The sequence below is a fragment of the Lentibacter sp. genome, from assembly GCF_965657785.1.
GTDB lineage: Bacteria > Pseudomonadota > Alphaproteobacteria > Rhodobacterales > Rhodobacteraceae > Lentibacter.
Genome location: NZ_CBFHPP010000003.1, coordinates 166,454 through 217,611 on the forward strand (window position 1 = coordinate 166,454; position 51,158 = coordinate 217,611).

At 59.7% G+C, this 51,158-nt stretch carries 53 protein-coding genes and 1 tRNA gene (1 of these 54 cut by a window edge); 16 read left to right on the plus strand and 38 right to left on the minus strand.

The window, feature by feature from the left end:
* Together tatC and ACTF58_RS03245 are read left to right on the plus strand one after the other, a co-directional pair.
* A protein-coding gene (gene tatC / locus ACTF58_RS03240; RefSeq protein WP_438990529.1) for a twin-arginine translocase subunit TatC crosses the window boundary here: on the plus strand, positions 1–257 show its 3' end. It extends 739 nt beyond the left edge of the window; only the last 257 of its 996 coding nucleotides appear in the window; its start codon lies off the left edge, out of view; its stop codon occupies positions 255–257.
* Entirely contained in the window at positions 254–1,093 is an 840-nt protein-coding gene (locus tag ACTF58_RS03245) for an ATP-binding protein (protein ID WP_438990530.1), read from the plus strand. Before tatC ends, ACTF58_RS03245 begins: the two co-directional genes overlap by 4 nt.
* A 147-nt stretch (positions 1,094–1,240) precedes the next feature.
* On the opposite strand, the gene ACTF58_RS03250 is transcribed toward ACTF58_RS03245, so the two are convergent.
* The 21 genes from ACTF58_RS03250 to ACTF58_RS03350 form a co-directional block, all read right to left on the minus strand.
* The gene (locus ACTF58_RS03250; RefSeq protein ID WP_438990531.1) at positions 1,241–2,473 is read right to left on the minus strand and encodes a LysM peptidoglycan-binding domain-containing protein; all 1,233 of its coding nucleotides are present in this window, start codon (positions 2,471–2,473) and stop codon (positions 1,241–1,243) included.
* Positions 2,474–2,547: 74 nt separating this feature from the next.
* Entirely contained in the window at positions 2,548–3,204 is a 657-nt protein-coding gene (locus ACTF58_RS03255) for a protein-L-isoaspartate(D-aspartate) O-methyltransferase (RefSeq protein WP_438990532.1), read from the minus strand.
* A complete protein-coding gene (surE, locus tag ACTF58_RS03260) occupies positions 3,201–3,983 on the minus strand; it encodes a 5'/3'-nucleotidase SurE (protein WP_438990533.1) in 783 nt (260 codons plus the stop codon). Before surE ends, ACTF58_RS03255 begins: the two co-directional genes overlap by 4 nt.
* Before the next feature lie 301 nt (positions 3,984–4,284).
* Positions 4,285–4,929, minus strand: a complete 645-nt coding sequence (locus ACTF58_RS03265; RefSeq protein ID WP_438990534.1) for an SDR family NAD(P)-dependent oxidoreductase — start codon at positions 4,927–4,929, stop codon at positions 4,285–4,287.
* Between the two features lie 33 nt (positions 4,930–4,962).
* On the minus strand, positions 4,963–6,492 hold the full coding sequence (gene purF / locus ACTF58_RS03270) for an amidophosphoribosyltransferase (RefSeq protein WP_438990535.1): 1,530 nt from the start codon (positions 6,490–6,492) through the stop codon (positions 4,963–4,965).
* Positions 6,493–6,550: 58 nt separating this feature from the next.
* Complete coding sequence (locus tag ACTF58_RS03275) at positions 6,551–7,105, minus strand: CvpA family protein (protein ID WP_438990536.1); 555 nt, start codon at positions 7,103–7,105, stop codon at positions 6,551–6,553.
* 33 nt (positions 7,106–7,138) lie between these two features.
* Complete coding sequence (gene radA / locus ACTF58_RS03280; RefSeq protein ID WP_438990537.1) at positions 7,139–8,503, minus strand: DNA repair protein RadA; 1,365 nt, start codon at positions 8,501–8,503, stop codon at positions 7,139–7,141.
* Positions 8,504–8,575: 72 nt separating this feature from the next.
* Positions 8,576–9,343, minus strand: coding sequence for a DNA repair protein (locus ACTF58_RS03285; protein ID WP_438990538.1), 768 nt, complete (start codon positions 9,341–9,343; stop codon positions 8,576–8,578).
* Between the two features lie 118 nt (positions 9,344–9,461).
* Complete coding sequence (locus ACTF58_RS03290; RefSeq protein ID WP_438990539.1) at positions 9,462–9,929, minus strand: paraquat-inducible protein A; 468 nt, start codon at positions 9,927–9,929, stop codon at positions 9,462–9,464.
* 141 nt (positions 9,930–10,070) lie between these two features.
* Positions 10,071–10,817, minus strand: a complete 747-nt coding sequence (locus ACTF58_RS03295) for an ABC transporter ATP-binding protein (RefSeq protein ID WP_438990540.1) — start codon at positions 10,815–10,817, stop codon at positions 10,071–10,073.
* A complete protein-coding gene (locus ACTF58_RS03300) occupies positions 10,814–11,599 on the minus strand; it encodes an MlaE family ABC transporter permease (RefSeq protein WP_438990541.1) in 786 nt (261 codons plus the stop codon). The genes ACTF58_RS03295 and ACTF58_RS03300 overlap by 4 nt, the downstream gene beginning before the upstream one ends.
* A gap of 7 nt (positions 11,600–11,606) precedes the next feature.
* Entirely contained in the window at positions 11,607–12,644 is a 1,038-nt protein-coding gene (alr, locus tag ACTF58_RS03305; RefSeq protein ID WP_438990542.1) for an alanine racemase, read from the minus strand.
* Positions 12,645–12,783: 139 nt separating this feature from the next.
* The gene (locus tag ACTF58_RS03310; protein WP_438990543.1) at positions 12,784–13,119 is read right to left on the minus strand and encodes a hypothetical protein; all 336 of its coding nucleotides are present in this window, start codon (positions 13,117–13,119) and stop codon (positions 12,784–12,786) included.
* Positions 13,120–13,266: 147 nt separating this feature from the next.
* Positions 13,267–14,757: a replicative DNA helicase gene (locus tag ACTF58_RS03315; protein WP_438990544.1), complete on the minus strand. Its 1,491-nt coding sequence runs from the start codon at positions 14,755–14,757 to the stop codon at positions 13,267–13,269.
* Between the two features lie 268 nt (positions 14,758–15,025).
* Complete coding sequence (locus ACTF58_RS03320; protein ID WP_438990545.1) at positions 15,026–15,703, minus strand: orotate phosphoribosyltransferase; 678 nt, start codon at positions 15,701–15,703, stop codon at positions 15,026–15,028.
* A gap of 68 nt (positions 15,704–15,771) precedes the next feature.
* A complete protein-coding gene (pyrC, locus tag ACTF58_RS03325) occupies positions 15,772–16,812 on the minus strand; it encodes a dihydroorotase (RefSeq protein ID WP_438990546.1) in 1,041 nt (346 codons plus the stop codon).
* A 62-nt stretch (positions 16,813–16,874) separates the two neighbouring features.
* A complete protein-coding gene (locus ACTF58_RS03330) occupies positions 16,875–17,825 on the minus strand; it encodes a phosphoadenosine phosphosulfate reductase (RefSeq protein WP_438990547.1) in 951 nt (316 codons plus the stop codon).
* Between the two features lie 110 nt (positions 17,826–17,935).
* On the minus strand, positions 17,936–18,988 hold the full coding sequence (locus ACTF58_RS03335) for a glycosyltransferase family 2 protein (protein ID WP_438990581.1): 1,053 nt from the start codon (positions 18,986–18,988) through the stop codon (positions 17,936–17,938).
* Complete coding sequence (locus ACTF58_RS03340; RefSeq protein WP_438990548.1) at positions 18,985–19,698, minus strand: FkbM family methyltransferase; 714 nt, start codon at positions 19,696–19,698, stop codon at positions 18,985–18,987. The genes ACTF58_RS03335 and ACTF58_RS03340 overlap by 4 nt, the downstream gene beginning before the upstream one ends.
* 3 nt (positions 19,699–19,701) lie before the next feature.
* Positions 19,702–22,077: a glycosyltransferase family 2 protein gene (locus ACTF58_RS03345; protein ID WP_438990549.1), complete on the minus strand. Its 2,376-nt coding sequence runs from the start codon at positions 22,075–22,077 to the stop codon at positions 19,702–19,704.
* 118 nt (positions 22,078–22,195) lie between these two features.
* A complete protein-coding gene (locus ACTF58_RS03350; RefSeq protein WP_438990550.1) occupies positions 22,196–23,227 on the minus strand; it encodes a glycosyltransferase family 2 protein in 1,032 nt (343 codons plus the stop codon).
* 302 nt (positions 23,228–23,529) lie between these two features.
* Here ACTF58_RS03350 and ACTF58_RS03355 point away from each other — a divergent pair, with 302 nt between their 5' ends.
* Positions 23,530–24,081, plus strand: a complete 552-nt coding sequence (locus tag ACTF58_RS03355) for a YeeE/YedE thiosulfate transporter family protein (RefSeq protein ID WP_438990551.1) — start codon at positions 23,530–23,532, stop codon at positions 24,079–24,081.
* A 1-nt stretch (position 24,082) separates the two neighbouring features.
* Positions 24,083–24,667 (plus strand): YeeE/YedE thiosulfate transporter family protein, encoded by a 585-nt coding sequence (locus ACTF58_RS03360; protein WP_438990552.1) that lies wholly within the window; start codon positions 24,083–24,085, stop codon positions 24,665–24,667.
* A gap of 144 nt (positions 24,668–24,811) precedes the next feature.
* Here ACTF58_RS03360 and ACTF58_RS03365 read toward each other — a convergent pair whose 3' ends face one another.
* On the minus strand, positions 24,812–25,405 hold the full coding sequence (locus tag ACTF58_RS03365; protein ID WP_438990553.1) for an SAM-dependent methyltransferase: 594 nt from the start codon (positions 25,403–25,405) through the stop codon (positions 24,812–24,814).
* A 71-nt stretch (positions 25,406–25,476) separates the two neighbouring features.
* The gene (gene infC, locus ACTF58_RS03370; protein ID WP_438990554.1) at positions 25,477–26,088 is read right to left on the minus strand and encodes a translation initiation factor IF-3; all 612 of its coding nucleotides are present in this window, start codon (positions 26,086–26,088) and stop codon (positions 25,477–25,479) included.
* Positions 26,089–26,228: 140 nt separating this feature from the next.
* On the opposite strand from infC, the gene ACTF58_RS03375 reads away from it, so the two are divergent.
* The gene (locus ACTF58_RS03375; RefSeq protein WP_438990555.1) at positions 26,229–27,017 is read left to right on the plus strand and encodes a translation initiation factor 3; all 789 of its coding nucleotides are present in this window, start codon (positions 26,229–26,231) and stop codon (positions 27,015–27,017) included.
* 81 nt (positions 27,018–27,098) lie between these two features.
* Here the strand turns inward: ACTF58_RS03375 and ACTF58_RS03380 are convergent, their stop codons facing one another.
* The 6 genes from ACTF58_RS03380 to cysG all read right to left on the minus strand — a co-directional run bounded on the left by ACTF58_RS03380 (position 27,099) and on the right by cysG (position 32,472).
* Complete coding sequence (locus ACTF58_RS03380; protein ID WP_438990556.1) at positions 27,099–27,947, minus strand: ferredoxin--NADP reductase; 849 nt, start codon at positions 27,945–27,947, stop codon at positions 27,099–27,101.
* 70 nt (positions 27,948–28,017) lie between these two features.
* Complete coding sequence (locus ACTF58_RS03385) at positions 28,018–28,428, minus strand: DUF934 domain-containing protein (RefSeq protein ID WP_438990557.1); 411 nt, start codon at positions 28,426–28,428, stop codon at positions 28,018–28,020.
* Complete coding sequence (locus ACTF58_RS03390) at positions 28,425–29,132, minus strand: phosphoadenylyl-sulfate reductase (protein ID WP_438990558.1); 708 nt, start codon at positions 29,130–29,132, stop codon at positions 28,425–28,427. The genes ACTF58_RS03385 and ACTF58_RS03390 overlap by 4 nt, the downstream gene beginning before the upstream one ends.
* Positions 29,119–30,801, minus strand: a complete 1,683-nt coding sequence (locus tag ACTF58_RS03395; RefSeq protein ID WP_438990559.1) for a nitrite/sulfite reductase — start codon at positions 30,799–30,801, stop codon at positions 29,119–29,121. The genes ACTF58_RS03390 and ACTF58_RS03395 overlap by 14 nt, the downstream gene beginning before the upstream one ends.
* Position 30,802: 1 nt before the next feature.
* Positions 30,803–31,087, minus strand: a complete 285-nt coding sequence (locus ACTF58_RS03400; RefSeq protein WP_438990560.1) for a DUF2849 domain-containing protein — start codon at positions 31,085–31,087, stop codon at positions 30,803–30,805.
* The gene (gene cysG, locus ACTF58_RS03405; RefSeq protein ID WP_438990561.1) at positions 31,084–32,472 is read right to left on the minus strand and encodes a siroheme synthase CysG; all 1,389 of its coding nucleotides are present in this window, start codon (positions 32,470–32,472) and stop codon (positions 31,084–31,086) included. Before cysG ends, ACTF58_RS03400 begins: the two co-directional genes overlap by 4 nt.
* Before the next feature lie 136 nt (positions 32,473–32,608).
* On the opposite strand from cysG, the gene ACTF58_RS03410 reads away from it, so the two are divergent.
* From ACTF58_RS03410 to ACTF58_RS03435, 6 genes are all read left to right on the plus strand, one after another.
* A complete protein-coding gene (locus tag ACTF58_RS03410) occupies positions 32,609–33,070 on the plus strand; it encodes an Lrp/AsnC family transcriptional regulator (RefSeq protein ID WP_422147813.1) in 462 nt (153 codons plus the stop codon).
* Positions 33,071–33,251: 181 nt separating this feature from the next.
* The gene (locus ACTF58_RS03415; protein ID WP_438990562.1) at positions 33,252–34,976 is read left to right on the plus strand and encodes a sensor histidine kinase; all 1,725 of its coding nucleotides are present in this window, start codon (positions 33,252–33,254) and stop codon (positions 34,974–34,976) included.
* Between the two features lie 8 nt (positions 34,977–34,984).
* A complete protein-coding gene (locus ACTF58_RS03420) occupies positions 34,985–36,214 on the plus strand; it encodes a sigma-54-dependent transcriptional regulator (protein WP_438990563.1) in 1,230 nt (409 codons plus the stop codon).
* 275 nt (positions 36,215–36,489) lie between these two features.
* Positions 36,490–37,491, plus strand: a complete 1,002-nt coding sequence (locus ACTF58_RS03425) for a DctP family TRAP transporter solute-binding subunit (RefSeq protein WP_438990564.1) — start codon at positions 36,490–36,492, stop codon at positions 37,489–37,491.
* 90 nt (positions 37,492–37,581) lie between these two features.
* Positions 37,582–38,274, plus strand: coding sequence for a TRAP transporter small permease (locus ACTF58_RS03430; protein WP_438990565.1), 693 nt, complete (start codon positions 37,582–37,584; stop codon positions 38,272–38,274).
* A 3-nt stretch (positions 38,275–38,277) separates the two neighbouring features.
* The gene (locus ACTF58_RS03435) at positions 38,278–39,672 is read left to right on the plus strand and encodes a TRAP transporter large permease (RefSeq protein WP_438990566.1); all 1,395 of its coding nucleotides are present in this window, start codon (positions 38,278–38,280) and stop codon (positions 39,670–39,672) included.
* Between the two features lie 87 nt (positions 39,673–39,759).
* Here the strand turns inward: ACTF58_RS03435 and tpiA are convergent, their stop codons facing one another.
* Positions 39,760–40,500, minus strand: coding sequence for a triose-phosphate isomerase (gene tpiA / locus ACTF58_RS03440; RefSeq protein WP_438990567.1), 741 nt, complete (start codon positions 40,498–40,500; stop codon positions 39,760–39,762).
* Between the two features lie 126 nt (positions 40,501–40,626).
* On the opposite strand from tpiA, the gene ACTF58_RS03445 reads away from it, so the two are divergent.
* Entirely contained in the window at positions 40,627–41,541 is a 915-nt protein-coding gene (locus ACTF58_RS03445) for an isopenicillin N synthase family dioxygenase (protein ID WP_438990568.1), read from the plus strand.
* 125 nt (positions 41,542–41,666) lie between these two features.
* On the opposite strand, the gene ACTF58_RS03450 is transcribed toward ACTF58_RS03445, so the two are convergent.
* The 4 genes from ACTF58_RS03450 to ACTF58_RS03465 all read right to left on the minus strand — a co-directional run bounded on the left by ACTF58_RS03450 (position 41,667) and on the right by ACTF58_RS03465 (position 43,480).
* Positions 41,667–41,864 carry a hypothetical protein gene (locus ACTF58_RS03450; protein WP_438990569.1) on the minus strand — a complete coding sequence of 66 codons (198 nt, stop codon included), beginning with the start codon at positions 41,862–41,864 and terminating at the stop codon, positions 41,667–41,669.
* Positions 41,865–41,961: 97 nt separating this feature from the next.
* Entirely contained in the window at positions 41,962–42,342 is a 381-nt protein-coding gene (locus tag ACTF58_RS03455; RefSeq protein ID WP_438990570.1) for a HesB/IscA family protein, read from the minus strand.
* A gap of 29 nt (positions 42,343–42,371) precedes the next feature.
* Positions 42,372–42,734 carry an SUF system Fe-S cluster assembly protein gene (locus ACTF58_RS03460; RefSeq protein ID WP_089891621.1) on the minus strand — a complete coding sequence of 121 codons (363 nt, stop codon included), beginning with the start codon at positions 42,732–42,734 and terminating at the stop codon, positions 42,372–42,374.
* A gap of 92 nt (positions 42,735–42,826) precedes the next feature.
* The gene (locus ACTF58_RS03465) at positions 42,827–43,480 is read right to left on the minus strand and encodes an isochorismatase family protein (protein ID WP_438990571.1); all 654 of its coding nucleotides are present in this window, start codon (positions 43,478–43,480) and stop codon (positions 42,827–42,829) included.
* A 254-nt stretch (positions 43,481–43,734) separates the two neighbouring features.
* On the opposite strand from ACTF58_RS03465, the gene lon reads away from it, so the two are divergent.
* Positions 43,735–46,140, plus strand: coding sequence for an endopeptidase La (lon, locus tag ACTF58_RS03470; protein WP_438990572.1), 2,406 nt, complete (start codon positions 43,735–43,737; stop codon positions 46,138–46,140).
* Positions 46,141–46,274: 134 nt separating this feature from the next.
* On the opposite strand, the gene ACTF58_RS03475 is transcribed toward lon, so the two are convergent.
* Positions 46,275–46,538, minus strand: a complete 264-nt coding sequence (locus tag ACTF58_RS03475; RefSeq protein ID WP_438990573.1) for a hypothetical protein — start codon at positions 46,536–46,538, stop codon at positions 46,275–46,277.
* Between the two features lie 75 nt (positions 46,539–46,613).
* Between ACTF58_RS03475 and ACTF58_RS03480 the strand changes: the two genes are divergently transcribed.
* The 3 genes from ACTF58_RS03480 (at position 46,614) to tig (ending at position 48,924) form a co-directional block, all read left to right on the plus strand.
* The gene (locus ACTF58_RS03480) at positions 46,614–46,949 is read left to right on the plus strand and encodes an HU family DNA-binding protein (RefSeq protein WP_438990574.1); all 336 of its coding nucleotides are present in this window, start codon (positions 46,614–46,616) and stop codon (positions 46,947–46,949) included.
* Between the two features lie 176 nt (positions 46,950–47,125).
* Positions 47,126–47,201: transfer RNA gene (locus ACTF58_RS03485), tRNA-Val, on the plus strand.
* A gap of 388 nt (positions 47,202–47,589) precedes the next feature.
* A complete protein-coding gene (tig, locus tag ACTF58_RS03490; RefSeq protein WP_438990575.1) occupies positions 47,590–48,924 on the plus strand; it encodes a trigger factor in 1,335 nt (444 codons plus the stop codon).
* 57 nt (positions 48,925–48,981) lie between these two features.
* Here tig and ACTF58_RS03495 read toward each other — a convergent pair whose 3' ends face one another.
* The 3 genes from ACTF58_RS03495 to ACTF58_RS03505 form a co-directional block, all read right to left on the minus strand.
* A complete protein-coding gene (locus ACTF58_RS03495; RefSeq protein ID WP_438990576.1) occupies positions 48,982–49,476 on the minus strand; it encodes a transglycosylase SLT domain-containing protein in 495 nt (164 codons plus the stop codon).
* 97 nt (positions 49,477–49,573) lie between these two features.
* Positions 49,574–50,662: a PLP-dependent transferase gene (locus tag ACTF58_RS03500; RefSeq protein ID WP_438990577.1), complete on the minus strand. Its 1,089-nt coding sequence runs from the start codon at positions 50,660–50,662 to the stop codon at positions 49,574–49,576.
* A gap of 142 nt (positions 50,663–50,804) precedes the next feature.
* Positions 50,805–51,158: 50S ribosomal L9 C-terminal domain-containing protein (locus tag ACTF58_RS03505; protein ID WP_438990578.1), on the minus strand; the 354-nt coding region annotated here is incomplete at its 5' end.

Genomic DNA, 51,158 nt, shown 5'->3' on the forward strand with positions numbered 1-51,158 from the left:
TGGTGACCCCGCCTGATGTGGTGACCCAGCTCATTCTGTTCACCGTGGTCTATGGCCTTTATGAAGTCTCGATCCTGCTGGTGGGCCGTGTTGAGAAAAAGCGCGACGACAAGCTGCGCGAAGAGGGCTATTTTGACGACGAAGAAGAGTTTGACGATCCCTTGATGCGCGAATTTGACGAAGATCTGGCCGCAGAAGAGGCCGCAGAAAAAGCCTCAGAAGAAGACGATGACGGCATGGTGGACAAAAGCTCGTGAGTGAGGAGCTGGCCCGCATTGCCGCTGCGCTTGAGCGGATCAGCCCGCCGTCTGCTGCCGCGCCTGACTTTGCGAGCGCTGACGCCTTTGTCTGGCAGGTGGAACCGGATCGGCTTCAGCCCGTGCCTGAGGTCAGCCGTGTTGATCTGTCGCTGCTGATCGGCGTGGAGCGCTCGCGCAATACCCTGCTGGAGAACACCCGCCAGTTTGCCAAGGGGCTGCCCGCCAATAACGCGCTCCTCTGGGGTGCGCGGGGGATGGGCAAAAGCTCGCTCGTCAAGGCGATCCATGCCCAGATCCTGACAGAAGGGCTGCCGCTCAAGATTGTCGAGCTGCAGCGCGAAGACCTGCCCAGCGTGACGCGGCTTCTGGCGCAGCTGCGCGGCGCTGCGACGCGGTTTGTGCTGTTTTGCGACGATCTGTCGTTCAGCCATGATGATGAGCACTACAAGTCGCTCAAAGCGGTTCTGGACGGCGGGATCGAGGGGCGGCCCGAAAACGTGATCTTTTACGCAACCTCAAACCGCCGTCACCTGATGCCACGCGATATGATCGAAAACGAACGCTCAAGCGCGATCAATCCGGGCGAGGCGGTCGAGGAAAAAGTCTCCCTCAGCGACCGCTTCGGCCTCTGGCTCGGCTTTCACCCCTGCACACAAGACGACTATCTCGCGATGATCCGGGGCTATTGCGCGCATTTCGCAATCGCTTTTCATGAGGATGAGATGCGCGCCGAAGCGATTGAGTGGCAAGCGACCCGTGGCGCCCGCTCGGGCCGTGTCGCTTGGCAATATGTCACCGATCTCGCGGGTCGTAAGGGCGTCCGCCTCAGCTAACCCTTTCTTTTTGCCTTAAATATCCAAGCGTGCCAGCCCAGCCTTTGCACGCTATCGGTCTACGGGTTTGCCTTGCAAAGTGCGTCGGGGGAGTGCGAGGGGGCTGGCCCCCTCGCGGGGTCGGATTTTGCGAAGCAAAATTTGAAATCACTGCAAATAGGGCAGCGGATCGACGCTTTCAAAGCCTTTGCGCACCTCAAAGTGCAGATAGGCTGACTCGCCTGCGCGCACGGTGGCAAGCTTCTGGCCGCGGCTGACGCTATCGCCTTTTTTCACAGCGATATTGCCCACATTGGCATAGACCGTGAGCAGGTTGTCGGGGTGTTTGACCACAATGATCGGCACCTGATCGGCGTCGGATGTGATGGCGGCAACGGTGCCCGCCTCGGCGGCTCCGATCGGGGTGCCTGAGGGGGCCGCAATATCGATGCCTTCGTTTTTGCCTTTGGCGTAGTCACGGATGATCTTGCCGCGCACGGGGTAGGCAAATTTGCCTTGGCTGGCGGCTGCGGTTTGGGTTTTGCCAAGGTCGGGCGTTGCGGCGGGCTCGGCGGCGGCGCTGGCGCTGGCGCTGCGGCTCTCGTCTTTTGGCAAAGGCGTGACAGCGCTAGGCGGCACAGGCGTTGGCGAGCCGGCGCCCGGCTTAGGAACCTCCTCGGTTTGGGCTGCTGCGGCTTTGAGCGCCGCGGGGGCTTCGGCGAGCGGTGTCGGGATCAGGAGGAACTGACCCTCGCGGATGGAAAAGCTGCTGTCCAGACCGTTCCACTCCGCCAGCGCGCGCACCGAGGTGTTATAGAGCCGCGCCACGGTATAGGCGGTTTCGCCGCGCACGACTTTGTGGCGGATCGGCTCGATGCCGCGCTGTGCCGTGACGGCTTCGGCGGCAGGCGGCGTTGCGGTGGCGGGCTGTGTTGCGGGCTGTGTCGCTGGGGCAGGCTGTGCGCGCGCGATGGCGCCTTCGGCCAGCTCTGTGATGTCGACTTCGGGGGGCTGGATCGGGCCAGTGGCAGCCGCACCCGTCGCAGGCGAGGGCTCTGAGACGCGATTTGGCAGCGCGATGATTTCGCCGACGCGCAGGCTGTCGCCTGTTTGAATGCCATTGTAGCGGGCCAGTTCGGCCGGGTCTGCACCGATCCGCGCGGCCAGAGAGGCCAGCGTATCGCCGCGTTCGGCCACGGCGACTTGGTAGTTGGGGTAGGAGATAATCCCTCGGTTGTCAGGGCTCGGGCGCGCGGCGGTGGCATTGCGCGCGGCGTCTGATGTGTCTGCGGCCGAGCCGAGCTTGCCGCGCAGGTCAAAATCGAGCGGGCGATCACATCCTGCCAACAGGGCAAGAGCCGTGCTTGCGGCCAGTAGTTTCAGTCCTAACCCTTTGGTCATCTCGATATCCTCACACCTGCTCTTTGTGTCCAGAGCTTTTGTTACTTGCACGGTCTTGCCCTCAAGCGTCGACCTCAGGCTTCTTTTCCAAGCCCCTCCAGCAGGGGCACAAAGCGCACGGGGCGCAGTTCTTCATAGTCAAACCCGTCGTCATTGCGGCTCACCTTGATCAGGCTTTGCACCGCATCAGACTGCCCGACGGGCACAATCATGATACCGCCGATTTTGAGCTGGGCCAAGAGCGGGCCGGGGGGATCTTCGGCAGCGGCGGTCACGATGATGCGATCAAAGGGGGCCTGATCGGGCAGCCCGAAGCTGCCGTCGCCCGCCATGGCGGTGACATTGGTCAGATCAAGGCGCTGGAACAGCGCCTGGGTTTCGCGCACAAGGCGTCTGTGGCGCTCGATTGTATAGACGCGGCGCGCCAGCAAGCTCAGGATTGCGGCTTGATAGCCTGAGCCGGTGCCGACCTCGAGCACCTTGTCGCGCGGACCGACCTCCAGCGCTTGTGTCATCAGCCCCACAACCGAGGGTTGGGAAATGGTCTGGCCGCAGGCGATGGGCAAGGGGGTATCCTCATAGGCGCGCTCTTCAAAGGTGCCGCGCACGAAGTGGCCGCGATCCATCCGTTCCATGGCCGCGAGCACGCGTTGATCAATCACGCCTTTGGAGCGCAGCGCATAGATGAACTGCATTTTCTGCTCTTGGAGGTTTGCGGCAGGCTCTGTCATGTGTTGAGGTTCGCGAATTGGGTCAGCATATCATGCGCCGTCAGATCGGCGCGCATCGGGGTGACGGAGATATAGCCCTCAAGATTGACATCCGCATCCGAGCCGGGCGTGACGGGCACGCGTTGGTCATGGCCTTTGATCCAGAGGAAGCGGCGGCCCGAGGGCGACAGATGTGGCTCGACCCCGAAGGTGACGCCTTGGCGGAAGCCTTGAACGGCGACGCGGCTGCCTTTGACGCCAGCGGCGGGAACGGGGGGGAAATTGACGTTGTAAAACAGGCGGTAGTCCTGTTGCTCTTCGGGCTGTGCGGCAAGGAGCTTGCGCAAAAGTGCGGCGCCATGGACCTCGGCGGCCTCAAAGGGATTGTCGATCTCGTAGTTGTCCGGGCCAAGATATTGCGAGAGCGCCACGGCGGGCAGGCCTTGCAGGGCCGCTTCCATGGCGCCGCCCAGCGTGCCTGAATAGAGCGCGTTTTCAGCGGAGTTGTTGCCACGGTTGACGCCTGAAAGGACAAGATCGGGCCGCTCGGGCAGGATGTCATGCAGCCCCGCCAGAACACAATCGGCGGGCGAGCCTTCGGCGGCAAAGCGCTGCTTGCCCATTTTTTGCACCATCATCGGATGGGTATAGCTGATGCAATGGCCGACGCCCGACTGTTCAAACGCAGGCGCGACAACCCAGACCTCGCCCTTTGGGCCCGCGAGGTCCCATGCGATTTTTTCGAGCGATTTGAGGCCCGGAGCATTGATGCCGTCGTCATTGGTGAGAAGGATACGCATTTGGCCGCCTGTGCTGTTTTTTATGTGAATAAAGGAGGGGGGGCGACAGGGCAAGGCACGGCTTTGGACGGGGGCGCAGACGGGGGCGTAATAGAGTCGTTTATGCGACAGTGGTGAGGGCACTCACCCGACGCTTTGCGCCGAGGGCGCGTGCGGCGGGGCAGCCCCCCGCACCTCGCTATAGGCGGGGGACCAGTCCCCCGCACCGCGTTACAGGCGGGGGACCAGTCCCCCGCACCCCCTGGGATATTTCTGGAAAGAGGAAGTTGGGAAGGTGCGCGGCGGGAGGCGTGGGCGCGTGTTAGCTTTGAAGGGTGGCGAGCAGGCGTTTGGCTTCGGCGGCAGGGGGCGCGAGCGGCGCGCGGTCTTCGCCCGGGAAGAAGCGTGCACGCAGGGCTGTGGCCAAGGGCTTGGGCTTCAGGATGTGGACTTTGGGGCCTGTTTTGACGGTTTCAGCCTGCCAGCTGCGCGCGAGGGCGATCTGGGCTGTTTTGGTTGTGCCATAGGCGCCAAAGAATTTCTCGCCGCCATGCGTGTCTTCAAAGAAGAGCGCCTGACTTGTCGGTGTGAGTAGGGGCGAGACGTAGCCGATCAGGAGGCCTGTGGCTGTGAGATTGATCGCGACTGATCGTTCCCAGCCTTTCATATCCATGTGATCGGCGGGGGAGAGCGGAGCCGTATGCGCCGCCGTATGGGCCCAGATGTCGACCGTGCCCCAGCGGTCATAGATCGAGCGGCAGAGCTGGCCCATCGCATCGGTGTTGGTGATATCCATCGGCGCGAGTGTGGCTTCGCCGCCCTTGGCTTTGATTCGGTCGTCCAGCTCTTCCAGAGCGCCTGTGGTGCGCCCGACCGCGACGATATGATGGGTCACGCAGAGGGCTTCGGCGAAGGCGGCGCCAAGGCCGCGTGACGCGCCGGTGATGAGGGCGATTTTGTCTGTCATATCCGTAGCTTTCGTAGCGATCTTAAGGCAGTTTTATTCGGCGGCTTTCATCTCGAAGCCTTTTGAGACCATGTCTGTGGGCACGACGGGATACTCGCCCGAGAAGCAGGCATCGCAATATTGCGGGCAGCTCTTTTTACGACCTTCGGCTTCGCCAACGGCGCGGTAGAGGCCGTCAAGAGAGATGAATTTGAGGCTATTTACGGCGAGGTGCTCGCGCATTTCCTCTTCGGACATGGTCGCGGCGAGGAGCTTTTCGCGCTGTGGGGTGTCGACACCATAAAAGCAGGGCCAAGCGGTAGGCGGAGAGGCGATCCGAAAGTGGACTTCGGCGGCACCGGCATCGAGGATCATCTCCTTGATTTTGCGGCTGGTGGTGCCGCGCACCACCGAGTCATCCACAAGAATGACGCGCTTGCCCTCTATGAGAGCGCGGTTGACGTTGAGCTTCAGGCGCACGCCCATGTTGCGGATGCTTTCGGTCGGCTCGATAAAGGTGCGGCCCATGTATTGGTTGCGGATGATGCCCATGGCGTAGGGAATGCCGCTTTCTTGGGAAAAGCCGATGGCCGCTGGTGTGCCAGAATCCGGCACGGGGCAGACAAGATCAGCCTCCACGGGGGCTTCGCGGGCCAGCTCAACACCGATCTGGCGGCGGGTTTCATAGACCGAGCGGCCGCCGATGATGCTGTCGGGGCGAGAAAAATAGACGTGCTCAAAGATGCAGAAGCGTGGCTTCTGGCGGCGGAAGGGGAAGCTGCTTTCGACTTTATCGCCTGTGATGACGACCATTTCGCCTGGTTCTATCTCGCGCACATAGGTGGCGCCGATGATATCGAGCGCGCAGGTTTCAGAGCTGAGCACCCAGCCGTCGCCGATCTGGCCGAGCACGAGCGGGCGCACGCCAAGTGGATCGCGCACGCCGATCAGCTTGGTGCGGGTCATGGCGACAATCGAAAACGCGCCTTCGACGCGGCGCAGGGCGTCTTCCATCCGCTCGGGGATGTTGCGCTGCAAGCTGCGGGCCATCAGGTGAATGATGCACTCGGAGTCAGAGCTTGACTGGAAGATGCTGCCCCGTTCGATCAGCTCGCGGCGCAGGGCGTCGGCGTTTGTGATGTTGCCATTGTGGGCAATGGCCGCGCCGCCCATGGAGAACTCGCCAAAGAAGGGCTGCACATCGCGGATGGCAGCGCCTTTGGAGCCAGCCGTCGAGTAGCGCACATGGCCGATCGAGAGCGAACCCGGGAGGGTTTCCATCAGGGATTGTTTGGTAAAATTGTCGCGCACATAGCCAAAGCGGCGCACGGAGTTGAAGTCGTGATCAGGATGGTAGGAGACGATGCCGCCAGCTTCCTGACCGCGGTGCTGGAGCGCATGAAGGCCCAGAGCGACGAAGTTGGCTGCGTCTGTCACGCCGGTGACGCCGAAGACCCCGCATTCTTCTTTTAGTTTATCGTCATCAAAGGGATGCGCGAAGAACGGTTTTGCAGAGGTCAGCGGCGATGAAGAGTTGGGCACGGCGGGCAGCTCCGAATCCTGAGGACAGATTTGCCCCTTCATAAGGCGCGCGCGCGGCTATGTCACCCAAGGATACGACAGTTTGATGACTTCGGGCGTATTATTGGGCGCAGGTCGAGACCAGCTCTTCATATTGCTGGGTGATCCAGCCCAAGGCTTGCTCGGGGTCGCGCTCCTCGATTGCGCCTGTCATTTTGCCAAAGACCCGTGCCGAGCGGCTGTCATCAATCGCTGCGATGTCCTGACTTGTCACCACCGTTTCATAGACAAAAAACGCAATCGCTACGAGCAGGATGCCCCGCGCCACGCCAAAGAGGAAGCCAAGCCCCTGATCCAGCCCGCCAAGGGCCGAGCGCTGGATGAGCGAGGAAAACAGGGGCGTAAAGAGTGCGGCAATCACGAGAACAAGCGTGAAAATCGCGGCCGCGCCTGCGATCATGGAGAGTTCGCAACTGTCGGAGATGAGCTTGCCAACCACGGGCACCTCCTTGACCAGAGGCTGCACTTGCGGCGCGAAGAGAAAGGCCAGAAAGGCAGAGAGAACCCAGCCCGCGATGGCGAGACCCTCGCGCACAAGGCCGCGCGAATAGGCGAGCAGGGCCGAGACCACGATGATCAGGGCGACCGCGCCGTCTATGATTGTAAAACCTTCCATAGTCACTCTCTTCTTTCTGTCTTGCGCGGGGTCTTAGCCTGCGCCGAAAATATCGCCAACAAAGGCCGTTAGATCCTCATAGCGTTTGGCTGTGAGTCCCGAAGTTGCCGGGGCCTTATCCCCCTTTGGCATGATCGCGGTGGAAAATCCAAGTTTTTGCGCTTCTTTTAACCGGTTTTCTGTTTGGGATACGGACCTGAGCGCGCCTGAGAGGCTGATTTCGCCAAACACGACGGTGTCTTTGGGCAGGGCGGCATCTTCGCGGGCCGAGAGCAGCGCGGCGGCGACGGCAAGGTCGGCGGCAGGCTCTGTGACTTTGATACCGCCTGCGACATTGAGGTAAACATCCAGCCCCGCAAAGGGAATGCCGACGCGCGCCTCAAGCACCGCGAGGATCATGGCGAGGCGGGAGCTGTCCCATCCCACGACCGTGCGGCGCGGCTGGCTATGGGGAGAGGGGGCGACGAGCGCCTGAAACTCGACCAGAACGGGGCGCGTGCCTTCGATCCCTGAGAAAACAACCGAGCCGGGCGATGGCTCGCCGCGCTCCGATAGAAACAGCGCCGAGGGGTTTTTGACCTCTTGCAGGCCAGCCCCTGTCATCTCAAACACGCCGATTTCGTCAGCCGGACCAAAGCGGTTTTTGACGGCGCGCAGGATGCGGAACTGGTGGCCGCGCTCACCCTCAAAATAGAGCACTGTATCGACCATATGCTCGACCACACGGGGGCCAGCAATCTGGCCGTCTTTTGTGACATGGCCCACGAGGATCACGGAGACGCCTTTACGCTTGGCAAAGCTCGTCAGCTCGTGGGCGGCGGCGCGCACTTGTGAGACGGAGCCGGGCGCGCTGTCGACAGTGTCGACCCACATGGTTTGAATGGAATCAATAATGGCGAGTTGGGGCTTTTCAGCCTCAAGCGTGGTCAGGATATCGCGCAGGTTTGTTTCGGCGCCAAGCTTCACGGGGGCATCCTTGAGGCCAAGGCGCTGTGCGCGCATCCGCACTTGGGCGGAGGCCTCTTCGCCTGAAATATAGATGGTTTTCAGGCCTTGGGAGGCAAATTGCGCAGCCGCTTGCAAGAGCACGGTGGATTTGCCGATCCCCGGATCGCCGCCGACAAGGATCGCCGAGGAGGGCACAAGCCCACCGCCGAGCACGCGGTCAAGCTCGTCCATGCCGCTGATGGTGCGGGGCGGGGGGGCTTCATTGGTTGAGAGATCGGTCAGGGCGACCTGCCCGCCCCGTTTGGAGCCGATGGATTTGGAACTTGAGCCTTCCGAGAGCGGTTTTTCTTCCACAATCGAATTCCATGCGCCGCAAGCGTCGCATTGCCCCGCCCATTTGGGGCTGGAGGCGGCGCAGGCGGTGCAGACGTATTGGAGTTTCTTTGCCATTTTTCGGGTATGTCCGAGCGCTGCGCTGCCGTCAACCATGACCGCATCTCAGGCTTAAGGGCGTGCAGGCCGCTATTCGGCGGCGCGGGGCAGGCGGGTGACGATGTCGCTCTCGGCTTCCAGCTCGACCATGGAGATTTTGCCAAGCTCGGGGAGCACCGCGTGCAGCTCGTCGCGCAGGCGCTCAAGCTGGCTGGCGGCGACGCTTTCTTCCAGCTCGACCTCATGCAGCCAGTGCTTCAGCTCGGTGGCGACAAGCTTGGCGGAGCTGATGCGGCTGTTGAACTGGTCCACCTCGGTCTGGCGCTGGCGCAGGAAGTCGCGGGCGCGGGAGAGGGCCTCATCGGAGTAGGTCTGGGCGAGCTCTTTGGAGATATGGCTCATCTGTGCGGCGGCCTCCAGAACCTCAGGCTCAAGTGCGCCAAGATCGGGGTGGTTGCGCAGATAAACGAGGCGCTCGCGCACAGAATCAAACTCCGAGCTCAGCTTGAAGGCATTGGCGCGGTCCGCCGTATGGGCATAGTGATAGGCGCGGGCGACATCCTGCATTCCGAGCTGAAAGGAACGGTGCGAGGTTTCAAGCGCGAGGATGCGTTTGTTGGAGGGCAAAAAGAAAACCAGCAGCAGGGCGAGGCCTGTCAGGCTCGATTGCGCCCATATGCCTGCGTTTACAATCGGTTGCCCTGCAAGGCTCAGAGGTATTTCGAGCCAAGGCACGACACCGAGGGCACTCAGACTTGTATATGTCAGAGCAAAAACCGCAGCCATAACAACTGTTGCGAAGGCCAATCGGTGCAGCAGATAGGCGATGACGCGCAGGCCATGCATGAAGGTAACCATGAATCCCCCCCGGAACTCGAAAACTCATATGAGCGAAATACTGCCGACAGTTTTCCAAAAAATTGGACGAAAAAACAAGGTTTTTGGTGTGTTTGGCGTGAAATAGACTGTTTGAGCTCTATTTATCGCGGGCTTTTGCGACAATCAGGGGCGTGTCCAGCGATTGTTTCGTGCGTAAACTGAGCGCAAGGGAGGCCAGACTGCAGGCTGTGAACAGGTAAAGCCCCCAAGCTGTCTCAAGGCGACCAACGCCGATTCCTTTGGCGAGGGTGATGTAAAGCGCGACCAGAAAGACGTCAGCCATGGCGAACCGGCCCAGATGTGTGAGCGTGGGCAGGACGGCGGGCGTTAGCAGGCCAAACTGCAAGAGGGCGAGGCCGAGGGTCTTGAGATAGGGCAGAACGAGGGCGAAGAGCGCGACGATCAAAGCGAGGCCCTTATCTGTGCTCCAAAGCGACTGAAGCCCCGAAAGGAGCGAGATTTCACTCAATGTGAAGAGCGGCAAGAGGCCCGATTTCATCAGGGGCGCGCACCATGCGACGGGAAAGAGCACAAGCAACGACAGATTGGCGAGGCGTAACAGCATGGGGGGCTCCTTGAGGCTTTGCGCCGCGGCTGCGCCGCGTCGCCGGGGCGGGGGGCTCTGCCCCCCAAATGCAAACCCTTCGGATTTGCATTCTCCCCCCGGGATATTTTTAGAAAGAAAAAGGGGTCAGAGAGATTTTGGCTAGCGGACGGCTTCGATCGGGCCTGTTGCGCGGCCGTGAATGAATTGATCCAGATAGGGATCGCCCGAGGTGTCAAGCCGGCTTACGGGGCCGCTCCATTTGATCACCCCGTCATGAAGCATGGCGATTGTGTCGGCAATGGCGCGCACAGAGCTCATGTCGTGGGTGATGGTCATGGCGGTGGCACCCATCTCGGTGACGATCTCGCGGATGAGTTCGTTGATGACGCCTGACATGATCGGGTCAAGGCCAGTGGTCGGCTCGTCAAAGAAGATGATCTCGGGCTCGGCGGCTATGGCGCGGGCAAGACCGACGCGTTTTTGCATTCCGCCTGACAGCTCGGAGGGGAAAAGATCGGCGGTTTCGGGCTTGAGGCCGACGCGGCGCAGCTTTTCGATTGCGATTTCGCGGGCCCCATGTTTTGGGCGCTTGAGTGCGCCGCGCAACAGGCGGAAGGCGACGTTTTGCCAGACGGGGAGGCTGTCAAACAGCGCGCCGCCTTGAAAGAGCATTCCGAAGCGGGCGAGGAAGGCATCGCGGTCGCCTGTATGAACGTCTTGCCCCTCCACTGTGATCTGGCCGCTGTCGGGCGTAACAAGGCCAAGGACGGATTTGAGCATCACGGATTTACCTGTGCCCGAGCCGCCGATGATTACCATGGAGGTGCCTTTTTCGATGGTCAGGTTGACGCCTTGCAGGACTTGCTTCGGGCCGAAGGATTTATGAACATTTTCGAGCGTGATCATGAGGTAAAGAAGGCCTCTGTGAGAAGGTAATTGGCGGCGAGGATCATCACGCTGGCGGCGACCACGGCGGCTTTGGTGGCGCGGCCGACGCCCTGTGCGCCGCGGCCTGAGGTCATACCGTAGTAGCAGCCCATGGTGGCGATGATGAAGCCGAAGGCGGCGCCTTTGATGAGGCCTGAGGTGACATCCCAAACTTCCAGAAAATCGACGGTGTTCTTCAGGTAGGCCGCTTCGTTAAAGCCAAGGCGGGTCACGCCGACGATATAGCCGCCCATGATCCCGATGGCGTCGCCCACGGCCACGAGCACCGGCACCGCCAGTGTGGCCGCAAGCACGCGCGGCAGGGTGAGGTATTTCATCGGGTGGGTGGAAAGCGTTGTGAGCGCGTCGATCTGCTCGGTGACTTTCATGGTGCCGATTTCGGCGGCGATCGAGCTGGCCACGCGCGCGGCGACCATGAGGCCGCCCAAGACGGGGCCGAGCTCGCGGACCATACCGATTGCGACAATCGAGGGCACCACCTCTTCGGCGTTGAAACGCGCGCCGCCAGAGTAGATCTGGAGCGCAAGCGCGCCGCCTGTGAAGAGCGCGGTCAGGCCGACGACGGGCAGCGAGAGCCAACCGATCTGCACGAGGGCGATCCAGAGTTCGCGACCATAAAACGGCGGGCGAAAGAGATGTGTCACCGTATCAAAGGCAAAGAGCGCGACACGGCCCATGGCGGCGAGCGCGGCCAGAACGGCTGTGCCGAGGGCGGCGAGAGGAGAGAGAAGGAGGCCCATGCGTGCTTTATCCGCCAGAGTAGCGGCGCGTGTAACGGGCGCCGAGAGAGGTGAGAATTTCATAGCCTATGGTGCTAGCGCCCGTGGCCAGCGTATCGACGCCTTGTTGGCGTCCCAGAAGGGTGAGCGAGGCGGGAGTCTCGGAGAGGTGGGTGATGTCGACTGTGATCAGATCCATCGAGACGCGGCCCAGTAGGGCGCATTCGCGCTGGCCGTAGTAGAGCTTGGCTTTGCCCGACAGGGCGCGGATCAAACCGTCGGCATAGCCTGCGGCGAGGGTGGCGACGCGTTTGGGCTGGCGGGCGACATAGCCCATATTATAGCCGACACTTTCGCCGGCCTCCACATCGCGGACCTGCACAACGGGCAGCTCGAGATAGGCCACGGGCAGGGCCTCTTTATAGGGCGCGCCGCCGTAGAGGCCGACGCCTGGGCGGATCATATCAAAGTGGTAGTCTGCGCCGAGGAGCGTGCCCCCTGTGGCGGCGAGCGAGCGCGGCACATCCAGTCCGTCGGTCATTTCTTTGAAGACGCGCAGCTGCTGTGGCGACATGGCTGAGGCCGGCTCATCGGCGGAAGAGAGATGGGACATGATCAGCTTGGGGCGCTGTGCCATGACCAGATCGCGCAGGGCGGCCCATTCGGCGGGCTCCATGCCAAGGCGGTTCATGCCTGTGTCAAGCTGCACCCCGAAGGGCGCATCGGGCAGGGCCTCAAGCTGTCGCTGGAGTTGCTCGATCGAGTTGAGCAGGGGCACGAGGGCAAGATCACCGATCATATCGGTGTCGCCTGCCATATGGCCTGAGAAGATGTAGATCGTCGGGCCATCCCCGAGCGCGCGGCGCAGGGTGGCAGCTTCCTCGGCGGTGGCGACAAAGAAGCTGCGCGCGCCCGCTTTGGCCAGAGCGCGCGCGACGGGGCCAACGCCCAGCCCGTAGGCATCGGCTTTGACCACGGCACCTGCCTCGGCCTCTGTTAAAGCTTTGAGCGCGCGCCAGTTTTGCACGAGGGCGTCAAGATCGATTGTGAGGGTTCCGCTTGCCATGGGGACTTGTCGGCAGAGCGACCTCTAAGGTCAAGGGGGAAACTGTCGCGGCGTTGCAAAACGGGGGTTTCGCAGGTTTGCGGGTGTAGGATTGGGGCGCTGCCCCAAACCCCGGGATATTTTTGGAAAGAAAAAGGCCTTATGGGAGCGGCTTTTGAGGCGTGGCGGCCGTCTCGGCGAGGCGGGAGCCGTCTGTGCTGCCCCGTATCGGGGCTGAGCGCGGCGTGAGACCGATGGCGCGGGCGGCCGTCTCGGCAAGGGTGACTGCGGTCATATCGTCTTTGAGCCAGTCGTGCATATTGCGATACTGCGGGGTGATTTCGCAGGTGAGAGTGGCGCTTGGCTCGGTGAGCTGCACCGTCTCCACCACGCTTTGCAACAGCGCGCCCTTGGCTTTGAGGCCGTCACGCTCAAAGTCGCGCAGAATGAACGTCAGCGTGGCTTGGGCGGCGTTGCCTGTCAACTCTGCGGCCATGATGAAGCCGTCGCGGCCAGCGGATGCAGGTTGTATTGGGGGCTTTGCCCCCAGACGCAGGTTTTACAGGGGGCTTTGCCCCCAGACCCCCAGGATATTTTGGGCAAAAAGAAAGATGTGTGTGGTGAAGGGGGGGGCGAGACGGGCTTAGAACTGGTCGCCGCCGCCGTTTTGCTGCCAGGGTTTCACGAGGTTGCCAAAGCGGGTGAACTGGGCCTCGAAAGACAGCTCGACCGTGCCGATGGGGCCGTGGCGTTGCTTGCCGATGATGACTTCGGCCTTGCCGTGCAGGCGACTCATGCGCTCTTGCCACTCGGCCATTTTGTCAAGCTCGTGATCGGAGGGCTTTTCGCGCTCGGCGTAATATTCTTCGCGGAACACGAACATCACCACGTCGGCGTCTTGCTCGATCGAGCCTGATTCGCGCAGATCCGAGAGCTGGGGGCGCTTGTCTTCGCGGCTTTCGACCTGACGGGAGAGCTGGGAGAGCGCGATCACGGGGATCTGAAGCTCTTTGGCGATGGCTTTGAGACCCATCGAGATTTCGCCGATTTCTTGCACGCGGTTCTCAGAGGTGCCGCGCACGAGCTGGAGGTAGTCGACAATGATCAGATCAAGCCCGTGGGTGCGCTTGAGGCGGCGGGCGCGTGCGGCGAGCTGGGCAATCGGGATGGCCGCTGTATCATCAATGAAAAGCGGGCAGGCCTCAAGCTCTTTGGCGGCGTCCACAAAGCGGCGGAATTCGCCCTCGTCCATGTCGCCCTGACGGATTTTATGGGAGCTGATTTCGGAGGCTTCGGCGAGAATACGGCCCGCGAGCTGTTCGGCGCTCATCTCAAGGGAGAAGAAGCCGACCACGCCACCGTCGACCGCGCCTTCGGAGCCGTCGGCGAGCTTGCCGCGTTTGTAGGCTTTGGCCACATTATAGGCGATGTTGGTGGCCAGCGATGTCTTGCCCATGGAGGGGCGGCCTGCGAGGATCAGCAAGTCGGATTTGTGTAAGCCGCCGAGCATTTGATCCATGTCGATGAGGTCTGTGGAGATGCCTGCGAGTCCGCCCTCGCGCTGGTAGGCGGCGTTTGCGACATTAACAGCGTCCGTTACAGCCTTGAGAAAGCTTTGAAATCCGCTTTCGGTTTGGCCTTGCTCGGCCAGTTTGTAGAGCTGTTGTTCGGCCTCCACGATCTGCTCTTTGGGCTCGGAGGCGACATCGACCCGCGCCGCTTTGGCGCTGATTTCCTGCCCCAAGGCGATGAGATCGCGGCGGATGGCGAGATCATAGATCAGCTGGGCATAGTCGCGCACGGCGAAGGCCGAGATGGCCGCCCCTGCGAGGCGGGCGAGATAGGCGGGGCCGCCAAGCTCTTTGAGGCCGTCGTCATCTTCAAAGAAGGCTTTGAGCGTGACGGGGGAGGCGAGATTGTTTTTGGCGATCCGCGCGGCGGCGGTTTCAAAGATGCGGGCGTGCACGGGGTCATAAAAATGTTTTGGCGTGATGATGCTGGCGATTTTGTCGTAGACATCATTGTTTGTCAGCAGTGCGCCAAGGAGCTGTTGTTCGGCTTCAATCGAATGGGGCACGGATTCTGGCGAGGAGACTTCGGCACCTGTGGCGTTGAAGGCTGCGATTTCATTCATGCCGTGGTCTTTCTCTTTGGGGCAGGTGATGAGGCTTTGTAGGGGATCGGGGGGCAAAAGGCACTGTGTAAAGAACTGTGGAAAGACCTGTGGGGAAGTCTTGGGGTAACTCGGGCGGCGCTGTGGGCGTGCTTTATAGGGTAGCATAAAGAGCGGATGCCACCAAATGATGTGGCACCCTGTGATTCTCGTGGGGCTAAAACAGGCCTGCCTGTGGACAACTATTTTGTTTCCGTTTGGTTTGGCGGGCTTAGGGGCGTTTGACGGCTTATGTCTTGTTTTCGGCCTGCCATTTGCGTGGATCTTTTAAGAAGCGCTCGACCTCGGCCAGCGTCTCCTCAGAGAAGGCCTCTTGGGCGCGGGCCTCTTTGAGCACATCCCACCATGTGCAGAGGTGATGCAGGGCGACGCCGTGATCGCCGAGGGTTTTGGTGGTTTCGGGGAAGATGTCGTAATAAAAGATTACCGCGGTATGGGCACAGGTAGCCCCTGTCTCGCGGATTGCGTCAACGAAGCTGAGCTTTGAGCCGCCGTCTGTTGTGAGGTCTTCAACGAGCAGGACGCGTTCGCCCGCGCTCATCGCACCTTCGATGCGGGCGTTCTTGCCGTAGCCTTTGGGCTTTTTGCGCACATAGGTCATCGGCAGGGCCATACGCTCGGCCACGAGGGCGGCGAAAGGAATGCCTGCAGTCTCGCCGCCTGCGATATTGTCAAAGGCTTCAAAGCCTGCGTTGCGCATGACGGTAACGGTGAGGAAATCCATCAGGGTCGCGCGGATGCGCGGGAAGCTGATCAGCTTGCGGCAGTCGATATAGCTTGGCGAAGGCAGGCCCGAGGCGAGGGTATAGGGCGTCTCTGTGTTGAAGTTGACGGCACCGATTTCGAGCAGCATACGGGCTGTGAGGCGGGCGATTTCGTCGGGTGTGGGGTAGCTTGTCGGGATCATGATCAGGCCTTTGCGCTTGGGGAGGGGGCAGGAGCCTCCGGCGGGGATATTTGAAGAAAGAAAAAGACTTAGGGGGCCGACCAGTAGATCGGCCGGCCGGGGGCGAAGACTGTGACCGGATCCTCGCCGTTGGCGATCTCTGTCGGGAAGGTCACGGGCGTCTCTGAGCGGGTGAGGGTCAGGGTTTCGCTGTTGACGGGCAGGCCGTAGAAGGCTGGGCCATGCAGCGATGTGAAGCCTTCGAGCGCGTCAAGAGCCCCTGCGTCTTCGAATGTTTGGGCGAGACAGGCAAGGGCGACGGGGGCCGTGAAGCAGCCCGCGGCGCAGCATTCGCTTTCTTTGGCGTGGGTCGGGTGTGGGGCGCTGTCTGTTCCAAGAAAGAAGCGCGCATCGCCTGATGTTGCGGCTGCCAGAAGCGCTTCGCGGTGGTTGCGGCGCTTGAGGATCGGCAGGCAGTAATAATGCGGGCGCAGTCCGCCGACGAGCATATCGTTGCGATCGAGCATGAGGTGCTGAACAGTGATGGTGGCACCGAGGCGTTCGGCGTTGGAGGTGACGTAGTCGACCCCGTCTTTGGTTGTGATGTGCTCCATGATCACGCGCAGATCGGGCACGGATTTGCGGATCGGGTCGAGCACGCGGTCGATAAAGACGGCTTCGCGATCAAAAATGTCGATATCGCGGTCAGTGACCTCGCCGTGCACGCAAAGGGGGCAGCCTATTTCTGCCATACGCTCAAGCACGGCCTGAACCTTGCTGAAGTCCGCGACACCCGAGGCGGAATTGGTTGTGGCCCCTGCGGGGTAGAGTTTGACCGCAGAAATCAGGCCCGAGGCATGAGCGGCGGCGAGATCATCAGGGTCTGTTTCTTCGGTGAGATAGAGCGTCATCAACGGGGCAAAGCGCGCGCCTTCGGGCAGCGCGGCCAGAATACGGGCCTTGTAGGCCTTGGCATCGGCCCCTGTGATCACGGGGGGCACGAGATTGGGCATGATGATGGCGCGGGCGAAATGGCGCGTTGTTTCGGGCAAAACGGCGGCAAGCATTGCGCCGTCGCGCAGGTGCAAGTGCCAGTCATCGGGGCGGGCGAGGGTGAGCGTTTGTGTCATGGCTTGCCATTTACACATATTGCGCGGGGAGGGCTAGAGGCTTTGGGCGGCGTTTGGCAGGCTTAGCTGTCGGCGGCGTCAAGCTCGGCCAGACGGGTTTCCAGACCTTTGAGGCGGCGCTCAAAGGCGGGAACCGCGCCCATGCGGGTGGTGACATTTTTGCAAAGCGCATAGGCCAGTCTGGTGCGGCCCTTGTCATCCAGAGCGCGCAGCAGATTGCGAAGATACTGGCGGTCTTCGCGGCGGGCGCGGGCGAGATTGGCAAAAATCTCAGGCGTCAAGCGCCCCACGCCGGCCAAAGCGATTAGGCGGGAGAGGATTTTCATATTGCGCAGGCTGAATTGCAGCGCGCCGCCAGCATGACGCAGGCGCAGCTTCTGCACATTGGGGCGCGTGAAAAGCGCGGCGTGCATGGCGTCTTCGGTTTCTTCCGGATCATAGATCACAAAGGCCTCTTCGGCGGCATCTATCATGTCGGGGGCATAGCCATAGCGCGAGGTGAAATCTTTGCGGCGTTGGTCGGGAAAGCGTTCGTCCCATTCGGTGACGCGCGGATCAAGGCTCGCTTGGGGCTGTAGGGCGAGCACGCGCGCGCCCGGAGCGGCTATGGAATAGGCGGCGGCGGCATAGCCACCGGGGCCTGCGCCATAAAACAGAACGCTGTCGAAGGCTTCAAAGAAGCCGTCATCGCTGAGATCATCAAAATAGCCATAAATCTCGCGTTCGCGAAACCAGGACTGTCCGTCGGACATCACCGAGAGCGAGGACCAGCCCAGAACTTTGGCGATCTCCCAGCCTAGAGGGTGGGCATTGGGCGAGATCCGCTGAATAGCGTCATAACTCTCAAACGTGACCAACAGCGTTTCGCCCCCTGCGATATAGGAGGAAAAATGTTTTTTGCCCAAGGGCTGAAAATGGCCGTTCTCTTCAGAGAGCTCCGCCAGAGCGGTGAGCCAGTCGCGCTTGGACATCTGGGCAAGCGACGCTTGAAGTGTTTGTGCCAGATCCTGCATATCTCAATACCTTTTTCGCGGGTTTATCCCGCGCTTGAGACGAAAATTACCGAGGGATTGGGGCAGAAATGGGGAGGAGACGTGCCATTTTAATGCTGATCCGTGGCGGTTTATGGGGCTTCTTCGGCGGTGGGTGCTTTCAAGGCATGGCGGATCATCAGATTGGCCAGAGCCTGTGGCACGGGGCGGGAGGGCGGCGTCTGAAGGAGGCGGCCAAAGAGGGCGCGGTAAGGCTCAAGCTCAAGCAGCTGGGAAAAGCGGGTCTGACGCCATGTGACGGCAGTGTTGTGCAAGTTTGACAGGGTTTCATCGGCGTGTAGGGCGGTCAGCTCGGCTTGAAAGGTCGTGTCGAGCGCCAGAATGCTGGTATCTTCATCGGTGTTGTAATTGCGCTCGACCCAGTAATCGACATCGAGCCTCTGCGCCGAATGGACGGCGCGGCCACGGTCGGCCTTGACGACAAAGGCCTCCATGCTGCCAAGCGCGTAGTGATTGAGCTGCACGAGGGCATAATTGGAGCGGCCATAGCTGGAAAAAATCCGCTGCGTTTTGAACGGAGCGTCCAGTTCGCGGCCCTCGCCATCAAACCAGCGAGAGGCAGCGAGCCTGTCTGTGTCGGGCTGGCGGGGGCGGTGGACCCCGATTTTGTCGTAGGTTCCGTCGTTTTTGTAGAGCGTCTTGAACATCGCCGCGCGCCACGGCCATGTCATCACCACGGGGGCGGCGCGGGTGAACTGTCGGGTGACGGGGGTGTCGCGAAACTGGATCTGATCGGCATTGCCAAAGAGCCGCCATGTGAGCGTTATGGCGCTGGCCTCGGGCAGGGCGGCAAAAAGCGCCGCGAGCGTATGATCTCCCGTGTGGATATTGACAAATTCGTCGATATCCAGCGCCAAGATCCAGTCGGCCTCGCGGGCGAGCCTGTGTTTTGAGGCCAGCTTGAGGCCTGTGAACTGGATGCCGCCCTTGTCATAAGGGCCGTCATTGCGCAGGTGGGTCAGCAGACCGAGCGCCTCAAGCCTGTCAAGCATGAGGTCTGTGCCATCGTCACAGTCATTTGAGACCACAAGGAAATCTGTGAAGCCCACAGCCCTGTGATGCGCCAACCATTCCAAGAGGAAGGACGCCTCGTTGCGCAGGGTCAGAACCGCGAGCGCCTTCACTTGAGCGGCCAGTCCTTGCGAAAACACACAACTTTCTGATCTGACCAGCGCGGGAAGTAGCTGAGGCCCGCGGCGTGCATCGCGTCAAAGACCGCGCGCACGCCAGCAGCGCCGATCCATTGCGGGTGCAGCTCGATAATGGCGGCGCGCAGGCCGTCATATTTGAGATGTGGCAGAAGCTCGGCCTCGGCGCCTTCGATATCGCAGATAAAGACGTCAGGCTTCACGGCGCGAAAGACCGTGTTGAGGCCGAGCACTTCGACCTCCTCAACCGATTTCACCGGCTGATTGGTCACCTCAGGCGACAGGGAGGAGGCGAGGAAGTTTTCGCGCACATAAAAGCTCTGCGGCTTGCTCTTGCGGGGGGCAAGGAGGGCGTTGTGGGTTGTGACGGTTGTCACCTCGTTGAGCCTGTGCATCTGGTCTTGAAACTGGATCAGATGCGGGTTGGCCTCATAGGTATGAATGGCCTTTACGTTGCGCTTTTTGGCCAAGAGCGTCGAGACAAAGCCGATCCCGCCGCCCAGCTCGAGCACTGTGTCGCCATCGGTCACACACTTCAGGGCGGCGTCGACTTCTTTGGCCTCATAGCCGTTGAGGCGCAGGGCGCGCCTTAACTTCGGGGTCATCACGGCAGGGTCGCGCGGGACCATAACGCCGCGGGAATGCACAACGGGGAAGTCTGTGTCGGGTGTTGCTGAACCATCCATCTGTCAGCTCTCCATATCAAGAGCGAGGGCATAGGCCACCCGCTCGGTTTCGCTCAGTTTTACTTTCAGGGCTTGGTCATAGAGGTCTTGGAACTCTTGCATCTGATGCAGCTCTTGCACCTTGTTTTCATGCCACTTGAGGCCGTTTTGATGTAGTTTTTTGAGGGTCTTGTCTGTCATCAGGCGCTCGTATTCGGCGCGGGCGCGGGGCAGGTTGCGCTTGATTGTGACGTCTTTGTAATCACACCAGTCCATACGGATCCAATAGTTTAGCCCGATGGAGCGATCGACGTGTAGGGCGCGGCCACGCTGGCGCTTGATGAGAAAGCTCTCGGCAGAGCGCAGCGCATAGTGATTGAGCTGAACAAGGTCATAACCGATTGTTTTTTTTGAGCTTCTCCAGCCGCCTTTGATATAATCCTCGGTTACATCCTTGCCCGAGCCATTGACCCATTTGAGCGCATCACGCTTCTCTTCGATGATCTGATTGGGCCTGTGGCAGGAAATTTTGCGATAGGCGTCAAGGTTTTGAAACATGGATTTGAAGCCCCAAACGGTGTGCGGCTTGGGGCAATATTTGGGGGCGCAGGCTTCAAACTGCTCGATCACGAAATCATCAGAAAGCTTGTGCACGTTGTTATGGCCAAACAACCGCCATGTCATGGCGATATTGGTGGCGTTGCCCGTGGCTTTGAATAGGTCGCTCAGGGTGCCGTTGCCAGTGCGCACATTGATGAACTCGTCGACATCAATATGAATGATCCACTCGGCGTTTTTGATCAGCGGCTCGCTTTGGGAGCTGTTGAGCGCGTATTGCTGGGGGGATTTGCCCTTCCATTTGTTGTTGTCACGGTGTTCCAGCACGCCCATCTTTTGCAAATGGTCAAGCAACTCGGTTGTGCCGTCTTCGCAGCCGTTGGTGTAGATCAGGAAGTTATCAACCCCCATGGCGCGGTGATAGGCGACCCATTCGACAATATAGGGCGCTTCGTTTTTCATGCAGCCGACAATAACATTGCCGGTGTTGCCATTGGGCAGCTTGCGCATCGGCACTTCAGAATAAGGGGCGGCAAGCTCTTCTTCTTTCACGCGGCCCATGTCGTTGTGGGGGCGGATGTGCGTGGAGACGACGATCTGGTGGTTGACCTTGAACATCTCCAGAAATTCGCCGCGTTTGTCAGAGGTGCCGCTTTGGTGCTTTTCCTCAAGCTCGGCATCTATCGGCACAAACTCGGCCAATCGTGTGGCGCTGTCTTCCTGATCGGCCGAGAGCGCTTTGATATCGTCAAATGTGGGCGCGTGTTTGCGAATAAAATGCGTTGAGGCCGACATATATTGCGTGGCGCGCCAGCCGTCTGTCATTGCGGGCTCATGCCACAGCGTCGTTGGCTTGGGCGGGGTAAACCAGCCCTCTTGCAGCGTGTCAAAACGCTTGGTCAGGGCGGCATTGTCGGCCTTGAAGCGGTCAGCAACGGTGAACAGCGCGCCCGCATCGATCACAGGGCCGCGCACGCGGTGTGGGTAGATCAGCTTTTTGCGCATATCAAACGGCATTGAAAGTTCTTTGGCCTGCATATAGCGCACGAAAATATCGTTGAGCTGTTGGGCGCGCGAGAGCGTCTCGGCACTTGGGCTTTTGTCGGGCACGACGGCCTCGATCTGGCCCATGGGAATATCTGTGCCAAGAATTTCATTCAGCTCGGTGGCGCCCTCTTCGGAGCCGAGACGCTCCATATCGAGCGAACGCAAGTGGACATTGCCCTCTCCAAAGACCTCTTCCCAATGCTCCAGAAGGGCTTTGTAATCGACCCAGAAGGGAGGGAAGTGAATGTCGTTGAACTCTGCCGTGAGCGGGTTGGGCTTGGTGCGCATGGCGAGCGCATCGTCCCACCAGTTGTCTGATTTTGCCAGCTCCAGCTCCAGATCAAGTGAGAAGCGGCGGCCATCCATCACGGTTTTTTCGTAGTTTTGCAAAAGAGCTTTGCTTGGTTCATCGACATAGGCGTGAATCTGGATGTCGTCGCTGAAAGGCGCAAAGAACGCGCGCAGGCGCTCAAGCTCGCTCTTTTTGTGCATGAGCGCGCCAAGCTGGCCCGAGCTGATCACCAGATGCTCAGGCGTCTCGGCCTCAAGTGAGGCGGCGATTTGAGATTGCAGGTGTGAATAGAGCGCTTGCTGGGCGGCGAGCATCTCAAAGCCGCGCAGATGACGCACAAGGCCAACCTCGGAATTGGACGAGCAGGCCATATAGATGCGAATGTGGTTCCAGTCGGGGCTGAAAACCTTGTGTTTGGCCAGAAGGGCGGACTTTTTCTTGAGCACGGTGCGAAAGCGGGCTGTGCCGTAGTCTGTCGGGCCGATGATCAGGCTGATTTTCATGCGTCTCTCGTCTTTATACTGGCTGCTTGGCGGTGGCATTTGCTTGCGCGGGCGCAGGGGCGTTGAGGGCCGCCAAAGCCTTTGGGCGGGCCGAGACGGACGAATGTGAGCGCCCCCCTCATATGGGCAGCCCTATGAAGGCGCGCAGCTCTGCTTCGGCGGGCGGGTAGGGCGAACAGGTCTGAAGCTGTTTGCGCATGGCTTGATAGCTCTCTTGGGCCATCAATTCCTGAAGCTTGGCCTTATGTTGTGCGACGCACGCGTCATGTAGCTCGGCGATGCCGTCGAGGGCTTTGAGGCGCTCCATTTCGGCTTTGAGCGGCGCAGAATAGCGCAGGATGCTGTCGTCAAAATAGGCGTTGTCGTTGCGCTCGCGCCAGTAGGTGTCATCAAAGTCGCGGAACTCGCGGTTGACATCTCCCCGGTCATTTTTGACGAGATAGCTGTCAAGCGAGCGCAGCGCATAGTGATTGAGCGTGGCAAAGTCGCGCGCGCCCTTGGTGGGAAACTTGCGAATGCGGCGCTTGTTGGCGCGTTTGATAAACTGGATCGGAACAGGGCGACCCGAGCCATCGGTCCATTTGGGCTGTTTGCGCCTGGGGATATTCTCGTCATGGAAGGGGCGATGGGCGCCAAAGTAATTGAGCGGGAAATCGGCGCGCACGAGGGATTTGACCTCGATTGCCATCTCGTTGGTCCAGATGTCGGGGTTGTGACTGCGCAGGAACTGCTCGATCACGGGCCTGTCTTCATAGGCCTCAACCCCGTCATTGGCAAAGAACTGGAAGGTGAGCGAAATCACTTGCGGATTGCCGCAAGCCTCGATCAGGGCGGGGATCGTGTGATCTCCGACATGGATATTGAGAAACTCGTCAACATCCGCGACCCAGACCCAATCGGCCTCTCTGATCGCTGGCTTGCGCCGCGACTTCTTGAGCGCTTCCATCTGGTAGTTGCGCCCCTCGGCGGGGTTGGGGAGGTGATTGACGATGCCATGCTCTTCCAGCTTGGCGAGCAGGTGGTCTGTGCCGTCGGTGCAATCATTGTGATAAAACAGAAAATTCGTCACGCCGATGACGCGATTGAAGGCGATCCATTCCAGAAGGAAAGGGCCTTCGTTCTTGACGCAGGTGAGAGCTGTGATGCGCATTATTGGCACCAAACCGGTGATACACACCAAACTCGCAAGCCAGCTCGAAAGCCGGAAAAATATAACATGGGCTGCCCGCCTATTTGTGCCGCGCCTTTTGGCATTATGGCATCTGATTGTTTCTATAAACTATGTCATCTGACGCATTATCCGTCAATCTTTGGTCGGTTCATCAGATAAATATGTGTGATTTTAACAATATTGGAAACAATCAGGCCACACATAATGAATTTGATATGTGTCAAGTCGTGGGGGAGGGTCTTCTGATATTCCAATGGCGGAATGTAACAGGAGGAAACACCATGACACTGGACTGGAAGATTGGCGGCGTGCTGCTCGGGGGAGTCTTTTTCCTCGCCGTGCTGCTTGTGAAGCCGATTGGCGTGAGCACGCAATTTGTCATTTTGAATGGCATCATTGGCGACGTTGTGAACAGCGAGCTTGTGACCAAAACGGACGAGGGTTATACCTCAACCAACGCCTATCTGGCAAAATCGGGCGGCAAATATGCCAAATCCGTCGCCAATCCGCTGAACTATTCGTTTATTTTTGTTCTGGCGATGATGGCGGGGGCTTTTGCCTCCACGCAACTTCGCGGCGGACTTGAGAGCTCAGAGCGCAGCATCCCTGAAATCTGGCGCAACACCTATGGAAACAGTCAGGCAAAGCGCTACGCGGTGGCCTTTTTGGGCGGCTTCGTCGTTCTGTACGGCGCGCGCCTCGCGGGCGGCTGCACGTCTGGCCACATGATGAGCGGGATGATGCAGACGGCTGTGTCGGGCTATCTCTTTGCAGCGGGCGCTTTTGCGGCGGCTGTGCCTGTGGCGTTGATGATGTATCGGAAGGAGAGCTGAGATGGAAATTCTACTCGCAATTGTGATTGGCGCAGCTTTTGGCGCGGTGCTTGATCGGATCGGCGCAACCAACCCGACCTATATTGGCCGTATGCTGGCGCTGACGAACCTGAACCTGATGAAAACCATTCTTTTGGCGATTGGCACAGGCTCTGTCCTGATGTTTGGCGGCCAAATGATCGGGCTTGTGGATGTTGGGCATATGAGTGTGAAAGCGGCCTATGTCGGTGTGTTTATCGGCGGGCTGATGCTTGGCGCGGGGTGGGCGGCTTCGGGCTTTTGCCCGGGCACGGGCGTTTGCGCGGCGGCCTCGGGGCGCAAGGATGCGCTGTTTTTTATCGCTGGTGGCTTGCTTGGCGCCGCGGCCTATATGATCACCTATCCCGCCTGGAAAGCCAGCGGTCTGCTCGACGATGTCATGGGGGGCAAGACCACGCTTGGCGCGGTGCCTGGCGCAAAATTTGACGGGCTAACGGCCATGTCGGGCGATATCATCGGCATCCTGATGGGGTTGGCGTTTATCGTTGTCGCTTTCGTGTTGCCCGAGCGGATCGGCGGCGGCGGCGTGGCTGTGCCTGCGGAGTAAGGGTCGAAAGACCTATGTGTGAGCGGCCTGCGTTGAAAAGCGTGGGCCGTTTGCTTTTGGCGTGTAAAGATCGGGGCTCTGCCCCAGTTTCAAAAGCCAAGAGCTTTTGAAACATCCCCGGGATATTTCTAGCAAAAAGAAAGGTCAGCCGGGTTTGCGGGCGATGAAGTCAACCAGGGCGGAGCGGCCGGCGTGGCCTGTGCCTTCCTTGATCTCGGCCTCATAGGCGCGGCAGGTGAGGATGTCCCAGCCTGTGAAGGCGTCTCTGAGGAGCTCTTCTGTATACATATTTTCCGCAGAGGGCGGGCCGCCCGTCTTGAGAGCGATCTGTTCGGGGGTGTAGCCGTGTAAGAGCATAAGGCCGGCGGGCTTGACGGCGGTTTTCATACGCTCAAAGAGGGCCGCGCGCGCAGGCGGCCCCATGAACTGGATGAAGATTCCGAGAACCATGTCATAGGCCTGTGGGAACTCATAGGCGAGGACATCGACCTCGCGAAAGTCAACGGTCACGCCGCGCGCGGCGGCGAGGGCTTCGGCCTTGGCAATGGCCGAGGGGGCGTATTCAAGCGCTGTGACCGAAAGGCCTTTTTCGGCGAGAAAGACAGAGTTTCGGCCCTCGCCATCGGCCACGCTCAATGCGCTCTGACCTGCGCCGAGCAGCGCCTCATGGGCGTTCAGAAAGGCGGCGGGCTTTGTCCCGAAAACATAGTCAGGGGTGGCGTAGCGCTCTTCCCACATGAGAGGGTCCTTTCAAATGCAAAACGCCCCGCAGCTCAGGCGGGGCGTATCGTATTGGCTTTGGTGTTTGATCATTTGCTGGCGGTCGGGCCGATCAGCATCACCATTTGACGGCCTTCCATCTTGGGGAAGTTCTCGATCTTGCCAAGCTCAAGCGCAATCACGTCATCTGCGATCCGCTCCAGAAGCTCGCGGCCCAAGTTCTGGTGGGCCATCTCGCGGCCACGAAAGCGCAGCGTGACTTTGACTTTGTCGCCTTTTTCCAGAAATTTGACCACGTTGCGCATTTTGACGTCGTAGTCATGCGTGTCGGTGTTCGGGCGGAACTTGACCTCTTTGATCTCGATGATCTTCTGCTTTTTGCGGGCCTCGGCTTCGCGCTTCTGCTGTTCGTATTTATACTTGCCGAAATCCATGATTTTGCAAACCGGCGGGTTTGCATTGGGGGAGATCTCGACAAGGTCGAGTTCTGCCTCTTCGGCCATAATCATGGCTTGCGCGGGTGTCACGACACCTACGTTCTCGCCATCGGCGCCGATCAGACGGATTTCATTGCTTGTGATACGGTCATTGACGCGGGGGCCAGTGTCGCGCTGTGGAGGCGCGTTATGAGGTCTACGGGCTATGGTTTTGTTCCTTGTGTTGTTGACCTGTCTAGTCGATGGGCAAGGTAGAGCGCCCATGAGGCGGATTCAAGCGGCAATCGGCTGATTTGAGCTTATTCTGAGCGCTTTCCCCTTGTTGCTTCCGAAACTCTTCGTCATTTGGCAGATTGAGCGCGCGTCAGATGGATCTGGGCGCCCGAACCTAAGGGGAAAGAGTTATGAAGAATTTACTTTGGATCGTATTGGCGGCAATTGTTTTGGGCGTCGGCTACTATGTGTATTCGGGCCAGAGCGTGAGCGAAGCCGTTGAAAGCGTCACCGAGACGGTGACAGAGGTTGCGCCTGTTGAGGCCGTTACGGAAGCGGCCGAAGGCGTTGCGGAAGCCGTTGAGGGCGCTGTGGATGCGGCGACAGAAACAGCAACCGATGCGGCGGCAGCCGTGACGGAAACTGTTGAAGCGACAGCGGATGCCGCGACCGGCGCCGTTGACGCCACAACAGAGGCGGCGACGGAGGCGGCCAGTGCGGTCAGCGAAACTGTCAGCGAGGCGGCAGAGGCCACAACCGAGGCGGCCAGCGATGCGGCAACCGCTGTCACCGAGACAGCGACAGACGCCGTGGAGGCCACAACAGAGGCCGCGACAGACGCAGTGGCGGCCACAACAGAAGCGGCCAGTGACGCGGCAACGGCTGTCACCGAGACAGCAACGGACGCAGTGGAGGCCACAACAGAGGCCGTGACAGAAGCCACAACAGAGGCCACATCCGAAGCAAGCGCTGCGGTCGAGGCGACATCTGAAGCGGCGACAGATGGCATGGCAGGTCTTGGCGAATTGCTCACACCTGAGGGGTTCAATTTTGAAAAAGTCTCAGAGATGATCGACGGGTCAGACAAGATCAATGCGATGCAGAAAGGCCTTCTCAAGAAAGGCGTGGAAGCAGCGCAGAACAACCCTGACGCGCTGAAAGCGGTTCTTGAGCAAGTGAAAGCCGCAATGGGGATGTAAGCCCCGCGCAGTTGGCGACCAAAAAGAAAGCCCCGCTCGGTTGAGTGGGGCTTTTTTGATGGGCTGAACTGTCAGCTGGCTTCAGTCGAGAAACGCTTTTTCGACCACATAGGTCTTGGGATCAGAGTTCGCGCCTTCTTCAAGGCCGTAATCTTCCAGCATTTCTTTCAATTCAAGATTGAAGGCAAGATTGCCGCAGATCATGGCGCGGTCGTTTTGCGAGCAAATCGGCGCAACGCCAAGGTCTTTAAAGGCTTCGCCCGAGCGCATCAGATCGGTGATGCGGCCCATCTTGGGGCTGTCTTCGCGGGTTGTGGTGGGGTAATATTTGATTTTCTTCCAGAAGCCCTCACCGATCACTTCGTTGAGCAGCTCGTCTGTTTTGAGGCTTTCGATGATCTCGGCACCATAGGTCAGCTCGCCCGCTTCGCGGCAGGTGTGGGTGATGATGACCTCGTCATAATCGCCGTAGGTTTGCGGCTCGCGCAAGAGGCTTGCGAAGGGCGCAAAACCTGTGCCTGTGGCAAAAAACCAGATCCGCTTGCCAGGCAAGAGCGCGTCATGCACAAGCGTGCCCACGGGCTTGGGCCGCAGGATGACTTCATCCCCGACTTTGATATGCTGAAGACGCGAGGTGAGCGGGCCGTCCTGAACCTTGATCGAGTAAAACTCAAGCTCTTCGTCCCAGCTCGGAGAGGCAATCGAATAGGCGCGCAAAAGCGGCTTTTGCTTGCCTGTTTTTTCGTCAGGCGCGCCCATGAGGCCGATCATGACAAATTCACCCGAGCGAAAGCGCATTGAGGCGGGCCGTGTGCAACGGAAGCTGAACAGGCGGTCTGTATAGTGCTTGACTTGGGTGACGGTCTGCGCGTCGGGCAGGGTAGGCGTTTTGATCGGCTTGGCCTCGGTCATTCGGCTTATCTCGTTCATGATGTCTCTGATCGGCGGTTTAAACCGATATCCTCTAGTAAGCTTTGATCTATGTCAGGTGAAGGGCAAATCAGCCGCGCAGGCGGGTCTGATAGTCATGTGCCTGCCAATCGGCGCGAAAAAGCCAGCTGTCCTCTGGCTGGCGCTTGGCATCGGCCTCTGAGATTTCGACTTCGTCAAAGCCTGCCCGCCGCGCCATAGCGTATTGATCGGCGATGAGTTGGCCCGCCGCGCGCAGGCGGCCGCGATAGCCCATCAGGCGCAGCTGGCGTGCAAGGCCAAAGCCGCGCCCGTCGGCAAAGCTTGCAAAAGCAATGCGGATGAGGCGTAAAGACGGCAGGCGCGCGGCGATCTCCTCAAGCGTGGCATCGGACGGCAGATCAAGGCCTGCGCCGTTTTCGCCTGCGATTTCGCGGGGGTTGTCTGTAAAGCCGTGCGGCCAGTCTTCGGGCGCAAAGCCACTGTCGCGAATAAGGGTCATGGGGTGTCTCCTTGGAGCGTGGGGGAGGGCAGGTGAATGCCGCATTCTGTTTTGGCGCGGTCTTGCCAGCGGCCCGCGCGGCCCGCGGCAGGGCTTGTGCAGGGCGCGCAGCCGAGGGAGCCATAGCCTTTTGCCGTCAAGGGGTGGCGCGGCAGATCATGGGCATCAAAATAGGAGGCGATTTGTTTGGGCGACCAGTTCGCCAGCGGGTTCAGCTTTATACGGCCTGTGCCGTGCTCGGCCTCAAAGAGCTCAAGCGTGCTGCGCGCCCCGCCTTGGAAGTGTTTGCGCCCCGAGGTCCAAGCGGCATAGGGCGCAAGGGCCGCCTGCAACGGCGCGGTTTTGCGCAGGGCGCAGCAGGCCTCAGGATCAGAGCGGTGAAGGCTGTCTGTCGGGTCTGTGAGCGAGGTGTCGGCCCGAAGAGTCTGCACATTGCCAAGCTGAAAGCGCGCGGCAAGCTCGGCCTGATAGGCCAATGTCTCGGGAAAGAGCAGCTCTGTATCAATAAATAGAATAGGGGCCTTGGGCGCGATCTTGGACAGCATATGCAAAAGCACAGCCGCCTCGCCGCCAAAGGAGGACACAAGCGCTGCGCGCCCCAGTAAACCATTTGCAAAGACTTCTTTGAGAAGCGATGCCGCAGGCAAGCCTGCAAAACGCAGGTTGAGCTGCTCGGCCTTGGCGGCAAGGTTACTCTGCAGCATGGACCAGCTCCTTAGCCTTGGCGTCAGGCTCATACAGAGCCGCTTTGAACGGGGCTAAACCAAGGCGGCGAAACGCCTCAAGAAAGCTCTCTGCGCGGCTTTCGCGCAGGGCCAGATAACAGCGCAGGATACGCTCGATGGCAGGGACGATCTCCTCATAGCTAAAGCCCGGCCCCGTGCGGCTGCCAAGCGCAAGATCTGTCCCGTGATCGCCGCCAAGGGTGATCTGGTAGCTTTCAACGCCCGCACGGTCGAGGCCCAAGATTCCGATATGGCCGACATGATGATGTCCGCAGGCATTGATGCAGCCCGAAATTTTGAGCTTCAACGGCCCGATGTCATGCTCAAGCTTAAGGGCGTCAAAGTGCTGCGCCAGCTCTTGGGCGACGGGGATGGAGCGCGCCGTGGCGAGGGCGCAATAGTCCATGCCGGGACAGGCGATAATATCGCTGAGGAGGCCGATATTGGCTGTGGCAAGGCCCTGCGCTTTCAACGCGGCATGAAGCGCGGGCAAATCGGCGCGCGCGACATGGGGCAGGATCACGTTTTGCTCGTGAGAGATGCGCAAGGCGTCATAGCCAAAGCGCGCGGCAAGGTCGGCCAGAAGGCGCATTTGTGTCGCGCTGGCGTCGCCGGGCGTCTCGCCGTGGGCTTTGAGCGAGACGGTCACGATGGCATGATCGGCGCGCTTGTGGCGCGCAAGGTTGGTATCGGCCCAAGCGCGAAATATGGGATCAGCGGCATAAGCCACCTCATAAGGCGCAAGCGGCGCTGCGCGAAAAGCGGGCGGGGCAAACTGCGCGCGGATATCGGCCAGAAGCGCCTGATCAATGCCGCTGAACGTGGGGCGGATCAGCGCAAAGCGCTCCTCCACACGGCGTGCTATCTCTTCCAGCCCGTGTTCATGCACAGTGATCTTGATGCGTGCTTTATATTTGTTGTCGCGCCGCCCCAAACTGTTCCAGACCGAGACCACGGCCTCAAGATAGGGCAGAAGATCAGCTTCGGGGAGGAAGTCCTTGATAATCTTGCCAATCATCGGCGTGCGCCCGAGGCCGCCACCGACCAAAACTTGATAGCCAAGCGCGCCGTCACGGGCCACAATCCGTAGCCCTATGTCGTGCGCGGCGGTCACCGCGCGGTCCTCTGGACTGCCTGTCACTGCGACTTTGAATTTGCGCGGCAGGAACTGAAACTCGGGGTGGTCGGTGCTCCATTGGCGGATCAGCTCGGCAATGGGGCGCGGATCGGCCAGCTCGTCGGCGGCCGCACCTGCGAAGTGGTCAGCGGTGACATTTCGGATGGTGTTGCCTGAGGTCTGGATCGCGTGCAGACCGACGCGGGCGAGATCATCGAGCATATCTGGAATATCGCCAAGCTTGGGCCAGTTATACTGGATATTCTGACGGGTGGTGAAATGGCCATAGCCTTTGTCATAGGTCTCGGCCAGATCCGCAAGCGCGCGCATCTGGGCGCTGCCCAGCGTGCCATAAGGGATCGCCACGCGCAGCATATAGGCGTGGAGTTGGAGATAGACGCCGTTCATCAAGCGCAACGGCTTGAATTCTTCCTCCGTCAGTTCGCCCGAGATGCGCCGCGCAACTTGTGCGCGAAACTGCGCGTTGCGTGTGGCGAGAAAGGCTCTGTCAAAGTCGCTGTAGTGATACATCTCAATAACCTTCTGCTTGTTTGCCGTGAAAGCGGTTGGAGGGGCCGCGCGTGCGAAAGGCCTCGCGAAAATGCACAGGGGATGGCGCTCCGTCTGTGAGACTCACGGGCATGAGATATGCGCCGACAACCTCGGCAGGGTTTACCGAGAAGAGCCGCTCCTCGGCGACGGCCTCATCGGTGAAGACTTCGGCCTCGGCCATGGTTCTGGCCCAATGGCCATGAGCGGTTAGGTAAACCACATCGCCCTCAAGGAGCGCATTGGCTGTGATCAGGCTCGGCGTCATTGTGCGACCTCCTGTTTGAGGGTGGGGGGCGCAGCATCGCGCGGCGCGAGGCCCAGCAGCGTGAGCGCAGGGCCAGTGAGCGCGGCCTCTGCCAAGGCGCTCGGCAATTGGCCAAGCGTTGTGGCAATGATACGCTGGTTGGGCAGGCTTGCGTTTTCGACAAGGCTGACAGGGGTGTTGGCCGTGGCCCCGTGCATCAGCAAACGGCCCTGAAGAAAGCGCGCGGCGCGCTTGCCCATATAGATGGCGGCGACTTCGCCTGTGCGCGCGAGGCTTTTCCAGTCCTGATCGGCATAGCCCTGCATATCATGACCCGTCACTAGCCGCGCCTCGGTGTTGCGGCCCCGTTTGGTGAGGCTCTGGCTGAGGGCGGCAGCGGCGGCGGAGGCCGCTGTGATCCCCGGAATAATGCTGAAGGCAATGTCACGTGCCTCAAGGGCCTCGATCTCTTCGTCCAGACGCGCAAAAACCGCAGGATCGCCGCCCTTGAGGCGCAGAACCTGCGCGCCCGCGGCGGCGTGCTCTACAATAAGCGCGTTGATATCGGCCTGCGTCATGGCCGCGCCAAAGCCTTCCTTGCCCGCGTTGAGCATCAGCGCCTCACGGCGCGCCAGCTCCAGAATGGCAGGAGAAACGAGGCGGTCATAGATCACCACATCCGCCTCATGGAGCGCGTGGCGCGCCTTGAGCGTCAGAAGCTCAGGATCGCCCGGGCCTGCGCCGGCAAAGATCACATGGCCCTCGGCGGGGCCTTTTGCGAGGTGCTGCGCCAGCAGGCTGTCCAGCGCGGCTTTGGTCGCCGCTTCGCCCTTGGCAATACTGGCGGGGCCAGTCTCGGAGTAATAGTCAGACCAGAACGCGCGGCGCGCGCGCCCCATGGGCAGAGCTTCGGCCGCGCGACGAAAGGCCTTGCCGATCCGCGCCAGCGCGCCAAGCGAGGCGGGCAGGCGGGCCTCAAGATCAGCCTTGATCTGGCGTGCGAGCACAGGGGCGGCCCCTTCCGTGCCGATGGCAATGGTCACGGGGTCGCGATCGACTATGGCGGGGGTGATGAAATCGCTTCCCTCAAGGCTGTCGACGATATTGAGCAAGACACGCGCGCTTCGGGCGAGCGTTGCGGTCTGGAGATCTTGGTCTTTGTCCTCATCGGCGGCATAGACGAGGGCGGCCCCTGCGACATCCTCGGCTTGCAGGCGGCGACGATAGAGCGTGAGCGCGCCCGCCTCGGCCCATGCGATAATGTCGGGCGCCGCCTCGGGGGCGAACACCGACAGGTCAGCCTCTGTTTTCAAGAGCAGGCGCAGCTTGGCGAGCGCCGCCTCGCCGCCGCCAGAAAGCACAATGCGCGCAGCGCGGGTGTTGAGAAAAACGGGGTAGTGTTGCATGGCGTTTGTCCTTAACGTTCTGCTTGAATATAGAAAATTGTTCCAATATGACGCTAGTGGCTGCGGCGAATAAGGACATATGTTTCAATTCGCGCGGCACGCATGATGAGCGTTTGGATATGAGAAGGAAGCGGGAATGTCTGTTCGTCTGGATGAGCTGGATCGGAAAATTCTGGCGGAGCTGCAACGCGACGGGGCGCAGTCTCTGGACGAGATTGCCACCCAAGTGGGCAGCTCGAAAACCCCTGTGTGGAACCGGATTCGCAAGATGAAAGAGAGCGGTGTGATCCGCCAGCAGACGGTGCTTCTGGATGCGGAGGCGCTTGGGCTTGAGGCCTGTTTCTTTGTGCTCATTCGCACTAGCGAGCATGAGAAACACTGGCAGGATGCCTTTTTGCGGGCGCTGCACGAACGGCCCGAAGTGATGGAAGCGCATCGTTTGGCGGGGGATATCGACTATATCCTGAAAGTGCGGGTGGCCAATGCACGGGCCTATGATGTGTTTTATCAGGCGCTGATTTCGGAAGTAAAAATTCACAATGTGACGGCGCTTTTGTCGATGGAAGAGATCAAGCACACGACGATGTTGCCGCTCTGATCGGGCTGGACTTTCAGGCTTGCGCCGACTGCGTCGTCGCTTGAGCGAGAGGGGCTTTGCCCCCCTCGCGCTCCCCCCAGGATATTTTCAGAAAGAAAAAGACAAAGATGCTGTTTGGTCGGGGGGCGGTGGGGCCTGCGAGAGGCTTTGCAAGGCGCGCTGCGAAGGCTATGCAGGGCCTATGAGGCAAAGCATTCTGATCAGGTTGGGACTATGGGGCGCGTTTTTGGCGCTGGTGCTGGCTGTGAGTTTTGGCGTGTATCGCTACGGGCTCGGGCAAGCGATGGAGCAACTGAAGGCTCGCGGACAGGCTGACCTTGCCTTGGCGGGAGACCGCTTTGCCACCCGTTTGCAACGCTATCAGGAACTGGCCGTCATGATGGCCGATCATCCGAGCCTTGGGGCCTTGACGGGGCAGGGTCTTGGAGAGGCGCAGCGGCGCGAGGCGGCTGAAGATTTTTTGCGCAGTGCGGCGGATAAGACGGGCGCGCTGGCGCTGGCCTATGTCAGCCGCGACGGTGCCGTTTTGGCCGAAGCGGGCGAGGCTTTGGGCGCTGAGGCGCTGACGGGGCCGTGGCGCGCCCGCGCGGTGCAGGGTGCGCTTGGCACAGGGCATGGCATCGTTCAGGGCCAGACGGGTCCTCGGCGGGCATATTTTTATGCTGCCCCTGATTTTGGCCGTGATGGTCGCGTGCGGGCGGTCTTGCTTGTTGTGGTGGATATCGACGAGCTGGAATATGGCTGGCGCTCAAGTTCGCCAGCTGTGTATTTTACCAATAAAGACGATCAGGTCTTTATGGCCAACCGCTCCGAACTTGTGTTTGCAAAGGTGCGGGCAGAAGACGCGGGGCTTGTGCTGCTGGACGGGGCGGAGGGGCGCATTGTGCAACGCTTGCAGGGCGGCGAGGAAATCTGGGAGCTGGCGCTTGGGCCATACATCCCCCGCCGGGCGCTGCATCTGACCAAGGAACTGCCTGTGATGGCGATGCGCGCGGAGGCGCTTGTTGATGTTGCGCCTGCCGAGCGGCTGGCCGGGTTGCAGGCCTTGGTTGTGGCGGCGGTTCTGGTGGCCTTCGGGGCGATCCTGTTTCTGGTCACGGAGCGGCGGCGCACGCTTGTCTCGGCCAATCGCCAGCTTGAAGCGCGGGTTGAGGCGCGCACGGGCGAGCTGCGCCGCGCGCAGGCCGAGCTTGTGCAGGCGGGCAAGCTCAGCGCCTTGGGCCAGATGAGCGCAGGGATCAGCCACGAGCTGAACCAGCCGTTGATGGCGATCGGGCAGTTTGCCGAAAACGGCGTGCGCTTCTTGGCGCAGGGCAAAAGCGGGGTCGCCGAGGACAATCTCAGGCGCATCTCGGCGCTCAGCACGCGGGCGGCGCGCATTATCAAGAACCTCAGGGCTTTTGCGCGCAATGAAAGCGAGCCGATGGGGCGAATCGAGTTGGGCGCTGTGATCGGTGCGGCGGTGGAGCTGAGCGAGACGCGCCTCAAAGAGGCGGGGGTTGTGATGGACTGGCGCGCGCCTGACGGGCCGCTCTATGTCAAGGCGGGCGAAGTGCGGCTGGGGCAGGTCTTTGTCAATCTGATCGCCAATGCTGCGGATGCCATGCAGGGGCAGGCAGGGGAGAAGACCATCCATATCACCACGCAGGCGTCGGAGCGGCTGATCGTTGAGGTGCGCGACACGGGGCCCGGGATCAGCGACCCCGAGAAGATATTCGAGCCGTTTTACTCGACCAAGGCGGTGGGCAGCGCCGAGGGGATGGGGCTTGGCCTGTCGATCTCTTACGGGTTGATCGAAAGCTTTGGCGGCAAGATCACAGGGCGCAATGCGGCTCTGGACGACGGGTCGGGAGGCGCGGTCTTTACGGTCGAGCTTGAACGCTGGAGTGAGGACAACGCAGCATGAGAGAGATCATGAGTAAGACCGTTCTGGTTGTGGATGATGACCGCGCGGTGCGGGAGGCGCTGGCGCAGACGCTGGAGCTTGAAGGGCTGTCTGTGGTGCTTGCGGGCTCGTTTATCGAGGCCAAAGACCACATCAGCGCGGCGTTTGAGGGGGCTGTGCTGTCGGATATGCGGATGCCGGGGCGGGACGGATTTCATGTGTTGGCCCATGTCCGCGGGCTTGACCCTGAGCTGCCGGTGATTTTGCTCACCGGCGAGGGCGATATCTCTATGGCGGTCAAGGCGATGGGCGAGGGGGCGTTTGACTTCCTTGAAAAACCCTGTGCCCCTCAGGCTTTGCTTCCCGTGTTGCGCCGTGCGCTTGGCACCCGTGCACTTGTGCTTGAAAACCGCGCGTTGCGGGCCGAGGCTTTGGCGGGTGATGCGGCGGCTCGTATGATTTACGGCAGCTCTCAACAGGCGGAAGAGATGCGCAGCAGGGTGCGCCAACTGGCGCAGCTTGATGTGGAGGCACTGGTGACAGGGCCGCGCGGAGCCGGGATCGCGAAGGTCGCCGAGGTGGTTCACTTGAGTTCGCGCCGTCGGGGCGGGCCTTTTGTGCGCCGGCAGTCGTCTGCGCTGGATGGGGCGGGGTTTGTGGCCGCGCTTGAGGATGGCGCGAGCGGCACGCTGTTTCTGGACGAGATCGACAGCTTGCCTGCCAGTTTGCAATACGAGCTGGTCGAGCGGCTCGATGCGGGGCAGGCCACGCGGCTGATTGCGGGCTGCACAAGTGATTTGCAGGCAGCTGTCGAGGCGGGGCGCTTTAATGCTGAGCTTTATTACCGTCTGGAAGGGATGCGTTTGCGCGTTCCTGCTCTAAGTGAGCGGCCAGAGGACATCCCTGTGATTTTCCAACATTATGTGCGCCAAGCCGCCGAGCAGGCGGGACTTGTCAGCCCTGAAATTCCGCCTCAGACCCTGTCGGGGCTGATGGCACAAGAGTGGCCGGGCAACACCCGCTCGCTGATGAGCGCGGCGATGCGTTTTGTTCTGGGTATGGCGGATACTGTCGGGAGCGCGGGGGATCTCGGCTTGGCTGAGCAAATGGCGCGTGTCGAGCGCTCGCTTCTGATTGCGGCTTTGGGGCGCCAAAACGGCAAGGCCAGTGCCGCTGCTGAAGCGCTCAAACTGCCGCGTAAGACGTTTTATGACAAGCTTGCGCGCTTTAACATCAAGCCAGAAGATTACCGCCGCTAGGGCACGCGGCTGAGGCGGGGGCAGGAGCGGGGCTCTGCCCCGCACCCCGGGATATTTGTGGAAAGAGGAAGCGGAGATTTGTGCGGAATTTCGCACGGCTATAGGGGAAGTGTGTGCGGAATTTCGCACAATGGCGATGGTCTGCCGCAGTAATCCTCTGAAAATATTTAATAAAATCTCGATCTTGCGTGAGGGCGGGGCAGGCGCAAAGACTTGCGCATCCGCCTGTATAGGAGTGCAGGCGAAGTGATTCTGAACTCTGGGAGGAGATATCTATGAAATTTATCGCAACAACTCTGACGGCTTTGTCGCTGACAGTCTCGGCGGGCGCGGTTTCAGCGGCCTGTGATGACGGCGAAATGGTTATAAAATTCAGCCATGTGACCAACACAGACAAACACCCGAAGGGCATTGCCGCCTCGCTTTTGCAAGAGCGCGTCAACACCGAGATGAACGGTAAGGCCTGTATGGAGGTTTTCCCGAACTCGACACTCTATGATGACGACCAGGTTCTGGAAGCCATGCTGCAGGGCGACGTTCAGATGGCGGCACCGAGCCTGTCAAAATTTGAACAGTTCACCAAGCAATTCCGCATCTTTGACTTGCCGTTCATGTTCAAGAACATCGACGCTGTGGATGCGTTCCAAAGCTCGGACACGGGCCAGGCGATGAAAGCCTCGATGACCCGCCGTGGTCTTTTGGGTCTTGAGTTCTGGCACAATGGTATGAAGCAGATGTCGGCCAACAAGCCGCTCAACCTGCCAACAGACGCTGCTGGCCTCAAGTTCCGCGTGCAGCCATCAGACGTGATCAAGGCGCAGATGGAAGCGATTGGCGTCAGCCCCCAGCCTATGGCCTTCTCTGAAGTATACGGCGCGCTACAAACCGGCGTTGTGGACGGACAAGAAAACACATGGTCCAATATCTACGGCCAGAAGTTCTTTGAAGTTCAGGACGGTATCACAGAAACCAACCACGGCATCATCGACTATATGGTCGTTGTTGGCACCGACTGGTGGGACAGCCTTGATGCGGACACACGAGATCAGCTCGCAACGATCCTCAACGAAGTCAGCGCCGAGCGCAACGCTGCGGTTGGCAAGGTCGACTCAGCGGCGCGTCAGGCCATTCTGGACGCAGGCACAACAATCCGCGAGCTTGACGCGGCAAGCCGTCAGGCTTGGGTGGATGCAATGATGCCGGTTTGGGGCCAGTTCAAAGACGATGTCGGCCAAGAGAACATCGACGCGGCCCAAGCGATCAACGCGAACTTCTAAGCGTCGCATTTGACCGAAAGACGCAGGCCTGGCCCAACAGACGGCTGGGCCTGCGCGCACCTCTTTCCTCTATCATAGGAGCGAATGACTATGGCTCATGGCTATAAGGCAAAGGGACCTGTGGGTCGTTTCGTCAACGAATTGGAAGAAACCGTCATCGCCTTTATTCTCGGCATGATGACGCTTCTGACCTTCATCAACGTTGTTCTGCGCTACCTCTTCAACACCAGCATGATCTGGGTTCTGGAGACGGTGACATTTCTGTTTGCGTGGCTCGTGCTCTTTGGGGTGTCTTACGCCATCAAAACCACCTCGAACCTTGGTGTAGATACGCTGATCAACCTCTTTTCCGAACGCGTGCGCAAAGTCTTGGCGTTGGTCGTCGGAGCGATTTGCATTGGCTACGCTTTCTTGCTCCTCAAGGGCGCTTGGGATTACTGGGCGAACTTCGCCAACCTACCGCAAACGACAGGGCGCTGGTTCCCGACGGGGTTTGAAGAAATGCGCCCAACCTCCTATCGCGCTTGGTATGGGGTCGAAGACATCCCGCTGCCCGAGATCCTGCGGTTTCTGGAGCCTTTGATGAACGAGGGCGAAGAATATGAAAAACTACCGCGCTTCATTCCTTATGTGATCCTGCCGATTGGCATGGCGCTGATGTTGTTCCGCTTTATTCAGGCGACAGTGCGGGTGTGGACGGGCGAGGCCAAGAGCCTGATTGTGAGCCATGAGGCCGAGGACGCCGTCGAAGACGCGCGCCGCGCCCACGGGCAGGGGGACTGATTTATGGAAGTTGCAATTCTTTTTGGCCTGATTATCGGCCTGATGCTGATCGGTGTGCCGATTGCCGTTTCGCTGGGCATCAGCTCGGTGATTTTCCTTCTGGCGCTGAGTGACACATCGCTCGCCTCTGTGGCGCAGTCGCTGTTTCAGGCCATGGCAGGGCACTATACGCTGCTTGCGATCCCGTTCTTCATTCTGGCGTCTTCGTTTATGTCGACAGGTGGTGTGGCCAAGCGGATCATCCGTTTCTCTATCGCCTGTGTGGGGCATTTGCGCGGCGGTCTTGCGATTGCGGGCGTTTTTGCCTGTATGATGTTTGCCGCGCTCTCTGGCTCTTCGCCTGCGACGGTTGTCGCCATCGGCACAATCGTCATCGCAGCCATGCGTGAAGCGGGCTACACCAAGGACTTTGCCGCAGGGGTTATTGCAAATGCGGGCACGCTTGGCATTCTCATTCCGCCCTCGATTGTGATGGTGGTCTATGCCTCGGCGACGGATGTCTCGGTGGGCCGAATGTTCCTTGCTGGTGTTATTCCGGGGATCATGGCGGGGCTTATGCTCATGATCACGATCTATATCATGGCGCGCATCCGCAATATGCCCAAGGGGGAATGGCTCGGCTGGGGCGAAGTGGCCCGCAGCTTTGGCGACGCCTTCTGGGGCTTGCTGCTGATCATCATCATTATGGTCGGCATCTATGGTGTTCCGGGCCTGACAGGGGCGATCTTTACCCCCACAGAGGCGGCGGCGGTCGCGGCGGTCTATTCCTTTATCGCGGCGGTGTTTATCTACCGCGACATCGGCCCGCTTGCGGGCAAGGACGGCCATCGCAATCTGACGCTTCTGGAGAAGCCCAAGGCGCTTGTCACGGCCTTCTTTCATATTGATACGCGCAACACGCTTCTGGACGCAGGCAAGCTCACGATCACGCTGATGTTTATCATCGCCAATGCGCTGATCCTCAAGCACGTGCTGACCGACGAGCAAATTCCGCAGAAAATCGCCTCGGCGATGCTGGATGCGGGCCTCGGGCCGATCATGTTCCTTGTGATCGTCAACGTGATCCTGCTCATTGGCGGCCAGTTCATGGAGCCGTCAGGCCTGCTGATCATTGTGGCACCACTGGTCTTCCCGATTGCCATTGAACTGGGGATCGACCCGATTCACCTCGGGATCATCATGGTTGTGAACATGGAGATCGGGATGATCACACCACCGGTGGGGCTAAACCTCTTTGTCACCTCAGGCGTGGCAGGGATGTCCATGATGCGGGTCGTGAAAGCGGCGCTTCCGTTCACGGGCGTTCTCTTCATCTTCCTGATCATGGTCACTTACATCCCGGCGATTTCGACATGGCTGCCGACGCTCCTCATGGGGCCGGAGATCATCACAAAGTAGCGGGGCTTTGAGCCTGAGACAGAGAAAAGGCGGCGCTTGTCATGAGCGCCGCCTTTTGCTGTTGGATCATTTGAACAAGTGCCAGGTTTAAACGGCTTCCAGTGCTTTGATAATCGGGGAGAAGGCCTCTGCGGTCAGCGAAGCACCGCCCACAAGCGCGCCGTCGACATTGGGCACAGTGAAAATATCGGCGGCATTCTCTGGCTTGACCGAGCCGCCATAGAGAATGCGCACCGAGCGGCCCACGCCCGCGCCAAAACGGCGTTCAAGGCGGGCGCGAATAAAGTCATGCACCTCGCCGATCTGGGCCAATGTGGGCACAAGCCCTGTGCCAATCGCCCAGATCGGCTCATAGGCCACGACAAGGTTTTCGCCCGTGGCATTGTCCGGGATCGAGCCTGCGAGCTGTCCGCCGATGATATCAAGCGTGTTCTGCGCCTCGCGCTCTTCAGCGCTTTCGCCCATGCACACAATCGCCATCAAGCCCTCGGCCTGCGCGGCGCGGGCCTTGGCACGCACCATATCCGAAGTTTCGCTATGATCTGCACGGCGCTCGGAATGCCCGACAATCACGGCATGGCCACCCGCGTCCCTGATCTGTGCGGCCGAAATATCGCCCGTATGTGCGCCCGAGGCCAGCATATGGCAATCTTGTGCGCCAATTTTGAGCGGCGCATAGGCGGTTGCGGCCTGAAGCAATGTGGCGGGCGGGCAAATCAGGATATCAACAGCGCTCTGGGCGTGGGCGGCGGCCAATGTGCCGAGTTCGGCAAGACTCGCCTGCGTGCCGTTCATCTTCCAGTTTCCTGCTGCCAGTTTACGCCGCATCTTTTGCTCCTTGCTGATTTGGAAAAGACCTAACAGCTTGACCGCGCGGGGCCAATATAGAACTCGCGCGGTTGCGCCGCGCCAGAAGATGGGTAGAAAGGCGCAAACGTCATGAGGAGCCTAGATATGATTGACCAGATCGATTTCGCCGCGCTGGACGCGCGTGACCCCGAGGCCCTCGCCAAACTGCGCCGCGGGGTGCTTGAGACGGGTTTTCTCAAAGTCAGCAACACACCGATTTCCAAAGATAAAGTGGACGCGCTGATCAAAGCCTATGCTGCTTTTTTTGCAGGATCGACGGCGGAGAAATCTGAGGTGGATATGGCGCGGACAGGCTCCAACCGTGGCTGGGGCGCAAGCGGGTCAGAGCAGGTCGATCCGATGGCCAACCCCGATTATAAAGAGGTGTTTGATTGCGGCTTTGAGCTGGCCAAAGACGATCCGCTGCGCGCAGAAGGGCTGCTTGTCTATGGCGACAATCAATGGCCCCGCGCGCCTGCGGGCTTTGAGGCAACGGTTCGGGCGTATTACGGCGCGGCGATGACACTCTGCCGCGCGCTTCTGGGCTATATTGCCGAAGCCGCAGGGCGGGAGGCCACCTATTTTGACAGCCGTTTCACACGCCCCATGGCGCTGTTGCGCAGCAATTACTACCCCGCACGCCCCGATTGGGCGGGGGACAAGGACTTCGGGATTGCGGCCCACACCGATTATGGCTGTCTCACGCTGCTCACAGGCGATGGCACCGCAGGGCTGGAAGTCTTGGGCGCGGACGGCCTCTGGCACGCGGTGGATGTGGCGCCGGGGGTGTTTGTGATCAACTTTGGCGAAATGCTGGAGATGTGGACGGGCGGGCGCGTGAAGGCGACGCTGCACCGCGTGGTCGGGACGGGGGAGGCGCGGATTTCTGTGCCGATGTTTTTCAACCCGAATCATGACACCGATGTGAGCGCCGAAGGGGCCGCGCCGATTTCGGCGGGGGCCTACCTCAAGCGGCGCTATGACGAGACCTATGTGCATTTGCAAGGCAAGGGTGCGTAAGATCATTTCGAATTTTGGCTGCGCCAAAATCCGACCGAAGGGGGGGGCCAGTCCCCCCCCAGATCATAAGCCTAGGGGCTTATGCCCCCCCTGGGATATTTGTGGAAAGAAAAAGGCAGGCTGGCCTAGAGGCTGCGGGCGAGGAGCCAGTGATAGAGGATCTGACCGCTCACAAGGCAAGTGCAGGCGATGATCAGGCCAAGGGCATTGGGCGCAAGGACCAGAAACGGCAGCAGGATGACTGTGGCGAGGGCCGGCATAAACGCCAGCGCAAGGGGACGCGGGGCATAAAGGCCGGCACTGCCGAAGAGGTCAAATTGCATGGGCAGTCGGCTGTGACCTTGAGCTTGCGTGTTGATGCGCCAGGCGAGAGAGCACATGATGCCAAGGGTGAGCAGGCAGAGGAGCGCAAGCAAGTGTTCAGCTTTTGCCCAGATCGGCGGCGAGCGCCTCTACATCTTTGAATTTGATCGACTCGCCACAGCCGCAGGCGTCTTCGACGTTCGGGTTCTTGAACTTGAATCCAGCTTCCAGAAGCGAGACTTCATAGTCGATCTCTGTGCCAAAGAGGAACATCTGCGCCATCGGGGCAATCAGGATGCGGGCGCCATTGTCTTCGACAACTTCGTCATGTTCGGTCAGCTCGTCGACATAATCCATCGTATATTCCATGCCCGCGCAGCCGCCTTTTTTGACACCAATCCGCAGCCCCTTGTGACCCTTGGCCTCCATCAGCTTGCGGATCTGGGCGGCGGCGGCCTCTGTCATTGTGACCGCTTGTTTGCCTGGAATTCCGAACATGAGATATATCTCCTAAGCGATTGGCTAAATTACATAAAGCCGAGTTCTAAGCGGGCTTCGTCGGACATCATATCCATGCCCCATGGGGGCGACCAGACCAGCTCGACATCAACTTGCTTGACGCCTTCGAGCGGCTCGATGGCTTCGGCCACCCAGCCCGGCATTTCGCCAGCCACAGGGCAGCCAGGGGCCGTCAGGCTCATCAAAACACGCACTTCGCCCTGATCGTTGATCTCGATCGTGTAGATCAGGCCGAGGTCATAGATATTCACTGGAATTTCAGGGTCATAGACCGAGCGGCAGGCCTCTACGATATTTTCATAAAGCGGGTGGCCCGTATCGGACGGGGCAATCAGCGGTGTGCCTTCGATGGGGTCGATCATTTCAGTCATAGGGGCGTCCTTTAGTTCCTGACTGATTATATAGGGAAAGGCACGCACGGCGTAAAGGCGCGCGTGCCCTGTTTTTTATCTCAGGTGTCAGCTCAGGCAATCCGCAGCTCAGGTTTGGCCGATGTGGCCTCGTTGCCTTGTGCACGGCTCAGGGCGGGGGCGTCAGCGCCGAGCAGGCCAAGCGCCTCTTTGGTGCTGATCGCGGTGCAGAACTCGCCGTGCATCGCCGCCACCGCGATATCATGAACAAGCTCGGGCGCGTGATCGATCCCCTTGCGGTCAACCCTGTTGCAGGTCGCGCAGGCGTCTTCAACGAGGTAAACATCATAGCCCATATTGCCCGCCATGCGCACCGTGGTTTCGACGCAGAAGTTGGTGAAATAGCCCGCCACAACAAGGCGGCGGATGCCCGCGCGGCGCAGCTCGATCTCAAGGTTTGTGCCGATAAAGCCCGAGTTCACATCTTTTTCGACGAGAATATCTCCAGCGGCAATCTCAAGCCCGTCAAGCTGCGCGCCCGTGGGCAGGGAAAACTTCAGCGGGCTGTCAGGCTCCTTGCTGTCATGGCGCGTGAAGCCCACTTGGCGGCCCTCGGCGCGAAAGCCCGTGAGCAGGGCGCGCAAATTGTCTTCGCAGGCGGGGTTGTTCATCCGCCCTGTCGGGCCGCCCCAATGAGAATAAACATGAACGCCTTTTTGCACATCAATCAAAAGCAAGGCCGTATCGGCAGCAAATTGAGCAATCATCCTGTCTCTCCTTGTTTCATTTGGAAAAAGGCTAGCCCGTGATTTTGCCCCCCGCAACGCTGTTTGCGCCCAATCTGTCGCAAAATCGTAGCTTTTCGGCCTTGCCGATTGACGCGCCGAAAGGCATCTTATGTCAGATTTTGTGTTGAAATGGGCGCGGGCAACTCCCAAGTTAACACTCTCTTAAACGCGGAAAGCGCTGTGGCTGCCTCAGAAGAGGGGCGCGGCGCCTTGCCACTGAACAGGACAAGAGCATGACAGAAGACTTAAACGCCTCCTACCCGGTATTGCCGCTGCGCGACATTGTGGTGTTCCCCCATATGATCGTGCCGCTTTTTGTCGGCCGTGAAAAATCGGTGCGCGCGCTGGAAGAGGTGATGAATGACGGCAAGCAGATCCTGCTGGCCGCACAGGTTGATCCCGGTGAGGACGACCCCGACACAAACGGTATCTATCAAGTGGGTGTTCTGGCCAATGTGCTACAGCTCCTCAAGCTGCCCGACGGCACAGTCAAAGTGCTTGTCGAAGGCGTCGCGCGGGTCAGCATCACGGGCTATCTTGATAACCCCGAGTTCTTTGAAGCCAGCGCCGAGGCCATGGTTGAAGCGCTTGGCGATGAAGAAACCGTCGAGGCGCTCTTGCGCACGGTGGGCAACGAATTTGAGCGCTATGCAAAAGTGCGCAAGAATATCCCTGAAGAGGCGCTCGCCGCCGTGGGCGAAGCCCAAGAGCCCGAGAAGCTTGCAGACCTTGTCGCAGGACATCTTGGCATTGAGGTCGACCAGAAGCAGGAGCTTCTCGAGACGCTGGATGTCAGCGCGCGCCTTGAGAAGGTCTACGGCCTGATGCAGGGCGAAATGAGCGTGCTGCAAGTCGAGAAAAAGATCAAAACGCGCGTGAAGTCCCAGATGGAGCGCACACAGCGCGAATATTATCTCAACGAGCAGATGAAAGCGATCCAGAAAGAGCTTGGCGACGGCGAAGAAGGCGAGGGCGAATTGGCCGAGCTGGAAGAGCGTATCGGCAAGACCAAGCTCTCCAAAGAAGCCAAGGAAAAGGCCGAGGCCGAGCTGAAAAAGCTCAAGAATATGTCGCCGATGTCAGCCGAAGCCACGGTCGTGCGCAACTATCTAGACTGGATGCTCAGCATTCCTTGGGGCGTAAAGTCACGCGTGAAAAAAGACCTGACCTGCGCCGAGAAGGTGCTGGACGATGACCACTATGGTCTTGAAAAGGTTAAGGAACGTATCGTCGAGTATCTCGCGGTGCAGCAGCGCTCCCAGAAGCTGAAGGGCCCGATCATGTGCCTTGTCGGCCCTCCCGGCGTGGGCAAAACCTCGCTTGGCAAATCTGTTGCCAAGGCCACTGGGCGCGAGTTTATCCGCATCAGTCTTGGTGGTGTGCGCGACGAGAGCGAGATCAGGGGCCACCGCCGCACCTATATCGGCTCCATGCCGGGCAAGATCATTCAGGCGCTGAAAAAGGCCAAAACGACCAATCCGCTGATCCTGCTCGACGAGATCGACAAGATGGGTCAGGACTTTCGCGGCGATCCTGCCTCCGCTATGCTTGAGGTGCTCGATCCCGAGCAAAACAGCACCTTTGTCGACCACTATCTTGAGGTGGAATACGACCTCTCCAACGTGATGTTCCTCACGACCTCGAATAGCTATAATATGCCAGGCCCGCTCTTGGACAGGATGGAGATTATCCCGCTGTCAGGCTACACCGAGGATGAGAAACGCGAGATTGCCAAACAGCACCTGATCAGCAAGCAGATCAAAAACCACGGCCTGAAGGCCAAGGAATTTGAACTGACAGACGAGGGGCTGACCGACATCATCCGCTATTATACCCGCGAGGCGGGCGTGCGAAATCTGGAGCGCGAAGTCGCCAAAGTGGCGCGCAAAGCTGTGACCCAGATCGTCAAGAAAGAGGCCGAGACGGTCAAAGTGACCTCGGACAATCTGGATGACTTCCTTGGCGTGCGCAAATATCGCCATGGTCTGGCCGAAGACGAAAACGCCGTCGGCGTCGTCACGGGGCTGGCCTATACGTCGGTTGGTGGTGATCTATTGCATATCGAGGCCCTCAAGCTTCCTGGCAAGGGCCGCATGAAGACCACAGGCAAGCTCGGCGATGTGATGAAAGAGAGCATCGACGCCGCCTCAAGCTATGTGCGCTCGATCAGCCCGAGCATCGGCGTCAAGCCAACAAAGTTTGACAAGGTCGATATTCACGTCCACGTGCCCGACGGCGCCACGCCCAAAGACGGCCCAAGCGCGGGCCTCGCCATGGTCACCTCGATTGTGTCGGTCCTCACAGGCATTCCCGTGCGCAAGGACATCGCTATGACAGGCGAAGTCAGCTTGCGCGGCAATGCCATGCCGATCGGGGGGCTCAAGGAAAAGCTGCTCGCGGCTCTGCGTGGCGGGATCAAAACAGTGCTGATCCCCGAGGAAAACGAGAAAGATCTCGCCGAAATTCCTGACAACGTGAAAGAGGGGCTTGAACTTATCCCTGTTAAGCACGTCAGCGAGGTGTTGAAATACGCGCTGGTTTCGGCGCCGCAGCCCATCGAATGGGACGAAGAAGCCGAAGAGGCCGCCGCCGCGGCGCGCCTTGCTGGCGAGACAGGGGCCAGCGCAACCGCGCATTAAGGTCAGCCAATCCTCAAGATTTTTAAGCGCCGTCCCATGCCTTGGGGCGGCGCTTTGAGTGAGAGAGGCTTTGGCCGCGGCCCATCTGACACAAATTAGATCAGATGAAAGGCGGTTTTCCTGCAGCCCCCAGATCAAATATCTAGCCAGACGCTCTGGAAATTGTTAAAAGCTATAAAAAAACTAAAATATCTAGAGGTGGATAAAATGACAGCAGCAGTGAAAACAGACACGGACTCCGGCCCGATTGTAAAGCCGGCCACGCCCCCCAAAGCAAAGACAGCGTGCGCGAAGAAACCCGCCGTCAAAAAGACGGCGAAAAAAACCGCGAGCAAGGCGATAAAGACGCCAAGCGCTCCCAAGCCAAAAGCCAAATCCGCGCCCACGACTGCGCCCACAGCAAAAACCGTGGCAAAGCTCGCAGAGGCCAAGCCCGCTGATGCGGCCAGCGTCAAAACCCCGAGACTGCCCCGTTGGGCGCGCCCATCGATGCGCTCAAACTTCCTGCGAAAGCTGCGGGGCTGACGCCCGCGCTGATCAGTGACGAAATGCGCAAAGAACAGCTGCTTGACGAGGTCGCCAAGCGCTCGGGCGCCAAGCGCAAAGACGTAAAGCCGATTGTTGAAGCCATGCTCGAAGTGCTCGGAGAGGCCTTGGGCGAGGCGCGCGATGTCAATCTCAAGCCGCTCGGCAAGATCAAGGTGGCCCGCACCAAGCAAGTCGCCAATGGCCGCGTGATCAACCTGCGCCTGCGCCAGTCCGACATGGTGATCAAAGAGCTGGAAGACAAAGCCGAAGCCGCCGAATGATTTTTTCGTCGCTTCGTCCCGGACGGCAGGGCCGATAAGCGTCAACAAAACAAAGGCGGGGCAGGGGCTCCGCCTTCGTCCTTTCAGCTTGGCGCGAAAGTTTTTCGCAGCTTTCTCGATTTTTCGCGAAAATGGCGCTTGCAAGGGCGGACAGCTGGGGCTAAACACCGCCGCACGGGTCGTTAGCTCAGTTGGTAGAGCGCTTCGTTTACACCGAAGATGTCGGGAGTTCGAGCCTCTCACGACCCACCATTTACCCACCGTATCATGCAGTATAGACCGCCCCGCGCGTTTTCGCGCCGCGCCCCCCAGCTCTATCGCACATCTCTTGCGCGCCGCTGGTTTGGCGCGCCTGACCCTGCTCTTTTTCTTTCTCTAAATATCCTGGGGGGAGGTGTCAAAAGCCGTCAGGCTGTGACACCGGGGGGCAAAGCCCCCTTAAGCCTTCCTCCAACCCGCGCGCCGCCTGCGGGCCACAGAAAGCGGCAAATCGCGCTTTCCCTGATCGGGGCGCGAAAACTACGCCGAAGGCGGCCGATCCCCCTTGCATCATGCGCGCACCCCCCATAGAAGGGCGCAGATTTAGCGGATGTGTGAGCACCCGCCCGTGACGCAATGCCGTAATGCAAAGGATGACAAAATGCAGGTCACCGAGACCCTGAACGAAGGCCTCAAGCGCGCCTATACCATCAAACTGACAGCTGCCGAGCTGGATGGGAAAGTGGATGAGAAACTCAAAGAAGCGCAGCCCGACATTGAAATGAAAGGCTTCCGCAAAGGCAAAGTGCCTATGGCGCTGCTCAAAAAGCAGTATGGCGAGCGCATCATGGGCGAAGCCATGCAAGAGAGCATTGACGGCGCGATGCAAGAGCATTTCGAAGCTTCAGGCGACCGCCCTGCCATGCAGCCACAGGTCACAATGGTTGACGGCGAAAACTGGAAAGCAGGCGACGACGTAGAAGTTGCCATGTCCTATGAAGCTCTTCCAGAGATCCCCGAGGTTGACCTCAAAGGCATCAAGCTTGAGCGCATGGTCGTGAAAGCAGGCGATGATGAAGTCGAAGAAGCGCTGAAGTCTCTCGCAGAAACAGCCCAGAACTTTGAATCCCGCAAAAAAGGCTCAAAGTCCAAAGACGGCGACCAGGTTGTGATCGACTTCCTTGGCAAAGTAGATGGCGAAGCCTTTGACGGCGGCGCTGCGGAAGATTATCCGCTCGTGCTTGGCTCAAACAGCTTCATTCCTGGCTTTGAAGAGCAGCTCGTCGGCGTCAAGGCAGGCGATGAGAAGAACGTCGAAGTGAGCTTCCCTGAAGAGTATCAGGCCGAGCACCTCGCAGGCAAAGCCGCGATCTTTGAATGCAAGATCAAAGACGTGAAAGAGCCGAAAGCCGCCGAGCTCAACGACGAGCTGGCAAAGAACTTCGGTGCTGAAGATCTCGCGGCCCTGAAAGGCCAGATCGCCGAGCGCCTTGAGGCCGAATATGCTGGCGCGTCCCGCGCGGTTATGAAGCGTGGTCTGCTCGACGCGCTCGACAAGCTTGTGTCTTTTGATCTGCCGCCATCACTGCTTGAGTCAGAAGCCGGCCAGATCGCCCACCAGCTCTGGCATGACGAAAACCCAGAGGTTGAGGGCCATGATCACCCGGAAATCACGCCGACCGAAGAGCACACCAAGCTCGCCGCGCGCCGTGTGCGTCTGGGCCTGCTGCTCGCCGAGCTTGGCCAGAAAGCCGAAGTTCAGGTGACAGACGCCGAAATGACCCAAGCGATCATGAACCAAGCGCGCCAGTATCCTGGCCAAGAGCGTCAGTTCTTTGAATTCGTTCAGCAAAATCAGCAGATGCAACAGCAGCTCCGCGCGCCATTGTTTGAAGACAAAGTCATCGACTATGCCTTCGAGCTGGCCACAGTGAGCGAAAAAGAAGTCTCAAAAGACGATCTGCAAAAAGCTGTCGACGCGCTCGACGACGAGTAAGTCAAACCGCTCTGAAAGACGAAAGGCCGCTCCGTATCCCGGGGCGGCCTTTTGCGTTTAGGCAGGGCGCAGACCTGTCTTAACAAGCATCCCGCGCCGTTTGGCTTCATAATAATAGCCGCGCGCATACCAGCTGATGGCTGTGTCCATGTCACCATCCGACAAGAGCCAAGCGCCACGCAGATATTTGCCCGCGTATTTCAGGTTGGTCTCTGCATCAAGCAAGCTCTCGGGCGGCCCCTCGTGGCCCATACTGCGCGCTGTCGCTGGCAATATCTGAAGGAGGCCATAATACGGCCCGTTGCGCGTGGCTGGATTATGCGTGCTTTCGCGGATCGCCAGCTTGTGCAGGAGCGGGCGCGGCAACTCATATAGATCGGCATATTGGTTGATCAGTGCGCGCAGCTCGGGCGTCTCATTCGGGTAAAGCGGCAGGGCATCAACAGGCGGCGGCGCAGGCACGGGGGCGCGCGCAGGAGCACCGCGCCCACAGGCTGTCACAAGCCCGGCCCCGATCATCAACAAAAGAGCCGCGCGGCGGGTCTGAAACATCGGAGAACCTATCAATAAACACACATCCGCTGTTCTAGGCCTATTCTGTGCGCTATGGCCAGCCTGACGCTTGTGCTGCGCGCAAAGCCGCCGAGGGCTAACCCGCTTCGGCCAGAGCCGCTTGCACCGCATCAATCAGCGCTGCTGTCGGCTCTACGCCAAAACTCAGGCGCAAGAAGCCCTCGGGCACAGAATCGCCCCAGCGAGCGCGCCTGTCGCCTGACGAGTGCAGCCCGCCAAAGCTTGTCATCTGGGCAAAGCCTGCGCGTTTAAGGAAGCCATCAGCCGCCCCTGCGCTGGCAAATGTCGCCCCGATAAGAAACCCCTGATCCAGCGCTTGCGGGCTTGGATCGGGATAGATCACCTCGCGCACAGAAGCGCTTGCTTGCAACAGCGGCAAAGCAGCGCGCGCATTGGCACACATCCGCTCCAGCCGCAGCTCGACCGTTTCCAGCCCGCGCAACAAGAGCCATGCCTCATGCGGCGCAGGGATATTGCCCGTCAGATTGCGCACACTGAGAAGCCGCTCCATATAGGCCGCATCACGGCTCGCCACATGGCCCATCAGCACATCCGTATGGCCCGCCATCGCCTTTGTGTCCGAGACAATCACAATATCCGCCCCCAAATCGAGCGGCTGCTGCAAGAGCGGTGTCAGCACAGTGTTATCGACCACAAGCTTTGCCCCTGCGGCATGGCAACGCTCCGCCAAAGCGCGCAGATCAATCACATCAAGCCCAGGGTTTGAGGGCGTCTCAACCACCACAGCCGCATAGCCCGCCAGATCGGCGCTCAGGATGTCGACGGCAGGGCAGGTTTCAAGGCTGACCCCGAAAGGCGCCATGATGTCAGAGACAAGGTTGCGTGCCGCGTAATAGCCATCCGACAGCATCAAAACTTTGTCGCCCCCCTTCAGGAGCGCCACAAAGGCCGCCGAATAGGCGCCCATCCCAGAGGGGAAGAGCAAGCAAGGCGCATCTTCAATTGCCGCAAGGCGCGCCTCGGTGGCTTCAATCGTCGGGTTGGTAAAGCGCGCATAGGTGCGCCGCGCATCAGGATTGCTCGGCAAGGAAAAGGCCGAAGAGAGCACAAGCGGCTCGGGAATAGGATCACCCGCTTTGAGCGTGTCGGTGCGCGCGTGCAGCATCGCCAGAAGGCGGGATTCGATTGGAGCGGGAAGGGACATGGGAAAGCCTTTTGAAGAAATCTCGTGCAAACTATAGGCTTTGGACAAAGCAGGGCAAGGCCATGTGACGCAGCGGAGGCCCATGAAAAAAGCCGCGCTCTCACGAGCGCGGCTTCTATTCTTTTGAGCAGTAAAAAAGCGCTTAGGCTTCGTCGCTGGCCTCGTCCGACTCCGTGGCCTCTGCGCGGGGCGCATCGTCCATGTCGTCGTCATTGGCCGCAGACCCGATATCGTCAAACAGCTCGGCGATCTCGAATTCGGCTTCCGCTTCTGCTTCAGCAGCGAGTTCCTGGATCGACTTGCCTGACGCTTGCAGCGCGGCTTCTTCTGTTGAGCGGGCCACGTTGATTTCGATTGTGGCGCTGACTTCTGGGTGCAAACGCACAAACATATTGTGCACGCCCAGTTGTTTGATCGGCGCTTCAACAGAAACCTGTTTGCGATCAACTGTGAAACCAGCTTCGGTTGCCGCTTCGGCCGCGTCACGTGGTGTGAC

Bases quoted from the DNA above. Each gene is read 5' to 3' on its own strand.
- ACTF58_RS03250 (WP_438990531.1), bottom strand. From the start codon at position 2,473: ATGACCAAAGGGTTAGGACTGAAACTACTGGCCGCAAGCACGGCTCTT.
- ACTF58_RS03255 (WP_438990532.1), bottom strand. From the start codon at position 3,204: ATGACAGAGCCTGCCGCAAACCTCCAAGAGCAGAAAATGCAGTTCATC.
- surE (WP_438990533.1), bottom strand. From the start codon at position 3,983: ATGCGTATCCTTCTCACCAATGACGACGGCATCAATGCTCCGGGCCTC.
- ACTF58_RS03265 (WP_438990534.1), bottom strand. From the start codon at position 4,929: ATGACAGACAAAATCGCCCTCATCACCGGCGCGTCACGCGGCCTTGGC.
- purF (WP_438990535.1), bottom strand. From the start codon at position 6,492: ATGAAGGGGCAAATCTGTCCTCAGGATTCGGAGCTGCCCGCCGTGCCC.
- ACTF58_RS03275 (WP_438990536.1), bottom strand. From the start codon at position 7,105: ATGGAAGGTTTTACAATCATAGACGGCGCGGTCGCCCTGATCATCGTG.
- radA (WP_438990537.1), bottom strand. From the start codon at position 8,503: ATGGCAAAGAAACTCCAATACGTCTGCACCGCCTGCGCCGCCTCCAGC.
- ACTF58_RS03285 (WP_438990538.1), bottom strand. From the start codon at position 9,343: ATGGTTACCTTCATGCATGGCCTGCGCGTCATCGCCTATCTGCTGCAC.
- ACTF58_RS03290 (WP_438990539.1), bottom strand. From the start codon at position 9,929: ATGCTGTTACGCCTCGCCAATCTGTCGTTGCTTGTGCTCTTTCCCGTC.
- ACTF58_RS03295 (WP_438990540.1), bottom strand. From the start codon at position 10,817: ATGATCACGCTCGAAAATGTTCATAAATCCTTCGGCCCGAAGCAAGTC.
- ACTF58_RS03300 (WP_438990541.1), bottom strand. From the start codon at position 11,599: ATGGGCCTCCTTCTCTCTCCTCTCGCCGCCCTCGGCACAGCCGTTCTG.
- alr (WP_438990542.1), bottom strand. From the start codon at position 12,644: ATGGCAAGCGGAACCCTCACAATCGATCTTGACGCCCTCGTGCAAAAC.
- ACTF58_RS03310 (WP_438990543.1), bottom strand. From the start codon at position 13,119: ATGGCCGCAGAGTTGACAGGCAACGCCGCCCAAGCCACGCTGACGTTC.
- ACTF58_RS03315 (WP_438990544.1), bottom strand. From the start codon at position 14,757: ATGAATGAAATCGCAGCCTTCAACGCCACAGGTGCCGAAGTCTCCTCG.
- ACTF58_RS03320 (WP_438990545.1), bottom strand. From the start codon at position 15,703: ATGATCCCGACAAGCTACCCCACACCCGACGAAATCGCCCGCCTCACA.
- pyrC (WP_438990546.1), bottom strand. From the start codon at position 16,812: ATGACACAAACGCTCACCCTCGCCCGCCCCGATGACTGGCACTTGCAC.
- ACTF58_RS03330 (WP_438990547.1), bottom strand. From the start codon at position 17,825: ATGCAGGATCTGGCACAAACACTTCAAGCGTCGCTTGCCCAGATGTCC.
- ACTF58_RS03340 (WP_438990548.1), bottom strand. From the start codon at position 19,698: ATGGATGGTTCAGCAACACCCGACACAGACTTCCCCGTTGTGCATTCC.
- ACTF58_RS03345 (WP_438990549.1), bottom strand. From the start codon at position 22,077: ATGAAAATCAGCCTGATCATCGGCCCGACAGACTACGGCACAGCCCGC.
- ACTF58_RS03350 (WP_438990550.1), bottom strand. From the start codon at position 23,227: ATGCGCATCACAGCTCTCACCTGCGTCAAGAACGAAGGCCCTTTCCTT.
- ACTF58_RS03355 (WP_438990551.1), top strand. From the start codon at position 23,530: ATGACACTGGACTGGAAGATTGGCGGCGTGCTGCTCGGGGGAGTCTTT.
- ACTF58_RS03360 (WP_438990552.1), top strand. From the start codon at position 24,083: ATGGAAATTCTACTCGCAATTGTGATTGGCGCAGCTTTTGGCGCGGTG.
- ACTF58_RS03365 (WP_438990553.1), bottom strand. From the start codon at position 25,405: ATGTGGGAAGAGCGCTACGCCACCCCTGACTATGTTTTCGGGACAAAG.
- infC (WP_438990554.1), bottom strand. From the start codon at position 26,088: ATGGGCGCTCTACCTTGCCCATCGACTAGACAGGTCAACAACACAAGG.
- ACTF58_RS03375 (WP_438990555.1), top strand. From the start codon at position 26,229: ATGAAGAATTTACTTTGGATCGTATTGGCGGCAATTGTTTTGGGCGTC.
- ACTF58_RS03380 (WP_438990556.1), bottom strand. From the start codon at position 27,947: ATGAACGAGATAAGCCGAATGACCGAGGCCAAGCCGATCAAAACGCCT.
- ACTF58_RS03385 (WP_438990557.1), bottom strand. From the start codon at position 28,428: ATGACCCTTATTCGCGACAGTGGCTTTGCGCCCGAAGACTGGCCGCAC.
- ACTF58_RS03390 (WP_438990558.1), bottom strand. From the start codon at position 29,132: ATGCTGCAGAGTAACCTTGCCGCCAAGGCCGAGCAGCTCAACCTGCGT.
- ACTF58_RS03395 (WP_438990559.1), bottom strand. From the start codon at position 30,801: ATGTATCACTACAGCGACTTTGACAGAGCCTTTCTCGCCACACGCAAC.
- ACTF58_RS03400 (WP_438990560.1), bottom strand. From the start codon at position 31,087: ATGACGCCGAGCCTGATCACAGCCAATGCGCTCCTTGAGGGCGATGTG.
- cysG (WP_438990561.1), bottom strand. From the start codon at position 32,472: ATGCAACACTACCCCGTTTTTCTCAACACCCGCGCTGCGCGCATTGTG.
- ACTF58_RS03410 (WP_422147813.1), top strand. From the start codon at position 32,609: ATGTCTGTTCGTCTGGATGAGCTGGATCGGAAAATTCTGGCGGAGCTG.
- ACTF58_RS03415 (WP_438990562.1), top strand. From the start codon at position 33,252: ATGAGGCAAAGCATTCTGATCAGGTTGGGACTATGGGGCGCGTTTTTG.
- ACTF58_RS03420 (WP_438990563.1), top strand. From the start codon at position 34,985: ATGAGTAAGACCGTTCTGGTTGTGGATGATGACCGCGCGGTGCGGGAG.
- ACTF58_RS03425 (WP_438990564.1), top strand. From the start codon at position 36,490: ATGAAATTTATCGCAACAACTCTGACGGCTTTGTCGCTGACAGTCTCG.
- ACTF58_RS03430 (WP_438990565.1), top strand. From the start codon at position 37,582: ATGGCTCATGGCTATAAGGCAAAGGGACCTGTGGGTCGTTTCGTCAAC.
- ACTF58_RS03435 (WP_438990566.1), top strand. From the start codon at position 38,278: ATGGAAGTTGCAATTCTTTTTGGCCTGATTATCGGCCTGATGCTGATC.
- tpiA (WP_438990567.1), bottom strand. From the start codon at position 40,500: ATGCGGCGTAAACTGGCAGCAGGAAACTGGAAGATGAACGGCACGCAG.
- ACTF58_RS03445 (WP_438990568.1), top strand. From the start codon at position 40,627: ATGATTGACCAGATCGATTTCGCCGCGCTGGACGCGCGTGACCCCGAG.
- ACTF58_RS03450 (WP_438990569.1), bottom strand. From the start codon at position 41,864: ATGCAATTTGACCTCTTCGGCAGTGCCGGCCTTTATGCCCCGCGTCCC.
- ACTF58_RS03455 (WP_438990570.1), bottom strand. From the start codon at position 42,342: ATGTTCGGAATTCCAGGCAAACAAGCGGTCACAATGACAGAGGCCGCC.
- ACTF58_RS03460 (WP_089891621.1), bottom strand. From the start codon at position 42,734: ATGACTGAAATGATCGACCCCATCGAAGGCACACCGCTGATTGCCCCG.
- ACTF58_RS03465 (WP_438990571.1), bottom strand. From the start codon at position 43,480: ATGATTGCTCAATTTGCTGCCGATACGGCCTTGCTTTTGATTGATGTG.
- lon (WP_438990572.1), top strand. From the start codon at position 43,735: ATGACAGAAGACTTAAACGCCTCCTACCCGGTATTGCCGCTGCGCGAC.
- tig (WP_438990575.1), top strand. From the start codon at position 47,590: ATGCAGGTCACCGAGACCCTGAACGAAGGCCTCAAGCGCGCCTATACC.
- ACTF58_RS03495 (WP_438990576.1), bottom strand. From the start codon at position 49,476: ATGTTTCAGACCCGCCGCGCGGCTCTTTTGTTGATGATCGGGGCCGGG.
- ACTF58_RS03500 (WP_438990577.1), bottom strand. From the start codon at position 50,662: ATGTCCCTTCCCGCTCCAATCGAATCCCGCCTTCTGGCGATGCTGCAC.